The 56,811-nt window shown below is 73.4% G+C and carries 52 protein-coding genes (1 of these 52 only partly in view); 32 read left to right on the top strand and 20 right to left on the bottom strand.

Annotation, left to right across the window (positions count from 1 at the left end; genetic code table 11):
* On the bottom strand, positions 1-153 hold the 5' portion of the coding sequence (locus JHAT_RS17245; protein ID WP_107481949.1) for a PH domain-containing protein. 399 nt of this gene lie to the left of the window's left edge; 153 of the gene's 552 nt are visible here — the first part of the coding sequence; the start codon lies at positions 151-153; its stop codon lies beyond the left edge, outside the window.
* 31 nt (positions 154-184) lie between these two features.
* On the opposite strand from JHAT_RS17245, the gene JHAT_RS17240 reads away from it, so the two are divergent.
* Positions 185-1,336 (top strand): NADH-quinone oxidoreductase subunit D, encoded by a 1,152-nt coding sequence (locus JHAT_RS17240; RefSeq protein WP_077799074.1) that lies wholly within the window; start codon positions 185-187, stop codon positions 1,334-1,336.
* 68 nt (positions 1,337-1,404) lie between these two features.
* Here JHAT_RS17240 and JHAT_RS17235 read toward each other — a convergent pair whose 3' ends face one another.
* Positions 1,405-2,388, bottom strand: a complete 984-nt coding sequence (locus JHAT_RS17235; RefSeq protein ID WP_253195527.1) for an SAM-dependent methyltransferase — start codon at positions 2,386-2,388, stop codon at positions 1,405-1,407.
* A 229-nt stretch (positions 2,389-2,617) separates the two neighbouring features.
* On the opposite strand from JHAT_RS17235, the gene JHAT_RS17230 reads away from it, so the two are divergent.
* Positions 2,618-3,820, top strand: a complete 1,203-nt coding sequence (locus tag JHAT_RS17230; RefSeq protein ID WP_077799072.1) for a sensor histidine kinase — start codon at positions 2,618-2,620, stop codon at positions 3,818-3,820.
* 83 nt (positions 3,821-3,903) lie between these two features.
* The gene (locus tag JHAT_RS17225) at positions 3,904-4,575 is read left to right on the top strand and encodes a response regulator transcription factor (protein ID WP_077799071.1); all 672 of its coding nucleotides are present in this window, start codon (positions 3,904-3,906) and stop codon (positions 4,573-4,575) included.
* A gap of 31 nt (positions 4,576-4,606) precedes the next feature.
* On the opposite strand, the gene JHAT_RS17220 is transcribed toward JHAT_RS17225, so the two are convergent.
* A complete protein-coding gene (locus JHAT_RS17220) occupies positions 4,607-5,713 on the bottom strand; it encodes a DUF5937 family protein (RefSeq protein ID WP_077799070.1) in 1,107 nt (368 codons plus the stop codon).
* 164 nt (positions 5,714-5,877) lie between these two features.
* Between JHAT_RS17220 and JHAT_RS17210 the strand changes: the two genes are divergently transcribed.
* A complete protein-coding gene (locus JHAT_RS17210) occupies positions 5,878-6,096 on the top strand; it encodes a hypothetical protein (protein WP_077799069.1) in 219 nt (72 codons plus the stop codon).
* Between the two features lie 33 nt (positions 6,097-6,129).
* On the opposite strand, the gene JHAT_RS17205 is transcribed toward JHAT_RS17210, so the two are convergent.
* On the bottom strand, positions 6,130-7,323 hold the full coding sequence (locus JHAT_RS17205) for a low specificity L-threonine aldolase (protein ID WP_077799068.1): 1,194 nt from the start codon (positions 7,321-7,323) through the stop codon (positions 6,130-6,132).
* 208 nt (positions 7,324-7,531) lie between these two features.
* Between JHAT_RS17205 and JHAT_RS17200 the strand changes: the two genes are divergently transcribed.
* The 10 genes from JHAT_RS17200 (at position 7,532) to JHAT_RS17155 (ending at position 15,912) form a co-directional block, all read left to right on the top strand.
* The gene (locus JHAT_RS17200) at positions 7,532-8,488 is read left to right on the top strand and encodes a Rossmann-like and DUF2520 domain-containing protein (protein WP_077799067.1); all 957 of its coding nucleotides are present in this window, start codon (positions 7,532-7,534) and stop codon (positions 8,486-8,488) included.
* A complete protein-coding gene (panC, locus tag JHAT_RS17195; RefSeq protein WP_077799066.1) occupies positions 8,485-9,477 on the top strand; it encodes a pantoate--beta-alanine ligase in 993 nt (330 codons plus the stop codon). The genes JHAT_RS17200 and panC overlap by 4 nt, the downstream gene beginning before the upstream one ends.
* Positions 9,474-11,207: an L-aspartate oxidase gene (locus tag JHAT_RS17190; RefSeq protein WP_077799065.1), complete on the top strand. Its 1,734-nt coding sequence runs from the start codon at positions 9,474-9,476 to the stop codon at positions 11,205-11,207. The genes panC and JHAT_RS17190 overlap by 4 nt, the downstream gene beginning before the upstream one ends.
* Positions 11,208-11,212: 5 nt before the next feature.
* Positions 11,213-12,193, top strand: coding sequence for a carboxylating nicotinate-nucleotide diphosphorylase (nadC, locus tag JHAT_RS17185; protein ID WP_077799064.1), 981 nt, complete (start codon positions 11,213-11,215; stop codon positions 12,191-12,193).
* Between the two features lie 4 nt (positions 12,194-12,197).
* Positions 12,198-12,995, top strand: coding sequence for a type III pantothenate kinase (locus tag JHAT_RS17180; protein WP_077799063.1), 798 nt, complete (start codon positions 12,198-12,200; stop codon positions 12,993-12,995).
* A 375-nt stretch (positions 12,996-13,370) separates the two neighbouring features.
* Positions 13,371-13,946, top strand: coding sequence for a hypothetical protein (locus tag JHAT_RS17175; protein ID WP_171990940.1), 576 nt, complete (start codon positions 13,371-13,373; stop codon positions 13,944-13,946).
* Between the two features lie 23 nt (positions 13,947-13,969).
* The gene (locus tag JHAT_RS17170; protein ID WP_077799061.1) at positions 13,970-14,149 is read left to right on the top strand and encodes a hypothetical protein; all 180 of its coding nucleotides are present in this window, start codon (positions 13,970-13,972) and stop codon (positions 14,147-14,149) included.
* Positions 14,150-14,326: 177 nt separating this feature from the next.
* Positions 14,327-14,737 carry a BlaI/MecI/CopY family transcriptional regulator gene (locus JHAT_RS17165; RefSeq protein ID WP_375603569.1) on the top strand — a complete coding sequence of 137 codons (411 nt, stop codon included), beginning with the start codon at positions 14,327-14,329 and terminating at the stop codon, positions 14,735-14,737.
* 9 nt (positions 14,738-14,746) lie between these two features.
* Positions 14,747-15,256: an amino-acid N-acetyltransferase gene (locus tag JHAT_RS17160; protein ID WP_077799059.1), complete on the top strand. Its 510-nt coding sequence runs from the start codon at positions 14,747-14,749 to the stop codon at positions 15,254-15,256.
* A gap of 320 nt (positions 15,257-15,576) precedes the next feature.
* Complete coding sequence (locus tag JHAT_RS17155) at positions 15,577-15,912, top strand: Lsr2 family protein (RefSeq protein WP_077799058.1); 336 nt, start codon at positions 15,577-15,579, stop codon at positions 15,910-15,912.
* A 66-nt stretch (positions 15,913-15,978) separates the two neighbouring features.
* Here JHAT_RS17155 and JHAT_RS17150 read toward each other — a convergent pair whose 3' ends face one another.
* Positions 15,979-16,599, bottom strand: a complete 621-nt coding sequence (locus JHAT_RS17150; protein WP_077799057.1) for an SCO3374 family protein — start codon at positions 16,597-16,599, stop codon at positions 15,979-15,981.
* 430 nt (positions 16,600-17,029) lie between these two features.
* On the opposite strand from JHAT_RS17150, the gene JHAT_RS17140 reads away from it, so the two are divergent.
* Positions 17,030-19,555: an ATP-dependent Clp protease ATP-binding subunit gene (locus JHAT_RS17140; protein WP_077799055.1), complete on the top strand. Its 2,526-nt coding sequence runs from the start codon at positions 17,030-17,032 to the stop codon at positions 19,553-19,555.
* Between the two features lie 72 nt (positions 19,556-19,627).
* On the opposite strand, the gene JHAT_RS17135 is transcribed toward JHAT_RS17140, so the two are convergent.
* Together JHAT_RS17135 and JHAT_RS17130 are read right to left on the bottom strand one after the other, a co-directional pair.
* Positions 19,628-22,690, bottom strand: a complete 3,063-nt coding sequence (locus JHAT_RS17135) for an NACHT domain-containing NTPase (protein ID WP_077799054.1) — start codon at positions 22,688-22,690, stop codon at positions 19,628-19,630.
* A gap of 43 nt (positions 22,691-22,733) precedes the next feature.
* The gene (locus JHAT_RS17130; protein ID WP_077799053.1) at positions 22,734-23,435 is read right to left on the bottom strand and encodes an HAD family acid phosphatase; all 702 of its coding nucleotides are present in this window, start codon (positions 23,433-23,435) and stop codon (positions 22,734-22,736) included.
* 548 nt (positions 23,436-23,983) lie between these two features.
* On the opposite strand from JHAT_RS17130, the gene JHAT_RS17125 reads away from it, so the two are divergent.
* Positions 23,984-24,655: a M23 family metallopeptidase gene (locus JHAT_RS17125; protein ID WP_077799052.1), complete on the top strand. Its 672-nt coding sequence runs from the start codon at positions 23,984-23,986 to the stop codon at positions 24,653-24,655.
* Positions 24,656-24,712: 57 nt separating this feature from the next.
* Here the strand turns inward: JHAT_RS17125 and JHAT_RS17120 are convergent, their stop codons facing one another.
* On the bottom strand, positions 24,713-25,312 hold the full coding sequence (locus JHAT_RS17120) for a TetR/AcrR family transcriptional regulator (RefSeq protein ID WP_171990935.1): 600 nt from the start codon (positions 25,310-25,312) through the stop codon (positions 24,713-24,715).
* 145 nt (positions 25,313-25,457) lie between these two features.
* Between JHAT_RS17120 and JHAT_RS17115 the strand changes: the two genes are divergently transcribed.
* Positions 25,458-27,056, top strand: a complete 1,599-nt coding sequence (locus JHAT_RS17115) for an MDR family MFS transporter (RefSeq protein WP_107481948.1) — start codon at positions 25,458-25,460, stop codon at positions 27,054-27,056.
* Positions 27,057-27,260: 204 nt separating this feature from the next.
* Here the strand turns inward: JHAT_RS17115 and cseC are convergent, their stop codons facing one another.
* The 5 genes from cseC to JHAT_RS17090 form a co-directional block, all read right to left on the bottom strand.
* Positions 27,261-28,628, bottom strand: a complete 1,368-nt coding sequence (gene cseC, locus JHAT_RS17110; protein WP_077799050.1) for a two-component system sensor histidine kinase CseC — start codon at positions 28,626-28,628, stop codon at positions 27,261-27,263.
* A gap of 8 nt (positions 28,629-28,636) precedes the next feature.
* The gene (cseB, locus tag JHAT_RS17105) at positions 28,637-29,341 is read right to left on the bottom strand and encodes a two-component system response regulator CseB (RefSeq protein WP_077799049.1); all 705 of its coding nucleotides are present in this window, start codon (positions 29,339-29,341) and stop codon (positions 28,637-28,639) included.
* 175 nt (positions 29,342-29,516) lie between these two features.
* Positions 29,517-30,182 carry a hypothetical protein gene (locus JHAT_RS17100; protein ID WP_171990934.1) on the bottom strand — a complete coding sequence of 222 codons (666 nt, stop codon included), beginning with the start codon at positions 30,180-30,182 and terminating at the stop codon, positions 29,517-29,519.
* The gene (locus JHAT_RS17095; protein WP_077799048.1) at positions 30,170-30,709 is read right to left on the bottom strand and encodes a SigE family RNA polymerase sigma factor; all 540 of its coding nucleotides are present in this window, start codon (positions 30,707-30,709) and stop codon (positions 30,170-30,172) included. The genes JHAT_RS17100 and JHAT_RS17095 overlap by 13 nt, the downstream gene beginning before the upstream one ends.
* A gap of 304 nt (positions 30,710-31,013) precedes the next feature.
* The gene (locus JHAT_RS17090) at positions 31,014-31,982 is read right to left on the bottom strand and encodes an A/G-specific adenine glycosylase (protein ID WP_077799047.1); all 969 of its coding nucleotides are present in this window, start codon (positions 31,980-31,982) and stop codon (positions 31,014-31,016) included.
* A 400-nt stretch (positions 31,983-32,382) separates the two neighbouring features.
* On the opposite strand from JHAT_RS17090, the gene JHAT_RS17085 reads away from it, so the two are divergent.
* The gene (locus JHAT_RS17085; RefSeq protein WP_253195518.1) at positions 32,383-34,011 is read left to right on the top strand and encodes a sensor histidine kinase; all 1,629 of its coding nucleotides are present in this window, start codon (positions 32,383-32,385) and stop codon (positions 34,009-34,011) included.
* The gene (locus JHAT_RS17080) at positions 34,008-34,679 is read left to right on the top strand and encodes a response regulator transcription factor (RefSeq protein WP_077799045.1); all 672 of its coding nucleotides are present in this window, start codon (positions 34,008-34,010) and stop codon (positions 34,677-34,679) included. The genes JHAT_RS17085 and JHAT_RS17080 overlap by 4 nt, the downstream gene beginning before the upstream one ends.
* A gap of 4 nt (positions 34,680-34,683) precedes the next feature.
* Here the strand turns inward: JHAT_RS17080 and JHAT_RS17075 are convergent, their stop codons facing one another.
* Positions 34,684-35,331 (bottom strand): phosphatase PAP2 family protein, encoded by a 648-nt coding sequence (locus tag JHAT_RS17075; protein WP_077799044.1) that lies wholly within the window; start codon positions 35,329-35,331, stop codon positions 34,684-34,686.
* Between the two features lie 174 nt (positions 35,332-35,505).
* Here JHAT_RS17075 and JHAT_RS33920 point away from each other — a divergent pair, with 174 nt between their 5' ends.
* A complete protein-coding gene (locus tag JHAT_RS33920; RefSeq protein WP_107481947.1) occupies positions 35,506-36,354 on the top strand; it encodes a hypothetical protein in 849 nt (282 codons plus the stop codon).
* A 15-nt stretch (positions 36,355-36,369) separates the two neighbouring features.
* Here the strand turns inward: JHAT_RS33920 and disA are convergent, their stop codons facing one another.
* Both disA and radA read right to left on the bottom strand, forming a co-directional pair.
* The gene (gene disA, locus JHAT_RS17060; protein ID WP_077799043.1) at positions 36,370-37,494 is read right to left on the bottom strand and encodes a DNA integrity scanning diadenylate cyclase DisA; all 1,125 of its coding nucleotides are present in this window, start codon (positions 37,492-37,494) and stop codon (positions 36,370-36,372) included.
* Positions 37,495-37,575: 81 nt separating this feature from the next.
* Positions 37,576-38,985 (bottom strand): DNA repair protein RadA, encoded by a 1,410-nt coding sequence (gene radA / locus JHAT_RS17055; RefSeq protein WP_077799042.1) that lies wholly within the window; start codon positions 38,983-38,985, stop codon positions 37,576-37,578.
* A 194-nt stretch (positions 38,986-39,179) separates the two neighbouring features.
* Between radA and JHAT_RS17050 the strand changes: the two genes are divergently transcribed.
* Entirely contained in the window at positions 39,180-40,997 is a 1,818-nt protein-coding gene (locus JHAT_RS17050; protein WP_077799041.1) for a hypothetical protein, read from the top strand.
* Between the two features lie 49 nt (positions 40,998-41,046).
* On the opposite strand, the gene JHAT_RS17045 is transcribed toward JHAT_RS17050, so the two are convergent.
* Entirely contained in the window at positions 41,047-41,943 is an 897-nt protein-coding gene (locus JHAT_RS17045; RefSeq protein ID WP_107481946.1) for a hypothetical protein, read from the bottom strand.
* 71 nt (positions 41,944-42,014) lie between these two features.
* On the opposite strand from JHAT_RS17045, the gene JHAT_RS17040 reads away from it, so the two are divergent.
* From JHAT_RS17040 to ilvD, 4 genes are all read left to right on the top strand, one after another.
* A complete protein-coding gene (locus JHAT_RS17040; protein ID WP_077799040.1) occupies positions 42,015-42,947 on the top strand; it encodes a Ppx/GppA phosphatase family protein in 933 nt (310 codons plus the stop codon).
* A 130-nt stretch (positions 42,948-43,077) separates the two neighbouring features.
* On the top strand, positions 43,078-43,917 hold the full coding sequence (locus JHAT_RS17035) for a sugar phosphate isomerase/epimerase (protein ID WP_077799039.1): 840 nt from the start codon (positions 43,078-43,080) through the stop codon (positions 43,915-43,917).
* Complete coding sequence (locus tag JHAT_RS17030; protein ID WP_077799038.1) at positions 43,914-44,549, top strand: TetR family transcriptional regulator; 636 nt, start codon at positions 43,914-43,916, stop codon at positions 44,547-44,549. The genes JHAT_RS17035 and JHAT_RS17030 overlap by 4 nt, the downstream gene beginning before the upstream one ends.
* Positions 44,550-44,751: 202 nt before the next feature.
* Complete coding sequence (ilvD, locus tag JHAT_RS17025; RefSeq protein ID WP_077799037.1) at positions 44,752-46,605, top strand: dihydroxy-acid dehydratase; 1,854 nt, start codon at positions 44,752-44,754, stop codon at positions 46,603-46,605.
* Positions 46,606-46,625: 20 nt separating this feature from the next.
* On the opposite strand, the gene JHAT_RS17020 is transcribed toward ilvD, so the two are convergent.
* Positions 46,626-48,833 carry a serine/threonine-protein kinase gene (locus tag JHAT_RS17020; protein WP_077799036.1) on the bottom strand — a complete coding sequence of 736 codons (2,208 nt, stop codon included), beginning with the start codon at positions 48,831-48,833 and terminating at the stop codon, positions 46,626-46,628.
* Positions 48,834-49,029: 196 nt separating this feature from the next.
* On the opposite strand from JHAT_RS17020, the gene JHAT_RS17015 reads away from it, so the two are divergent.
* The 6 genes from JHAT_RS17015 (at position 49,030) to proC (ending at position 53,697) form a co-directional block, all read left to right on the top strand.
* Positions 49,030-49,350, top strand: coding sequence for an SH3 domain-containing protein (locus JHAT_RS17015; RefSeq protein WP_077799108.1), 321 nt, complete (start codon positions 49,030-49,032; stop codon positions 49,348-49,350).
* 43 nt (positions 49,351-49,393) lie between these two features.
* Entirely contained in the window at positions 49,394-49,915 is a 522-nt protein-coding gene (locus JHAT_RS17010) for a hypothetical protein (protein ID WP_077799035.1), read from the top strand.
* 286 nt (positions 49,916-50,201) lie between these two features.
* Positions 50,202-50,993: a class I SAM-dependent methyltransferase gene (locus JHAT_RS17005; RefSeq protein ID WP_077799034.1), complete on the top strand. Its 792-nt coding sequence runs from the start codon at positions 50,202-50,204 to the stop codon at positions 50,991-50,993.
* 32 nt (positions 50,994-51,025) lie between these two features.
* Complete coding sequence (locus JHAT_RS17000) at positions 51,026-51,877, top strand: ABC transporter ATP-binding protein (RefSeq protein WP_077799033.1); 852 nt, start codon at positions 51,026-51,028, stop codon at positions 51,875-51,877.
* Positions 51,874-52,668: an ABC transporter permease gene (locus JHAT_RS16995; RefSeq protein ID WP_077799032.1), complete on the top strand. Its 795-nt coding sequence runs from the start codon at positions 51,874-51,876 to the stop codon at positions 52,666-52,668. Before JHAT_RS17000 ends, JHAT_RS16995 begins: the two co-directional genes overlap by 4 nt.
* A 216-nt stretch (positions 52,669-52,884) precedes the next feature.
* On the top strand, positions 52,885-53,697 hold the full coding sequence (gene proC, locus JHAT_RS16990; RefSeq protein ID WP_077799031.1) for a pyrroline-5-carboxylate reductase: 813 nt from the start codon (positions 52,885-52,887) through the stop codon (positions 53,695-53,697).
* A gap of 34 nt (positions 53,698-53,731) precedes the next feature.
* Here proC and JHAT_RS16985 read toward each other — a convergent pair whose 3' ends face one another.
* A complete protein-coding gene (locus JHAT_RS16985; RefSeq protein ID WP_077799030.1) occupies positions 53,732-54,316 on the bottom strand; it encodes a cysteine hydrolase family protein in 585 nt (194 codons plus the stop codon).
* A gap of 75 nt (positions 54,317-54,391) precedes the next feature.
* Between JHAT_RS16985 and JHAT_RS16980 the strand changes: the two genes are divergently transcribed.
* The gene (locus tag JHAT_RS16980) at positions 54,392-55,405 is read left to right on the top strand and encodes a GlxA family transcriptional regulator (RefSeq protein ID WP_077799029.1); all 1,014 of its coding nucleotides are present in this window, start codon (positions 54,392-54,394) and stop codon (positions 55,403-55,405) included.
* Here the strand turns inward: JHAT_RS16980 and trpS are convergent.
* Positions 55,345-56,370 carry a tryptophan--tRNA ligase gene (gene trpS / locus JHAT_RS16975; protein WP_077799028.1) on the bottom strand — a complete coding sequence of 342 codons (1,026 nt, stop codon included), beginning with the start codon at positions 56,368-56,370 and terminating at the stop codon, positions 55,345-55,347. The genes JHAT_RS16980 and trpS overlap by 61 nt on opposite strands.
* Between the last annotated feature and the right edge of the window lie 441 nt (positions 56,371-56,811).

Below are 56,811 nucleotides of genomic sequence, written 5' to 3'. Positions count from 1 at the left end.
CACCACCAGCAACAGGCGCCGCATCCGCAGCAGTCCCGGCGGCAGCCCGGTCCACACCGGTCCGCCCGCCGTCGTGTCCGTCCCGGCCGCCGCCCCGGGACCGGCCTCCGCCGCCCCCGCCGTGCCCGTGTGGTCAGGGCTCCCCGTCTCCATGGGGCCAGCGTACGTAGGGGAGACTGTGTGCATGACTCCTACGACGGAGACCACGGTCGGTATCGGCGGTGCCGCGGAGAGCACCGACATGGTGCTCAACATCGGCCCCCAGCACCCGTCGACGCACGGCGTGCTGCGGCTGCGGCTCGTCCTGGACGGCGAGCGCATCACGAGCGCGGAACCCGTGATCGGCTACATGCACCGCGGCGCGGAGAAGCTGTTCGAGGCGCGTGACTACCGGCAGATCATCGTGCTGGCCAACCGGCACGACTGGCTGTCCGCGTTCTCCAACGAACTGGGCGTCGTCCTCGCCGTGGAGCGCATGCTCGGCATGGAGGTCCCCCCGCGCGCGGTGTGGACGCGGACGCTGCTCGCGGAGCTGAACCGGGTGCTGAACCACCTGATGTTCCTCGGGTCGTACCCGCTGGAGCTGGGCGGCATCACCCCGGTCTTCTACGCCTTCCGGGAGCGCGAGGTCCTCCAGAACGTCATGGAGGAGGTCTCGGGCGGGCGCATGCACTACATGTTCAACCGCGTCGGCGGCCTCAAGGAGGACCTGCCGTCCGGCTGGGCCGCACGCGCGCGCGGTGCCGTCGCCGCCGTGCGCTCGCGCATGGACGTCTTCGACGACCTGGTACTCGGCAACGAGATCTTCCGGGGGCGCACCCGGGGCGTGGGCGTCCTGAGCGCCGAGGCCGTGCACGCGTACGGCGTCAGCGGCCCGATCGCGCGCGCCTCCGGCGTCGACTTCGACCTGCGCCGCGACGAGCCGTACCTCGCCTACGGCGAACTGCAGGACACCCTGAAGGTCGTCACCCGCACCGAGGGCGACTGCCTCGCCCGCTTCGAGTGCCTCCTGGAGCAGACGCACAACGCCCTCGACCTCGCCGACGCCTGCCTGGACCGCCTCGCCGAGCTGGAGCCCGGCCCGGTCAACCAGCGGCTCCCGAAGGTGCTGAAGGCGCCCGAGGGCCACACGTACGCGTGGACCGAGAACCCGCTCGGCATCAACGGCTACTACCTGGTCAGCAAGGGCGAGAAGACCCCGTACCGGCTGAAGCTGCGGTCCGCCTCGTACAACAACATCCAGGCGCTGACGGAGCTGCTGCCCGGGACGCTGGTCGCGGACATGGTGGCGATCCTGGGGTCACTGTTCTTCGTGGTCGGGGACATCGACAAGTAGCCGCGCGGCGTCGACGGCCCCGACCGGCTGGAGCAGCCACAGGAAGTCGCCGAGCCCGCCGGACGCGGTCAGCTCGGCGGCCTCGGAGGCGCTCGCGAGGGCGCGCACGTACGCCGCCGGGTCGGTGGAGGCGAGCGCGAGCGGAGGGCGTGCGCCCACGACGCCGAGGGCGCGCAGGGCGGCGCGCTGGGGGAGCAGCCGCGCGCCGGGGGCGTGCACGCCGGCACGCGCTCCGTACGGCCCGACCCCCGCACCGCCCCGGCCGCCGCCCGCCCGGTGCCGTCCGTGCCGGACCTCGTACCGCCGAGCCCGGCACCGTCCGCGCCGCCGGCCGTCGCGCACGCGTCCAGGGCGACGTGGGCCGTGATGTCGCACGTGCCGTCCGGTACCGGTGCCGTCTCCCGCCCCTCCCGGAAGCCGGTGAGCGTTCCGAAGGGCGGGCGGGCGTCCCGCGTGTGGGCGTAGTCGGCGGCGACGGCCAGTCCCCGCCCGAGCGTGGAGACGGCGGACGCCCACGCGGTGTCCCGGGGGAGCCCGATCTCGGCCCGCAGCCCCTCCCGGCCCGGCAGCGGCCACCAGCGCGCCAGCCACTCGGCGTCCGCCCCGCCCACCAGTTCCCCGAGCCGTTCCGTCCCGTCGCCCCGCACGAGCACCCGCCGCGCCACGCCGTCGGCGTCCACCTCCGCCACGTCCACCGGCACGTTGTCCAGCCACTCGTTGGCGAACAGCAGCCCCGTCACCCCGCGCGGCGGCTCGGCCGACCACGCGATCCGCCGGTCGAGCCCGTCGGGGCGGCCGGCGACCTCGACGGCGTACGCGCGCGTGCGGGCGGCCACGTCCGCGGGCAGCGCGGCCAGCACACCGGTGACCAGTTCGCCCCGCCCCGCGGCCATGTCCACGAAGGCGAGCGACGCCGGCCGGCCCAGCGCCTCGTCGACCCGGCACAGCAGCCGCGCCACGGCCCCCGCGAACAGCGGCGAGGCGTGCACCGACGTACGGAAGTGCCCGGCGGGCCCCTCGGGGCGGCGGTAGAACCCCGCCGGTCCGTACAGGGCGTCCGCCGTGGCCTCCCGCCAGCCACGCCAGTCGTCGTCCGTCCCGTCGGCCTCTGCCGCCCCCGCTGACCCCGACGTCCCCGCCGTTCCCGCTGCCTTCGCCGTCACAGGCCCAGGCTAGGCGCACAGGAGAGCAGAGCCTCCACCTTGCGGAGTACGCGCGCCAGGCGTGGATCGGCCCTCCGGTTGACCCCTGCACCTATTTCGCTTCCCTACTCTGGGTTAGGTGCAGCGCCTCTACGACTTCCTCCGCAGACACCCGACCGGGGTCGACTGTTTCTGGGCCCTCTTCCTGCTCGGGATCTCCGTGATGTCGGTGACCCCGCAGCAGGAGGCCCAGGGGAAGGACGTCACGGCGCTGGTCGTTCCGCTCATGGTGCTGCTGTCCGTGGTGATCGCGCTGCGCCGGCGCATGCCGGAGAAGATGCTGCTGCTGGCCGCCGCGCTGGGGGTGGGCCAGCTGGTGCTGGACATCCCCACGATGTCCGCCGACTTCGCCCTGCTGGTGATCGTCTACACCGTGGCCGTGACCGGCGCCCGCTGGGCCTCCCGGGTCGCGCTCACCACGGGCCTGTGCGCCGCGCCCCTCGCGCAGCTGCGCTGGCCCAGCCAGGACACCGGCATCGCGGGCAACCTCGCCATCACGGTCTTCCAGGCGGTGCCGTTCGCCCTCGCCTGGGTGCTCGGCGACTCCGTCCGCACCCGCCGCGCCTACTTCGCGCAGCTGGAGGAACGCAACGCCCGGCTGGAGAAGGAACGCGAGGCGCAGGCCAAGGTCGCGGTCGCCGCCGAACGGGCCCGGATCGCCCGGGAGCTGCACGACGTCGTCGCGCACAACGTCTCGGTCATGGTGGTGCAGGCCGACGGCGCCGCCTACGTCCTGGACGCGGCGCCCGACCAGGCGAAGAAGGCCCTGGAGACCATCTCCTCCACCGGCCGGCAGGCCCTCGCCGAGATGCGCCGCCTGCTCGGCGTGCTCCGCACCGGCGAGCACCAGGAGGCCGGGGAGTACGTCCCGCAGCCCGACGTCCAGCAGATCGAGGAGCTGGTCGAGCAGTGCCGCACCTCGGGGCTGCCCGTCGACTTCAAGGTGGAGGGCACTCCGCGCCGGCTGCCCAGCGGCGTCGAGCTGACCGCGTACCGCATCGTGCAGGAGGCGCTCACCAACACCCGCAAGCACGGCGGACCCAACGCGGGCGCGAGCGTGCGCCTCGTCTACTTCGACGACGGACTGGGCCTGCTCATAGAGGACGACGGCAAGGGCGCCCCCCACGAGCTGTACGAGGAGGGCGGCTTCGACGGCCAGGGCCACGGACTGATCGGCATGCGGGAACGGATCGGCATGGTCGGCGGCACCCTGGACGCCGGCCCGCGGCCCGGCGGAGGATTCCGCATCAGTGCGCTGCTGCCGCTGAAGCCCGCACACTGACCTCCGTGCCCGTACGCGTGTACGGCGTTGACACCTGTCACAACCCCCGGCCGGGGCTCCGGCCGGAGAACGGAAGAGGCCCGATGACGATCCGCGTGATGCTCGTCGACGACCAGGTGCTGCTGCGCACCGGGTTCCGGATGGTGCTCGCGGCCCAGCCGGACATGGAGGTCGTCGCGGAGGCGGGCGACGGCGTCGAGGCACTCCAGGTGCTGCGTTCGACCGCCGTCGACGTCGTCCTGATGGACGTCCGCATGCCCAAGCTCGACGGGGTGGAGACCACCAGCCGGATCTGCGCGGACCCGGCCGCGCCGAAGGTGCTGATCCTGACCACCTTCGACCTGGACGAGTACGCCTTCTCGGCGCTGAAGGCGGGCGCCTCCGGCTTCATGCTCAAGGACGTGCCGCCCGGCGAGCTGCTCGCCGCGATCCGCTCCGTGCACAGCGGCGACGCGGTGGTGGCCCCCTCGACCACCCGCCGGCTCCTCGACCGGTTCGCCCCGATGCTGCCGACCGCCGGCCAGGAGCCCCGGCACGGGGAGCTCCAGCGGCTCACCGAGCGCGAGCGCGAGGTGATGGTGCTGGTCGCGCAGGGCATGTCCAACCGGGAGATCGCGACCCGGCTCGTGCTGTCCGAGGCGACCGTGAAGACGCACGTCGGCCGCATCCTGACCAAGCTCGGCCTGCGCGACCGGGTGCAGGTGGTGGTCCTGGCCTACGAGACCGGGCTGGTGCGGGCCGGCGGACACGGCTGACCGCCCGCCCCTCCCCCCCCACGGCGCCGGGTCACCGGAGGAGGCCCTCCAGGAAGTCGCTGCCGAGCCGGGCCACCACCGTCACGTCCAGCTGGTGCAGGACGTACCGCCCGCGGCGGCGCGTGGTGATCAGGCCCGCCTTCTTCAGCACGCCCAGGTGCCGGGACACCTCCGGGGCCGTCAGGCCGTGCGCCTGCGCCAGTTCGCCCGTGGTGTACGCGCTGCGGGCCAGGTGGCGGCAGATCCGCATCCGCACCGGGTGGGACAGTGCGGACATCCGCAGCGTGAGCTGCTCGACGGACGGCGGGGAGACCGGCTCGGCGGCGCCGACCGGGTAGTGCAGGACGGGCTGCCAGCCGTACCGGTGCAGGACCGACAGGTGCGGCCATCCGAAGCTGGTGGGCAGGAGCAGCAGACCGCCGTCCCCGGTGGCCGTGCGGCCGTCGCCCAGCTTGTCGACCGTGATCACACCGGCCGCCTCGTCCAGCGCCACCGCCGGGGACACCGCGGCCAGCGCCTCGGCCAGGCCCCGGCGCCGCAGCAGCTCCGTCTTGTGGCGGGCGTCGGCCGCGAGCTGGTGGCGCAGCCGGGACCAGGCGTCCGCGAAGAACGCCTCGTCGCAGTCGTGCAGGAACTGGCGCAGCCAGGCCCGGATCCGGGGCGGGTCGGCCAGCAGCCGTTCACTGAACCGCAGTTGCCGCGGCCCCCGCGCGGTGGCCAGGTCCAGGGCGCGCCGGCGCAACACGGCGTCCGAGAGCGCGGAGGCGCCCTGGGTGCCGTGGGGCATGGCGCAGGTGAACTCCAGTGCCGCGTCCACGAACTGCTCGTCCGACAGCTTGTCCAGCAGGTCCAGGTCCTCGGCGAGGGTGGCGCCGGGCAGCGTGCTGCGGCCGGGGATGCCGGCGAAGGGCAGGAACAGGTCCGAGAACGTCGTCCGCCACAGGAAGTCGGCCTCGCACATCCGGTCGGCCAGGTGCGGGTCGAGCCGGGCGGTGACACCGGTCACCCAGCCCTGCAGCCCCGGGTGGTGGCCCGGCTCGGACAGCGCGTGCAGCGCCATGCACAACTCGGCCAGGGGGGAGGGCACGACGGCGACCCTCTCCGGCCGCAGCCCCGTGATGTCGATGCGCACGCTCATGCCCCCATGGTGCACGCCGCCACCGACAACGACGGCGTCGATTGACCGGTGCCGTCAATCGGCACGACACCGCCGGTGCCGCGGGAGCGGTCTGGGGCCACCGGGGCAGCCGCGGAGCCCGCTCACCGAACCGTCAGCCGTCGTACTCCGAGAGACGATCCGCCATGAGCATCACGCAGCAGTACCTCCTCGACACCTACCGCGCCCGGCAGCTCGGCGACCCCGCGCCGCCCGCACCCGGCACCCACGACCGGCAGGTCCTGCGTGCGTGGGGCGACCGCCGCAGCTTTTGCAGGGTCCTGGCCGGCCGCCCGGCGCACGGCCGCGTACGGCGGGCCCTGCGCCGGTGGCGGACCGGCCCGCGGCCGCGTGCCGTCGGCTGACCCGCGGACGAGGCGGGCCGGCCGGTCACCCGCTCACCGGGGCAGCCGCGCGGCGAAGTCCGCGACCGCCGCCCTCACGTCGTCGGCCGTCCACTCCAGGCCCTCCGCCTCCACCCCGACCTCGGTGACGGCGATGCCCGGCCCGGCCTCGTCCCAGGGCCGGCCGAAGAGCAGGGTCCCCGTCTCCTCGCCCTGCCGGATCGCGCTCTCCCCGGCCACCTCGGCGTCGCAGGGCAGCCAGACCTGGAACTCGTGGGTGTGGGGCACCTCGGGGTGCACCCGCGCCCACGGCAGCCCGGCCGCCGCGAAGCCCTCGCGCAGCGCGGCGGCCACCACGCGCGCGTGCCTCGCGTACTGCGGCAGCCGGGGCAGCTCGCGCTCCAGGCCGGCCAGCGCCGACAAGGCCGTGGGGAACTGCTGGAACACGGTGCCGCCGTACCGGTGCCGCCAGGCCCTGGCCTCCTCCACCAGCGTCCGGGGGCCGGCCAGGGCGGCGCCGCCGTAGCCCTTGAGGGACTTGTAGAACGAGACGTACACGCTGTCCGCGAGGCTCGCTATCTCGTCCAGCGGGCGGCCGAAGTGCACGGTGGACTCCCACAGGCGGGCCCCGTCGAAGTGCACCACCGCGTCGCGCTCCCGGGCCGCCCCGACCACCTCGGTCAGCTCGTCCCAGGTGGGCAGCAGACAGCCGGCGTCCCTGAGCGGCAGCTCCAGCATCAGCGCGCCGAACGGCTCCTCGAAGTCGCGCACCTCGTCGGCGGTCGGCTGCCGGGGCTCGCTCGTCAGCCGTACCGGGTGCAGGCCGCCGACCCGGCTGAAGGCGTTCCGCTCGTGCACCTCGGGGTGGCCGAGGCCGTGCAGGGCGACGACCGGGTTGCCGGTGCGGCCCGCCCAGCAGCGCAGCGCCACCTGCTGGGCCATGGTGCCGGTCGGGAAGAAGACGGCCGCCTCGTGACCGAGCAGGGCGGCCGTCCGCTCCTCCAGCGCCGTCACGATGCCGTTGCCGTACACGTCCGACGGCTCGTCGAGGTCGTAGAGTTCCCCGGCTCCGTCGAGCAGGCCGATCCGCTCCCGGAGGGTGGTGGTGTAGCCCGGGCGGGCGAGCCGGCGCTTCGCGCTGCGATGGACGGCCACGCGCCGCTCGCGCATGCGTGCGTGCCGCTCCTTCCGCCGCTCCGGCGACTCCGTCGTCCCCGCCTGTTCCGCGTTCTCCCCTGTACCAGTCATGCCGGGATCATGCCGTGCGGGAGCCGGCGGGGACACCAGGGTTTCCGTCCGCGCCGCACCCGGCACCCGGAGCGGGCGGGCGCCGGGCGCCGGGCGGGTGCGGACCCCCGGCCCGTGGACGACCGGACGCCCGCGGAACCGATCGCGTTAACATGACGAGAAATCGTCCGGTACCCCGAGCGGACTGGAACGGGAAGGCCGCCGTCGCGTGAACACAACCCCACAGCCAGATCCCAAGGACCGCCCCGCACGGCTCACCGTAGGCGTCGTCGGCGCCGGACGCGTGGGTCCCGTGCTGGCCGCGGCCCTCCAGCTCGCCGGGCACCGCCCGGTGGCCGTCTCCGGGGTCTCCGACGCCTCCAGACGGCGCGCCGCGGACCTGCTCCCCGACGTGCCGCTCATGACGCCCGCCGAGGTCCTCCAGCGCGCCGAACTGGTGCTGCTGACCGTCCCCGACGACGCGCTGCCCGGCCTGGTGACCGGGCTCGCCGAGACCGGCGCGGTGCGCCCGGGCCAGCTGATCGCGCACACCTCCGGGCGCTACGGCGCCAAGGTCCTGGACCCGGCCCTGCGCGCCGGCGCCCTGCCGCTCGCCCTGCACCCGGCGATGACGTTCACCGGCACCGCCGTGGACGTCCAGCGCCTGGCCGGCTGCTCCTTCGGCGTCACCGCGCCCGAGGAACTGCGGCTGGCCGCCGAGGCCCTGGTCATCGAGATGGGCGGCGAGCCGGAGTGGATCGCCGAGGACAGGCGCCCGCTGTACCACGCGGCGCTCGCCCTCGGCGCCAACCACCTGGTCACCCTGGTCGCCCAGTCCCTGGAGCTGCTGCGCACCGCCGGCGTCGGGGCCCCCGACCGGATGCTCGGCCCGCTGCTGGGCGCCGCCCTCGACAACGCCCTGCGCTCCGGCGACGCGGCGCTGACCGGCCCCGTCGCGCGCGGGGACGCGGGCACGGTCGCCGCGCACATCGTGGAACTGCGCGCACACGCCCCGCAGGCCGTCGCCGGTTACGTGGCGATGGCCCGCGCGACGGCCGACCGCGCCCTGGACCACGGACTGCTCAGACCCGAACTCGCCGAGGACCTGCTCGGAGTACTCGCCGACGGAAACGGCGGGACAGAGCGAACCGACGGCACCGACGGCACCGAGGGAGACGCCCGATGACCACCACCCTGCTGCGCACCGCGGACGAGCTGCACGCGCGCGTACGTCACGGTCGCCGGGCCGTCGTGATGACCATGGGCGCCCTGCACGAGGGCCACGCCACCCTGATCCGCACGGCACGGCGGGCCGTCGGCCCGGACGGCGAGGTGGTCGTCACCGTCTTCGTCAACCCGCTCCAGTTCGGCGCCGGGGAGGACCTGGACCGCTACCCGCGCACCCTGGAGGCCGACCTGAAGCTCGCCGAGCAGGCGGGCGCGGACGCCGTCTTCGCCCCGTCCGTCGAGGAGGTCTACCCGGGCGGCGAGCCCCAGGTCCGCGTCACGGCGGGCCCCATGGGCGAGCGCCTGGAGGGTGCCTCGCGCCCCGGCCACTTCGACGGGATGCTCACCGTCGTCGCCAAGCTGCTCCACCTCACCCGCCCCGACCTGGCCCTGTACGGCCAGAAGGACGCCCAGCAGCTCGCCCTGATCCGCCGCATGGTCCGCGACCTGAACTTCGGCGTGGAGATCGTCGGCGTGCCCACCGTGCGCGAGGACGACGGCCTGGCCCTCTCCAGCCGCAACCGCTACCTCTCGCCCCGGGAGCGCCGCACCGCCCTGGCGCTCTCCCGGGCGCTGTTCGCCGGCCTCGACCGGCACGCCGCCCAGGAGGCGCTGCGCGCGCGGGCCCGCGAAGTGCCCGCCACGCACGCGCGTGCCGAGGCGCTCGACGCCCTCGGCGAGTCCCGCGCGGCGGCCGACGCGCACGCCGTCGCCACGTCCGCGCCGGGCGGCGCCACGGCCGTCCGCGCCGCCGCCCGCCTGGTCCTGGACGAGGCCGCCCGCCTCGACCCGCCGCTGGAGCTGGACTACCTCGCCCTGGTCGACCCGTCCGACTTCACCGAGATCGGTGACGACCACACCGGCGAGGCCGTCCTCGCCGTCGCCGCCCGGGTCGGCGCGACCCGGCTGATCGACAACGTCCCCCTCACCTTCGGAGCCGCCTCGTGAACAGCACAGGCATACGACTGCACGCACCCGCGCCCGGCTGGGCCCTCACGGCGGACGTGGTGGTCGTCGGCTCCGGCGTCGCCGGCCTGACCGCCGCGATGCGCTGCGAGGCCGCCGGCCTGCGCACGATCGTCGTCACCAAGGCCCGCCTCGACGACGGCTCCACCCGCTGGGCGCAGGGCGGCATCGCCGCCGCCCTCGGCGAGGGCGACACCCCCGAGCAGCACCTCGACGACACCCTGGTGGCCGGCGTGGGCCTGTGCGACCCGGAGGCCGTCCGCGTCCTGGTCACCGAGGGCCCCGACGCCGTACGCCGGCTCATCGAGGCCGGCGCGCACTTCGACCGGTCGTCCGAGGGCGGGCTCGCCCTCACCCGCGAGGGCGGCCACCACCGCAGCCGCATCACCCACGCGGGCGGCGACGCCACCGGCGCGGAGGTCTCCCGCGCCCTGGTCGAGGCGGTCCGCGCCCGGGGGATCCGGACGGTCGAGAACGCCCTCGTCCTCGACCTCCTCACGGACGCCGACGGCCGCACCGCCGGCGTCACCCTGCACGTCATGGGCGAGGGCCAGCACGACGGCGTCGGCGCGGTCCACGCGCCCGCCGTGGTCCTGGCGACCGGCGGCATGGGCCAGGTCTTCGCGGCGACGACGAACCCGTCCGTCTCCACGGGCGACGGCGTCGCGCTCGCCCTGCGCGCCGGCGCCGAGGTGAGCGACCTCGAATTCGTCCAGTTCCACCCCACGGTCCTCTTCCTCGGCCCGGACGCGGAGGGCCAGCAGCCCCTGGTCTCGGAGGCGGTACGCGGCGAGGGCGCCCACCTGGTGGACGCCGACGGCGTGCGCTTCATGCAGGGGCAGCACGAACTGGCCGAACTGGCGCCCCGGGACATCGTCGCCAAGGGCATCGTGCGCCGCATGCAGGAGCGGGACGTCGACCACATGTACCTCGACGGACGCCACTTCGGCGCACAGATGTGGGAGCACCGCTTCCCGACGATCCTCGCCGCCTGCCGCGCCCACGGCATCGACCCGGTCACCGAGCCGATCCCGATCGCCCCGGCCGCCCACTACGCCTCCGGCGGCGTCCGCACCGACACCTCGGGCCGCACCACGGTCCCCGGCCTGTACGCGTGCGGCGAGGTCGCCTGCACGGGCGTGCACGGCGCCAACCGCCTGGCGTCGAACTCGCTCCTCGAGGGCCTGGTCTACGCCGAGCGCATCGCCGCCGACATCGCGGCGGGCCACGCGGACGGCACGCTCCACGCGCGCGTGCCGGCGCCGCTGCCGCACCGGGAACTCCCGGAGCACCCCCTCCTCCCGCCCGAGGCCCGCCTCACCATCCAGCGGATCATGACCGAGGGCGCCGGCGTCCTGCGCTCGGCGGACTCCCTCACCCGGGCCGCCGACCGGCTGCACCACCTCCACACCGAGGCCCGCGAGGCCCTGGAGGGGAACGGCAAGACGGCCGAGCCGGGCGTCGACACGTGGGAGGCGACGAACCTCCTGTGCGTGGCCCGCGTCCTGGTGGCCGCGGCGGCACGGCGCGAGGAGACGCGGGGCTGCCACTGGCGCGAGGACCACGCGGACCGCGACGACACGACGTGGCGCCGCCACATCGTCGTACGCCTGAACCCCGACCGCACCCTCGCCGTGCACACCACGGACACGCCAGAATTCCCCCCGACCACCCCCGGCCCCCGGCCGGCGCAGCGTCCCCAGGAGCAGTGACGACAGTGAACACCCCCGACCTTCCCCTCGCCTCCGACGGAGGCTGCGGCGACGGCTGCGCCTGCGGCGCGGACACCGACGAAGAGGCGTACCTGGAGTGCGGCCTGGATCCCGCGCTCGCCGCCCTCCTGCTCGACTCCGGCCTCGACCCCGTGGAGGTCGAGGACATCGCGAACGTGGCCCTCCAGGAGGACCTGGCCCACGGCGTGGACGTGACGACGGTCGCGACCATCCCCGAGGACGCGGTGGCCACCGCCGACTTCACCGCGCGCGAGGCGGGCGTCGTGGCCGGCCTCAGGGTCGCCGAGGCGGTCCTGTCGATCGTCGCGACGGACGAGTTCGAGGTGGAACGCCACGTGGCGGACGGCGACCGCGTGGAGCCCGGCCAGAAGCTCCTCACGGTCACCACCCGCACCCGCGACCTCCTCACCGCCGAACGCAGCGCGCTCAACCTCCTGTGCCGCCTGTCGGGCATCGCGACCGCCACGCGCGCGTGGGAGGACGCCCTCGAAGGCACCGGGACCCGCGTCCGGGACACCCGCAAGACGACCCCGGGCCTGCGCGCGCTGGAGAAGTTCGCGGTCCGCTGCGGCGGCGGCGTGAACCACCGCATGTCCCTCTCGGACGCCGCGCTGGTGAAGGACAACCACGTGGTCGCGGCGGGCGGCGTGGCGGCGGCCTTCCAGGCGGTCCGCGAACGCTTCCCGGACGTCCCCATCGAGGTCGAGGTCGACACGCTGCACCAGTTGCGCGAGGTCCTGGACGCCGGCGCCGACCTGATCCTGCTGGACAACTTCACGCCGGGCGAGTGCGAGGAGGCGGTCGCCCTCGTGAACGGCCGCGCCGCCCTGGAGGCGTCGGGCCGCCTGACCCTGGACAACGCCAAGGCGTACGCGGACACCGGCGTCGACTACCTGGCCGTGGGCGCCCTCACCCACAGCTCGCCCATCCTGGACATCGGCCTCGACCTGCGGGAAGCGGAGTAGAGGCATGCTGCTGACGATCGACGTGGGCAACACGCACACCGTCCTGGGCCTCTTCGACGGAGAGGACATCGTCGAGCACTGGCGCATCTCCACGGACCCGCGCCGCACGGCGGACGAGCTGGCGGTCCTCCTCCAGGGTCTGATGGGCATGCACCCGCTCCTCGGCGACGAGCTGGGTGACGGCATCGACGGCATCGCCATCTGCGCGACCGTCCCCTCGGTCCTGCACGAACTCCGCGAGGTCACCCGCCGCTACTACGGCGACGTGCCCGCGGTCCTGGTCGAGCCGGGTGTCAAGACCGGCGTCCCGATCCTCACCGACCACCCCAAGGAGGTCGGCGCCGACCGCATCATCAACGCGGTCGCCGCGGTCGAGCTCTACGGCGGTCCGGCGATCGTCGTGGACTTCGGCACGGCGACGACGTTCGACGCGGTGAGCGCGCGCGGGGAGTACGTCGGCGGGGTCATCGCCCCCGGCATCGAGATCTCGGTGGAGGCACTCGGCGTCAAGGGCGCCCAGCTCCGCAAGATCGAGGTGGCGCGCCCCCGCAGCGTGATCGGCAAGAACACGGTCGAGGCGATGCAGTCCGGGATCGTCTACGGCTTCGCGGGCCAGGTCGACGGGGTCGTCAACCGCATGGCCCGCGAGCTGGCCACGGACCCCGACGACGTGACGGTCATCGCGACGGGCGGTCTGGCGCCGATGGTCCTGGGCGAGGCCTCGGTCATCGACGAGCACGAGCCGTGGCTGACGCTGATGGGACTGCGGCTGGTCTACGAACGCAACGTGTCCCGGATGTAGGCATACGGGGTGCCTCCCCCAGCACCCCTGGGGGAGGCACGACGGCCCGCGGTCGCGTACGGCGGGAAGGGGACGTGTCGGGGGGCGTCCGCCCGCAGCGGTTGGCGCGTCCACGCCCCGCCTGCTCTCGATGAACCGATTCCGCGCCGTTCCGAGGACGGACACCCCCCGGCGCGGCCCCGACCCCCCACCGAACCCCAGGCGCTACGCGCACCTCCACCGGACCCGCACAGGCCGCCGCAGGCACCCCGCGCAACCGCCGGAGGCCAACGCATACGGGTGGCCCCTCCACGCCACACCCACCCGCTATGCAAAATTTGTCCGATTAGCGCGTATCGTCGCCCCATGCCCACGCCATACGGATCCCGAGGCGGCATGGCGTTCGGCGCTCAGGAGCTGCGTGTGCTCCAGCGCGCCCTCGCCCTCGCCCTGCACCCCAGCCCCGCCTCGGCCGAGGACGTCCAGGACTGTCTCCGCCTCGCGCGCTCGCTCGACGAGGCGATGGGGGAGAGCGCCCGGCTGCGCGACTTCCTGATGGCCGATCTCGCCCGGTACCGCGCCGCCCTCCCCGGCAGCATCACCGGCTACCTCACCCTCCTCGACGAGGCCCTGAGCGCCGGCCACCGCCCCGGCGCGGACGACCTCGCCGCCCTCCGGGCCCTGCGCGGCAACCCCGCGGCCGCCGCTCTCCTCTCCCGCTGCGCGCCTCCGGCGGCCACCGCCACCGTCACCGTCCCCGCCGCGCGCACCCGCCTCCTCGCCCTCCCCGGCGGCCGCTGCGCGGATCAGGACCCGGCGGCCCGCCCCGGCGCCAAGCCTCCGCAGAAGCCGGCCCCCGACCCCGCCCCGGAGACCCCGAAGCGCCCCGTTCCCACCCCCGGCGAGCTCTTCCCCCGCCGCAAACCGACCCCGCCCCCCGCCGGCTCGCGGCACCACCTCGCCGCCGGCTGAACCGGCCTGGCTACCCTGGAACCATGGACTACGTCTCCGCGCTCCTCCCCCCGGTCGTCATGGCGGCCTTCTTCATCGGCGTCGTCAGGGTGATCGTGAAGACCCAGGGCGGAGCCCGCAAGGCCAAAGAGGACGCGGCCGTCGACGCCGCCCTCGCACGGGCGGAGAGCACCCGCCAGGCGACCGCGCAGCCGGAAGCCTGAGTACGCACCACTCCCCGCACCACCACCGGCCGACGGCTCCGCGCAGCCCCGCGTACGGCTCCTCCGCGCCCCTGCGCGGACGAGCCGTACGCCCTTTTTGCCCCAGTCGCCCACGAAAGTGAGCGAAAGCGCACGTCCAGTACGCGATCGCCCTGATTCCCCACTATTGTCGGGAGGGTGCCTCGCCCCTTGGGAGAACTCGAAGACGCGGTCATGACGCGGGTGTGGAAGTGGAACCGCCCGGTGACCGTTCGAGAAGTCCTGGAAGATCTCCAACAGGAACGGTCGATCGCGTACACCACCGTCATGACCGTTCTGGACAATCTCCATCAGAAGGGCTGGGTGCGCCGCGAGGCGGAAGGCCGGGCCTATCGATATGAGGCGGTCTCCACCCGCGCCGCCTACGCCGCCGCGCTGATGAACGACGCGTGGTCGCAGAGCGACAACCCCGCCGCCGCCCTCATCGCCTTCTTCGGCATGATGAGCGAGGAACAGCGACAGGCACTCAGGGACGCCATCCGCATCGTGCAGGGCCCGGAAACCCCTGCGCCGGGCCCCGGATCGGTGACGGACGCCGGCGAGCGATAGCGTCCCCACATGTCAATTGCCATCACCGTCCGGCGGGCCCGCACCAGCGATGTCCCGGCCGTACGCGGGCTCCTCGACGAGTACGTCCGTGACCGCATCCTGCTCGACAAAGCGATGGTGACGCTTTACGAGAGCATCCAGGAGTTCTGGGTCGCGGAACGGGACGACAACGCCGAGGTGGTCGGCTGCGGCGCCCTGCACGTGATGTGGGAAGACCTCGCGGAAGTCCGGACCCTCGCGGTGAAGCCGGGCCTGAAGGGCGCGGGCGTCGGACACCGACTGCTGGAGAAGTTGCTGGAGACCGCGCGCCGGCTGGGTGTTCGCCGCGTTTTCTGTCTCACCTTCGAAGTGGACTTCTTCAGCAAGCACGGCTTCGTGGAGATCGGGGAGACGCCCGTGGACACGGATGTCTACGCCGAGCTTCTGCGTTCCTATGACGAGGGCGTGGCGGAGTTCCTGGGTCTCGAACGGGTGAAACCGAACACCTTGGGCAACAGCCGGATGCTTCTGCATCTGTGATCGTCCGCAGAGAGCCGCAGTGCCGCAGAGGGGCGTCGGGAGTCGCCGAGAGGCGATCCACGAGAACCCCTCGCATCCGCCCGCATCCGCAACCCCTCGCCAGGTTTATTCCACCGGCGGACCGCGCCCGGGTTCCCTATGTCCGAATCGCGCACCTTTCCGGGGCGGAGCGGGCCGCGGGTTCACGCCGGGGGTTTGTGTTTTTCCGGCAAAAGCGGTTTGCTTTCCGGCGTACTGCAGTACTGCATATAACAAGGGACGGCGATACGGCGGATGCCGACGGACCTCCGGCCCTCACGTTATCGATGAAAGGAAATCCGGTGGCACAGAAGGTTCAGGTCCTTCTTGTCGATGACCTCGACGGCGGCGAGGCGGACGAGACGGTGACGTTCGCGCTGGACGGCAAGACGTACGAGATCGATCTCACCACCGCCAATGCGGAGAAGCTCCGCGGTCTTCTCGAGCCTTACGTGAAGGGCGGCCGCCGGACCGGTGGCCGCGCCTCGGGCGGTCGCGGCAAGACGCGCGCTTCCTCGGGCGGCAGCCAGGACACCGCGGCGATCCGCGCCTGGGCGAAGGCGAACGGCCACGAGGTCAACGACCGCGGCCGTGTCCCCGCGGCGATCCGGCAGGCCTACGAAGAGGCCAACGGCTGATCGTCCGGTCACGTCACCGAGCCGGTCCGCACACACCCGGTCCGCCCGCTGCCGACCCGCACGTCCTCAGCGCGGCGCCCGGGAGAGCCGGATCCGGTGGCACTGCGTCGCCAGCGTGTGCACCAGACGCGCCAGGTCGGGAGCGGTCACCGCGCCGCCCGGGGCCGACAGCGTCGGCAGCGAGGTCTCGACCTCGCTCCCCGTCTCGGGGGGCCGCAGCCACACGGCGGCCCCCTGTGAAACGTCACGGCCCGTCGGCGCCGGCGCCCCCGAGGGCGACGACGACGGGCCGGCCGGAGCGGACTCCGGGGGCAGGGGCGCGTCCAGGAGACCGCCCGCGCCGACCGCCCGCAGGTCGAGCGCCAGGGAGCCCCACTCCAGCCAGTCCAGCAGCCCGGGCAGCTCGTCCGCACCCCCCGCGGCCACGAGCAGCAGCATCCGCTCGCCCCGGAGCGCCACCGGGAAGCCGTGCGTCCGGCGCCGCAGCGCCGCGTGACCGGCCTCGGCCGGAACGTCGAGGACGTCGAAGCGAACCCCCACGCGAAGCCGTACGGGGGTTCCGGGCGCCGTCGGCCAGCCGAGCCCGCTCTCGTACCAGGACCGCACCCGTTCCCACGCCCCGCCGCCCCCTTCGGGCGGCCGACGGGGGAACGGCACCGGGGAGGTCGTGGGCAGGACGCCGGCCATGCCACCTGCAACCGTCGAAAAGGCGCTCGGGTTACGCTGGGTGGTCAAGCGGTTCCTCCGGGTTCCGGAAAAAGGAGCGCGCGGGGGTGTGGGGTGGTGCAAGGTTGTTCGCCCGTAGCGGAGGGAACCGGTGCGCGCGGCATGGAGTGTCCGTCCCAGCGGGTAAGACATCCCTAGTGGGAGGGGGCGACACGCGGAACGGGCCGTCTCACGTTCGCCATCGGCGTACTGGCGAGCGGGGTAAGTGCCTGGCCTGCGGGAACATCGTCTCGCACCATCGGGTTGTGGCAGATGTCGGCGTCAGGGGTCAGGAGGCCATCGACGGTGTCGGCAGTTGGAATGAGCGGTCCCCGCTTGCGGGACTAAGCTGCGGAAGGACAGGGAGGGGAAGTTCCCCCCACTGCCTGACCGCTCTGAGGAGCGATTAACGATGTTCGAGAGGTTCACCGACCGCGCGCGGCGGGTTGTCGTCCTGGCTCAGGAAGAAGCCCGGATGCTCAACCACAACTACATCGGCACCGAGCACATCCTCCTGGGCCTGATCCACGAGGGTGAGGGTGTCGCCGCCAAGGCCCTTGAGAGCCTCGGGATTTCGCTCGAGGCGGTCCGCCAGCAGGTGGAGGAGATCATCGGGCAGGGCCAGCAGGCCCCGTCGGGTCACATCCCCTTCACCCCCCGTGCCAAGAAGGTCCTGGAGCTGTCGCTCCGCGAGGCCCTCCAGCTGGGCCACAACTACATCGGCACGGAGCACATCCTGCTCGGCCTGATCCGCGAGGGCGAGGGCGTCGCCGCCCAGGTCCTGGTCAAGCTGGGCGCAGATCTGAACCGGGTGCGGCAGCAGGTCATCCAGCTGCTCTCCGGTTACCAGGGCAAGGAGACCGCCGCCGCCGGCGGGCCTGCCGAGGGCACCCCCTCGACGTCCCTGGTCCTCGACCAGTTCGGCCGGAACCTCACCCAGGCCGCTCGTGAGTCCAAGCTCGACCCGGTCATCGGGCGCGAGAAGGAGATCGAGCGGGTCATGCAGGTGCTGTCCCGCCGCACCAAGAACAACCCGGTCCTGATCGGTGAGCCCGGCGTCGGCAAGACCGCCGTCGTCGAGGGCCTCGCCCAGGCCATCGTCAAGGGCGAGGTGCCCGAGACCCTCAAGGACAAGCACCTCTACACCCTGGACCTCGGTGCGCTGGTCGCCGGCTCCCGCTACCGCGGTGACTTCGAGGAGCGCCTGAAGAAGGTGCTCAAGGAGATCCGCACCCGCGGCGACATCATCCTGTTCATCGACGAGCTGCACACGCTGGTCGGTGCGGGTGCCGCCGAGGGCGCCATCGACGCCGCTTCGATCCTGAAGCCGATGCTGGCCCGCGGTGAGCTGCAGACCATCGGTGCGACCACGCTGGACGAGTACCGCAAGCACCTGGAGAAGGACGCGGCCCTCGAGCGCCGCTTCCAGCCGATCCAGGTCGCGGAGCCGTCGCTGCCGCACACGATCGAGATCCTCAAGGGGCTGCGCGACCGCTACGAGGCGCACCACCGCGTCTCCATCACGGACGAGGCCCTGGTCCAGGCGGCGACGCTCGCCGACCGCTACATCTCGGACCGCTTCCTGCCGGACAAGGCGATCGACCTGATCGACGAGGCCGGCTCGAGGATGCGCATCCGCCGGATGACCGCGCCGCCGGACCTGCGCGAGTTCGACGAGAAGATCGCCGGCGTGCGCCGCGACAAGGAGTCCGCGATCGACTCGCAGGACTTCGAGAAGGCCGCCTCCCTGCGCGACAAGGAGAAGCAGCTCCTGGCCGCCAAGGCCAAGCGGGAGAAGGAGTGGAAGGCCGGCGACATGGACGTCGTCGCCGAGGTCGACGGCGAGCTGATCGCCGAGGTCCTCGCGACCGCCACCGGCATCCCGGTCTTCAAGCTGACCGAGGAGGAGTCCTCGCGCCTGCTGCGCATGGAGGACGAGCTCCACAAGCGGGTCATCGGCCAGAAGGACGCCGTCAAGGCGCTCTCGAAGGCGATCCGCCGTACGCGTGCCGGTCTGAAGGACCCGAAGCGTCCGGGTGGCTCGTTCATCTTCGCCGGCCCGTCCGGTGTCGGTAAGACCGAGCTGTCCAAGGCGCTCGCCGAGTTCCTCTTCGGTGACGAGGACGCGCTGATCTCCCTCGACATGTCGGAGTTCAGCGAGAAGCACACGGTCTCCCGCCTCTTCGGTTCGCCCCCCGGTTACGTGGGCTACGAGGAGGGCGGCCAGCTGACGGAGAAGGTGCGCCGCAAGCCGTTCTCGGTCGTCCTCTTCGACGAGGTCGAGAAGGCCCACCCGGACATCTTCAACTCGCTGCTGCAGATCCTGGAGGACGGTCGCCTGACCGACTCCCAGGGCCGGGTCGTGGACTTCAAGAACACGGTCATCATCATGACGACCAACCTCGGCACCCGGGACATCTCCAAGGGCTTCAACCTGGGCTTCGCCGCCGCGGGCGACACGAAGACCAACTACGAGCGCATGAAGAACAAGGTGTCGGACGAGCTCAAGCAGCACTTCCGCCCCGAGTTCCTCAACCGCGTCGACGACGTGGTCGTCTTCCCGCAGCTGACGCAGGAGGACATCCTCGCGATCGTCGACCTGATGATCGGCAAGGTGGACGAGCGCCTGAAGGACCGGGACATGGGCATCGAGCTCTCCCAGTCCGCCAAGGAGCTGCTGTCCAAGAAGGGCTACGACCCCGTGCTGGGTGCCCGGCCGCTGCGCCGGACCATCCAGCGCGAGATCGAGGACTCGCTGTCGGAGAAGATCCTCTTCGGCGAGCTGCGTCCCGGTCACATCGTGGTCGTGGACACCGAGGGCGAGGGCGAGGCCAAGACCTTCACCTTCCGGGGTGAGGAGAAGTCGGCCCTCCCCGACGTCCCGCCGATCGAGCAGGCGGCCGGCGGCGCCGGTCCGAACCTGAGCAAGGACGCGTAACCCTTCGGGGTGAGCCCGTGAAGGGGCCGCCCCGGGACTCCGGTCCCGGGGCGGCCCCTTCCGCATGCCCGGTCAGCGTTCGTTCAGGACCACGTCGGCGCCGGGGAAGACCGGACGGAAGCCGGACACGGGGAAGGAGTGGCCGGGGCGGTTCGAGAGGGTCACCCGGTGCAGGCCCGGCAGCCGGGCCGCGAGCGCCGCGAGGTGTTCGGTGCCCTCCATGTCGTGGACCGTCAGCACCTCGATGCCCGGCAGCTCGGGCATACGGCCGATGGAGGCCGGCACCTCCCGGAGGATCGCCGCGTTCAGGTACAGGCGGGTGAGCGCGGGCAGGGAGGCGACCTCCCGCCAGTCGTCCTCCGTCAGCTCCGTGGTCAGCGCGCCGAGGCTGAGGGTCTGCAGCGTCCTCCAGCGACCGAGCCCCCGCAGCCCGCCCGGCTCCGTGCACGTGTCGCCCAGGTAGAGGAAGCTCAGCGGGGCGTCGGCGGGCAGCGCCTCGGTGAGATCGGCGCCCGGCAGCCCCGGAGTCAGCGAGAGCAGGGTCAAGGACGTGAGGGACCGGATCCCCGAGGGGTCGGTGTCGGCGCCGAGGACGAGTTCGGTCAGGCCGAGCCCCGCCAACCGGTCCAGGCCGCGTGCGTTCGGGCACTTGTGGTACGTCAGCCGCGTCAGCGAGGTGAAGCGGCCCAGGGCGTCCAGGTCCGTCAGCAGCGGGTTGTCGGTGAGGGTCAGCTCGGTCACCGCCGAGGGCTCGGGCACCCGGGCCGCGAGGTCCTCGGCCGAGTACCTCCCCGAGATGCTCAGTCTGTTCCACGGACGCATTCCGGCGAGCGCCGAGAGCTGCTCGGGCGTGTCGCAGGCGAGGACGAGCTCCGCCCGGTCCAGGTGGTCCAGGACCTCGGCCGCGTACTCCTCGGCGTCGAAGCGGTGCCACGTGCCCACGAGCTGCCGCCGCACGTGGAGGTCGGCGTGGTCCCGGAAGCGGCGCAGGACGGTGAGGGCGCCGTCGGGTTCCTCGCCGCCCAGGACCGAGGCGGTGACCGTGACGCCCAGCGCCTCCTCGGGCGACAGGCCCTCTGGCCCCGGCAGCAGTTCCAGCACCAGCGGCCCCGCACCCGCCAGCTCCCGGGCGGCCTCGGCCGTACGCGGCGGGATCAGCTCGGCGGCCCGCTCCTCCACCTCCGCCCGTACCGCCGGATCGAGGGCCGCGGCGTGCTCCAGGCAGGCCAGGGCCAGCAGGGTGAGCCGGGGGTCGTCCCCGTTCAGCAGCTCCCTGAGCACGGAGACGCGTTCGCGGGGCCGGGCGTGGGCCACGGCCATGCGGATGACGTCCTCCCACTCGGTGTCCTCGGCGTGGCCGGTGAGCACGCCGAGATGGCCCTCCTCGACCGCGTAGCGGGCCGCCAGGTAGTCCTGGAAGGTGCGGTGGACGAAGTCCAGGACGCCCTCGGCCGGGCGGCGCAGCACGCCGCTGCGCAACAGCAGGGACCGCAGCACCGCGGCGGCGTCCCGCTGCCCGGAGACGGGGCCGAGGGCGGGCAGGGCCCGGTCCACGATGCCCTCCGCCGTCTCCAGCGTCATCTCCTGCCGACCGCTGAGGACCAGGGCGTAGGCGATGCGCTGCAGCAGTTCGAGCCGGGCCTCCTCGCCCGGCTCCGGGCCGTCCACGGGGCCCATGCCCCGTTCGCGGTCCCGGCGGGCGAGCAGCATGGTGAGTGCGGCGTCGTACAGCTCCTTGCGGCCGGTGGGCAGGTAGCCGCGGCGTTCGCGGTGCAGGGCGCAGATCAGGCCGCACATCAGCGGGTTGGTGGCGAGGCGGGACAGGTCGCGCTTGGTGCCCAGGGCGTCCAGCAGCCGCCACTCGTACTCGGGGGCGCGGGCGGCCTCGTGCCAGCGGTGGACGAAGGTGGCGACCTCCGCCCGGCCCATCGGCGCGAGGGAGAGTTCCTCGAAGCGTTCCCGGGCGAGCCAGTCGGGGCGTACGGCGGTGGGCCGGGTGGTCAGCAGCCAGTGGTTGCCGGAGTAGGCGTGGAGGAGGCCGCTCAGCCAGTCCCGGGTGGCGTGACGGTCGGCCTGCGGGATCTCGTCCAGGCCGTCGACCATGACCAGTGCGCGGCCCGCCGTCAGGACGCGGTCCGCCCAGCCGTCCGGCGGTGACAGCGGGCAGCCGACCGCGCCGAGGAAGGCGGACGGGGCCGGCAGGGGGCCGGTGCGGACCAGGGTGCGCAGGGGGAGGACGAACGGGACGCGCGTGCCCTCCCGGGCCGCGGTCACCGCCAGCCACTGCACCAGGGTCGTCTTGCCGGAGCCCGCGTCGCCGCGCAGCAGCACCCGGGGTTCCTGGTCGAGCGCCGTGTCGGCGGGCATCCGCCCGGTGCGGGCCGGTGCGTCCTCGCCGGGCACGCCGTCCCGGCCGGTCTCCCCGCCGACGGTCGCCTCCAGGCTCAGGTAGGCGACCTCGAGGGGCCAGCGGTCGGGGGAGTCGCGCAGGTCGAGGCCGTAGATGGTGAGGTGGTTGTGCCGTTCGGCCACGTACGGCAGGTACCGGCGCTCGAACGCGGTGTCCCGGGCGTCCGGGCGCGGGGTGCGGGCGAGCAGCTCGTCGACCTTGGCGATCAGTTCCGTCTGGGAGCGGGTCTGTTCCACCAGGGTCCGTGCCACGAACGTCGAGCGCCGGGTGAAGAACTCCAGGACGTGCAGGCAGGCCCACTCCGTGGCGGAGTCGAGGAAGCAGCGCGCGTCGGCGGACAGGCCGTCCCCGGCCCCGGGAGCGTGCCGGCGCAGGTGTGCGGCCAGCTCCCGGTGGCCCAGCCGGACCGCCTGGACGTCGTCCATGTCCAGCCCGCCCAGGGCGAGGAGACGGACCGTCAGGGCGTCGGTGACGGCCTGCGTCTCGTCGGCCGGGAAGGGCGCCTCGCCGGGGGAGTCCACGGCCGCCTCGACCAACCGCCCGGCGAGCTTGCGTACGTCCCGGTCGCCGAGGGTGCGCTTCTCGCCGCGGAAGGAGACGAGGTCCGTCAGCCGGACCGGCTTGTCGACCAGCCCGGCTCCGGGACCGCCGCTCACGAACAGCTTCTTCACCAGCGGGGCGACCAGGCCGGACGCCAACTTCCCGCCGAGTACCGCCGGTTCCATGCGCCACCCCCGTGGTCGGTCGACGGGGGGAGCCTATCGGGGGTCAGGACAACTGGCCGTCGTAGTCCGGCAGCTTGAACGTCTTCTCGGCGTGGCCGCCCGACAGGTCGGTGGGGGTGTTGCCGATGTTGGCGATGATCGTGTAGCCCTTCGACTCGATGCGGGCGCGCTGCGCGGTCTTGTACTCGGCCACGTCGCGGAACAGGTCGAGGAAGCCGCGGACGTAGAGGCCGGAGGACGCGTAGCCGGCGTGGTCGAGGTTCCACTCGGTGGGCGCCGCGATGATGCCCGGCCGGGCGGTGACGAAGAAGAGGGCGACGCCGTGCTCCTGGGCGTAGCGGGCGGCCTCCAGGACCGGGCGGTTGGCGGGCTGCGGGTAGCTGAAGCCGAAGTCGGTCTCCAGGGAGGTGTTGTCGACGTCGAGGACGATCGCCTGCTTCTCGCCGGGTGCGGCGTCGGCGATCCGCTCCTTCAGGTACGGCAGGGCCTGGTCCATCACGGCCCGGACGTCCCGCTGCCAGGTGGCGTAGTCGACGTCGGCGGCGGCGACCGCGGTGGCCGTCCCGGCTGCCGTACCGGTGACCGCGGCGGGGGCGGCGTCGGCCGGGGTGACGGTCGCGGTGAGCGCGGCCGCGGTGACGGCGGCGGTGCCGAGGGCGCGCTTCCAGGTGCGCCCGGTCCGTCCCGCCGGTCCCTCCTGGGCGGTCCGACCGGCCTGTCTGGTCTGTCCGTTCTGTTCGGTCATGGGGGGTGGGGTCCTCTCATGCCTGCGCGGATGCCTGACGGCACCAAAATTGACGCGTTCATGTTCGCCAGGACAAGTGGCGGGTCGGCAACGATTGGGTTACCGGGGAGTAGTGCCACGTGACGGGCCCGTTCGGTGTGGCCTCGGCCACGATTCGGGGCGCCTGAACGGCCTTGTGCGGGTGGTGTGTCGACCGGGAGGCGAGTAGCCCGGGTCACATCCACCGGCCTCTCGATCATGGCCCCCGGTGATGTGCCGCACAGGCGATTTGCCCGGTACTAAGAGGAATAGTCGGCTTCGCAAGTGCCAGGAAAGCGGACAGATCGTCCCTGGGTGCCGGCCCGTATGCAGGGCTCTGAGCTGGTTTTGTCCGGAATGGCCGGTCTATAATGAGTCAGGAAGTTTCGCGCTGAAGTACTAGTTGGGGTCGTAGGTCACACCTTTGTGCCGGTATGGCCCGGCGGGTTACCAATGTGGAGCCCGCCCGGCGAGTGCCTGTGCATCCGGCCGGAGGGGCGTTCCTGTGTTCCCGTCCCCATGAGGTTCGAATGTTCTCGCGTGTCACGTCCCGCTCTTCCCGTACGACCACCGTCCGCACCCGCGCCGCCGTGATGGCCGCCGGCCTCGGCGCCTCGGTCGCACTGGGAGCAGGGGTCGCGGCCGCCAACGGCACCACGTCGGCCACCGGTACCTCCACCGTCGCGAACGCCGTGGAGGCCCAGGCAGCGGCGCAGGCCAAGGCCGCGAAGGCCGAGAAGGCCGCCGTGAGCACCAAGAAGGCCGCCGCCCAGAAGAGCGCGGCCTCCTGGGTGGACCCGGTCAAGAAGTACGCGCTCAGCGCGAAGTTCGCCCAGAACGGCGGTATGTGGGCGCACAAGCACAGCGGCCAGGACTTCGCCGTGCCGCTCGGTACCGACGTCGTGGCCGCCCACGGCGGCACCGTCGTCAAGGCCGGCGGCAACGGCGCCGGTGACGGCCCCGCCTACGGCAACGCCATCGTCATCAAGCACGGCAACGGCACGTACTCCCAGTACGCCCACCTGTCGCGGATCGACGTGCGGATCGGCCAGGTCGTGAAGACCGGCCAGCACATCGCCAAGTCCGGCAACACCGGCAACTCCAGCGGCCCGCACCTGCACTTCGAGATCCGCACGACCCCGAACTACGGCTCCGCCGTCGACCCGGTCGCCTTCCTGCGCGCCCACGGTGTGACCGTCTGAACGTGACGCGGCCCACCGTTCGGGACGCGCGCCCCTCGGCCGGCTGAACGCGGCCGGTCAGGAGCCCCCGGCTCCCCGGTGCGCCTGGGTCACCAGGTCGGTGGCGACCTCGAGCACGGCCTCGCGCCTCTTCTCGGGGTCGCCCTCCATGTCCTGGAGGGCGAACATCCCGGCGTGCAGCGTGAACAGCGCACTCACACAGCGGACCTGGTCGACCAGGTCCGCTTCCGGGTCGATGAGGATGTCCCGCAGCCCCAGGAGGCGGGTCTTGAACATCTCCCCGATGCGCAGTTCCCGGATCGCGGCCTGGTTCTCCTGCATGAAGCGGAAGAGCGGCGCCGCAGCCGCCAGTGCCTCGCTGTAGCGGCGGACGATCTCCTGCTTGGTCTCCAGGGTGTGCGGCTGGAGCCGGCCCCACTCGATCAGGTCCTCGATCGGCCGCGTGAGGTCCTCGAAGATGCCGACGAGGATCTCTTCCTTCGTCTTGAAGTGGTAGTACAGCGCCGCCTTGGTGACGTCCAGGCGCTCGGCTATCTCGCGGAGCGAGGTCTTCTCGTACCCCTGCTCGGCGAAGAGTTCGAGCGCCACGTCCTGGATGCGCTGGCGGGTGTCCCCGCGGCGTCGCTGCTGCTTGGTGCCGTCCATCGTGCCGCCCATCCTCCTACGCACCTCCTGCTCCGCGCACGTCCCGGAAAACTTACTTGACGCCCGGCTAGTTGCGCGTCTATCTTCCCGAGTGTAGTCAACTTGCCGGGCGGCAAGTAAGTAGCGAGGTGCAGCGGTAGCTGGGGGAGTGGCAGCGATGACGGACACACCGACGGGCGAAGCCGTCGACACCGGCGGCGGGAAACAGCCGAGGAGCGTGCGGGTGGTCCTGCTCGCCCTCATGATCGCGATGATGCTCGCGATGCTCGACAACATGATCATCGGCACGGCGATGCCGACCATCGTCGGTGAGCTGGGCGGTCTGGAACACCTGTCGTGGGTGGTGACCGCCTACACCCTCGCCACCGCCGCGTCCACGCCGCTGTGGGGCAAGATCGGCGACATGTACGGGCGCAAGGGCTCGTTCATGTCCTCCATCGTGATCTTCCTGGTCGGTTCGGCGCTCAGCGGCATGGCGCAGGACATGGGCCAGCTCATCGGTTTCCGCGCCGTCCAGGGTCTCGGGGCCGGCGGTCTGATGGTCGGCGTCATGGCGATCATCGGCGACCTGATCCCGCCGCGGGAGCGCGGCAAGTACCAGGGCATGATGGCCGGCGTCATGGCGCTGGCGATGATCGGCGGACCGCTGGTCGGCGGCACCATCACCGACCACTGGGGCTGGCGCTGGGCCTTCTACATCAACCTGCCGCTCGGCGTGGTCGCGCTGCTCGCGATCAGCGCCGTCCTGCACCTGCCGAAGAAGCGCAGCGACGCGCGCATCGACTACCTGGGCGCCGTGCTGCTGACCATCGGCATCACCGCCATCGTGCTGGTGACCACCTGGGGCGGCACGGAGTACGCCTGGACCTCCGCGCGCATCATGGAGCTGATCGGCATCGGGGTCGCCGCGCTGGTCGGGTTCGTGTTCTGGCAGACCAGGGCCGCCGAGCCGGTCGTGCCGCTGCACATCTTCCGCAGCCGCAACTTCACGCTGATGTCCCTCATCGGCTTCATCACCGGCTTCGTGATGTTCGGCGCCACCCTCTTCCTGCCGCTGTACCAGCAGGCGGTGCAGGGCGCCTCCGCCACCAACTCCGGGCTGCTGCTGCTGCCGATGCTGGGCGCGATGCTCGTCACCTCGATGGTCGCGGGGCGGATCACCACGAGCACCGGCCGCTACAAGGTCTTCCCGATCGCCGGCGGCGCGCTGATGACCGTCGGGCTCTTCCTGCTGTCGCTGATGGACACGGACACCAGCCGGTTCACCTCCGGGGTGTACATGGCGGTCGTCGGTCTCGGCATGGGCTGCCTGATGCAGATCACCATGCTGGTGGCGCAGAACAGCGTGGAGATGAAGGACATGGGCGTCGCGTCCTCGTCCACCACCCTCTTCCGCACCCTCGGCTCGTCCTTCGGCGTCGCGATCATGGGCGCCCTGTTCAACCACCGCGTCCAGGACGTCATGGCCGAGAAGGCCGGGGCGCTGGGTGCCAAGGTGACCGAGCAGTCGGCGCAGCTGGACGCGGCGAGCCTGGCCAAGCTGCCGACCGCGGCGCGTGAGGCCTACCAGCACGCGGTGTCCGCCGGCACGCACGGAGCGTTCCTGCTGGGCGCGGTGGTGGCCGTGTTCGCGCTGGTCGCGGCCGTGTTCGTCAAGGAGGTCCCGCTCAAGGGCACGGGACCGAAGGCGGCGGACGGCCCGACCGGCGACGACGACGCCGCGACGGCGAGGACGCCGGTGGCCGAGTCGGTCTGATCCCCTTCCCTAGGGCCCCCGGAGCGTCGCCGCCCGGGGGCCCTCGGCATGTCCGCGCCCGGGCGGGGAGACGGCCGGTGCCAGCGCCGCGTGCCACCGCCGCTCGACCCGGCGTCCCGACCACCGGCGACCTCCGCGGCGACCACCAGAAGCCCGAGGACCGCGGCGTCGAGTTCCTCCGGGAGCCGCAGGAGCGCCCGTCCGTCAGGACACGCCCTGCGACGACCGGTCCGGCAGCATCGGGTAGCTCCCGGTGTTCGTCGGCGCGTGTTCCGGCAGCCACAGCACCGCCACCGCGCCCTCGGCCGGTACGTGCTCGGGCGCTCCGGCGGGCCGGACGTTGCGGAAGGTGAGCCGGGCGCCGAGCACCCGGGCCTGGCCGGCCGCGATGGTCAGCCCCAGCCCGTGCCCGCGGCCGGCCCGGTCCGCGCTGCCGGTGCGGAAGCGGCTCGGTCCGTCGGCGAGCAGGGCCTCGGGGAAGCCGGGCCCGTGGTCGCGGACCCGGATCACCCGGCCCTCGACGCTGACCTCGATGGGCGGCCTGCCGTGCCGGGCCGCGTTGGCGAGCAGGTTGAACAACACGCGCTCCAGGCGGCGCGGGTCGGTGGTGACCTCCGACTCGTGCACCACCAGCACCCGCACGTCCGGGTCCTTGGCCGCCACCCGCCGGGACACGAAGTCGCCCAGCATGATGTCCTGCAGCTCGGCCCGCTCCGAGGCCCCGTCCAGCCGGGCCACCTCCAGGACGTCCTCCACCAGCGTGCGCATGGCCTTCGCCCGGTCCAGCACCAGCTCCGTGGGCCGGCCCGGCGGCAGCAGCTCGGCGGCGGTCAGCAGTCCGGTCACCGGGGTGCGCAGCTCGTGCGCGATGTCCGCGGTGACCCGGCGTTCGGCCTCCAGCCGCTGCTGGAGGGCGTCCGCCATCGCGTCCACGGCGCGCGCGAGGTCGTCGGTCTCGTCCCGGACGACGCCGCCGATGGCGTCCCGGACACGGACGTCCGGCTCGCCCTTGGCGACCTGGTTCGCGGCGGTCGCGGCCTTGCGCAGCCGGCGCGACAGCTGCCCTCCTATGAGCACGCCGAGCGCGCTGCCGCCGAGGACGACCGCGATGGAGCCGATGACCAGGGCCTGGTCGAGATCCTCGAGGATGTCCGCGCTGCGGTCGGTGAACCCGGAGTGCAGGGACATCACGTGCCCGTCCTTGAGCGGCACGGCGGCCCATATGTCCGTCACCCCGTTCGCCCGCTCGGAGACGTAGGTCGCCCTGCGCCCGTCCTCGACCTTCTTCCGCAGCCCGGCCGGCAGCTCGGGGTCGTCGATCTGGGCGTTCGGGAAGTTCAGGCGCCCGGAGAGCTCGTAGTTGCGTTGGGCGATCAGGACGCGGTCGTCCGCGAGGTCGCGCGCGTTGTCCAGCATCGACACCCGGGCCGCGTTGTGCACGACCAGGCTCAGAGCGACCGCCACCAGCGCGCCGACCAGCGCGATGGCCGCGCTGAGCTTCCACCGCAGCCCCGTACGGATGCCCGCGTACCGCCTGAGCGAGGCGGCCGGGCGTCGGATGAACCCCCGCATGTCCCCGCTCAGGCCTTCAGCTTGTAACCGAAGCCGCGGACCGTCTCGATCCGGTCCTGGCCGATCTTCGTCCGCAGCCGCTGCACATGGACGTCGACGACACGGGTGTCACCGCCCCAGCCGTAGTCCCAGACGCGCTCCAGGAGCCTGTCGCGCGAGAGCACCGTGCCCGGCGCGGAGGAGAACTCCAGCAGCAGCCGCATCTCGGTCGGGGTGAGCGCCACCGGGTGCCCGGACCGGCGCACCTCCATGCCGTCGGTGTCGACCACCAGCTCGCCGAAGGTGAGCACGCCCCCGGTGTCCGCGGCGGCGCCCGCGTCGGCCCGGTCGCCGCCGGTGGCGTGGCCGAAGCGGCGCAGCACCGCACGGATGCGGGCCACCAGAACGGCCCCGTCGAACGGCTTGGTGACGTAGTCGTCGGCACCCGCCTCCAGACCCAGCACCACGTCGATGGAGTCCGCCCGCGCCGACAGCATGATCACGGGCACGGTGGACGCGTCCCGGATCCGGCGGCACAGGCTCACGCCGTCGAGACCGGGGAGCATGACGTCCAGCAGCGCGATGTCCGGGCGGTCGGCGCGGAACGCCTCCAGGCCCGACAACCCGTCGGGCATCGCGGTGACCGCGAAGCCGTCCCGCTCCAGGGCGAGCTGCGTGGCCTCACGGATGACGTCGTCGTCCTCGACGAACAGGACGTGGGTCTGGTCTGCCATCCCGGTGCTCTCAGTCCTCGTGGTCATGGTCGGTCGCGGTCGCGGTCGCGGTCACGGTCGCCGGGCGCACGTGCCCTCACCCGGCAGACGCGGGGATCGCGCACCGCGTTCATTTCTCCATCGGGCCGAGCGGCCCGATCGGTTCACCCGCCCTGCGCGGCAACCGTTCGGCGCGTCAGCTGTCCGGGGCGGGAGCCGGCGCGCCCCCGACGGCGTTGCTGTAGTCGTTGTGCGTGCGGTAGGCCTCGGCGAAGTGTCCCCCGGACCAGCGGTACGTGATCACGTTCACGCCGGACGGCCTCGACACCGGATCGCCCTTCTCGTACACCTGCTTGCTCACCACCAGATCGCCGCGGTCGATCTCCGCGTAGACCGGAGGCTCCTCGGCCCGGAACACATTCTGGTACCCGCCGTCCTGCTCGCGGTACACGTAACTCCCCACGCCCACCCCGTCACCGCAGGTCAGCACGTTGACGACGACGTCCTCGGCGGAGCCCGCGGTCAGCTCCCCGTACGACACGTCGACGGGGTACTCGTCGGCGACGCACGGCTTCAGCTCGCGCTTGACCTCCGCGGAGACCTGGGGATCGGCCTTGACGAGCCGGACCGCGTCCACCCGGTCGGGGACCTTGGAGGGGGAGGCCACGGGCGCCGGGGAGGGGGAGGAGGCGCCGCCGGCCACGTCCGCGTGGGCCGGGCCCTCGTCGCGCGCGCCGGTGCCGCCGGCGCCGCAGCCGGAGAGGGAGACGCCGACGGCGACGAGCACGGCCACCGCCGTGCTCGTCGCCTGCACGCTCTTCCGGATCTCCCCGGGTGTCCGACCGCCGGTCAGGCCGCGCAACGCTCCCGCTCCTCACGCTCCAGCGCCCGCGCGTCCAGATCGCGGGCGACCAGCTCCTCCCGGAGCCGGGCGAGCGCCCGGTGCAGCGTGCTCTTGACCGTTCCGGCCGACATGCCGAGGGCGGCGGCCGTCTCCTCCGTTGACATCTGCTCCCAGTGTCGCAGCACCACGACGCTGCGCTGCTTCGGGGCGAGCACCTTCATGACGTCCATCAGCAGGGCGCGGTTCGCGTGCTGCTCGGTGGAGTCGTCCACGCAGGACTCCGGGAGCTGCTCGGTCGGCACCTCCTCCAGCTTCCGCGCCCGCCACCACTCGGTCCGGGTGTTGATCATCACCCGGCGCAGGTAGGCGTCCGCCAGCCGCTTGTCCTCGATGGTCTCCCAGCGGCCGTACGTCCGCGCCAGCGCGGTCTGGAGCAGGTCCTGGGCGTCGACCGGGTCCGGGACCAGCCGCCGGGCGCTGCGCAGCAGCGCGTCCTGCCGGCTGCGGACGTACTCCTCGAATCCGAGCACCTCGCCCTGCGCCATGGTCAACCGCCTTCCGATCCCCGTGTACCAGCGGTCGGTCCCCCGCCGGTCTCCTGCCTGTGGTCCGTCGTCCCCCGTGCCCGTGGGCACGGAAACGAAGGTAGGGAAGCGTTGTCACGGGGCTGTGCGGAGCAGCCTGCGGCTAACCCTCGGCTGTCCGTCGGTTGTGTAACGAACACCGGAACGGGGCCCGGTGGTAGGCGACTTGAGTACCTTAAAGGGTGATTTGTCCGGCGGGGTCTTCGTGACGGACGTCCGTACGACGGCGACCGTCGCGATCCGTCCGCTGTGACCCCGCCGTGCGTCAGCCCAGCGGCAGCCGGTACATCCCGTCCGCCAGCGGCTCCACCAGTCCGTCGGCGACCAGGCCGTCCAGGGCGCGGGCCCGCTGGACCGGTTCGTGCCACACCCGGTCCAGCGCCGCCTGCGGCACCGGCCCGTGCGCCTCGCGCAGCACGGCGAGCAGCCGGCCGCGCACCTGCCGGTCGGTGCCCGCGTACGTCTGGCCGCGGCGCGGCGGCCCGTCGTGCTCGGGCTTGCCGGCGAGCCGCCAGGCGCACTGCGCGGCGATCGGGCAGCGGTGGCACGCCTCGTTGCGGGCCGTGCACACCAGCGCGCCCAGCTCCATGGACGCGGCGGCCCAGCGGGCGGCCCTCGCCTCGTCGTCCGGCAGCAGCGCGCGCGCCAGCTTGCGCTCGGCGGCCGTGGTGGCGTTCGGCGGGTACTGCACGCCGGTGACCGCCCGGGCGAAGACCCGGCGGACGTTGGTGTCCAGCACGGCGTGCCGCCGGCCGTACGCGAAGGAGGCGACCGCCGCGGCCGTGTACTCGCCGATGCCGGGCAGGGCCAGCAGCTGGGCGTGGTCCGCCGGTACGTCCCCGCCGTGCCGTTCCGTTATGGCGACCGCGGCACCGTGCAGGCGCAGGGCGCGGCGCGGGTAGCCGAGCCGGCCCCAGGCGCGGACGGCCTCGCCGGGGGCCTCCGCGGCGAGGTCCGCGGGGCGCGGCCAGCGGGCCATCCACTGCTCGTACACGGGCAGGGCCCGGTTCACCGGCGTCTGCTGGAGCATGAACTCGCTGACCATCACGCCCCACGCACCGGCTTCGGGGCGCCGCCACGGCAGGTCGCGGGCGTGCTCGTCGAACCAGTCGATGACGGGGGAGTGCAGCGACTCGCCGGACGCGGCCGGGGCGGCGGACGCGGGAACGGACGGGACGGCGGGGGCCGTGGGGTCGGTCGGGCCGTTGTGCGGGGGCTTCGTGGGCGCAGTCATGACCCTCCGATCCTGCCACGGGAGGAGGGCCGCACGGGCGCACCGCCACCGGCGGAGGCCACGGCACCTGACGATCGACAGGGGCGCCGCCCCGCCGGCCGCTTGTAGCGTCGGACGCATGGAACGTCTCCCCCGGCCTCCGCACACCCGGCTCGACGACCGCACCGGGCCGGACGGCGGCACCGGGCCGGACGACCGTGTCGGACTGGATGGTCGCACCAGGCACCACGACCGCACCGGGCTCGACGGCAAGGCCGGGAACGGCGGGCACGGGGAAGCAGGCGGCCCCGCCGAGCCGGCCGGGCGTGCGGGGCCACCCACCCCGCCCGGCGGTCGGACGGAGCATAGGGAACGGACGGGACACGGGAGCCGGGCCGCGTCCGGCGACCGGACCGGTTCCGTGAGCCGTACGGGGGCCGCCGCCCGTGTCGGCCCCGGCGCCCTCCGGCGGCTCGTGCGGGGCCGCTCGATCGGCCGAGGCGTCCTGCTCTGGGCGGTCCTCGCCGTTCCGGCGGTCACCGCGGACCGGCTCGGGCTGAACGAGCCGCGGTCCCTGGGGCAGCAGGTGGCCGGCCTGGTCGTGCTCGCCGTGGCCGCCGCGCTCGCCCGGCGCCGCCCCCTCACCGCGTTCGCCCTGGCCGCGGGCCTGGGCCTGGCCGCCGCGCCCGCCCTGTTCAGCGTCTCCTACGGCCCCGCGCTCGGTGTCTTCGCCCTGCTCCTGGGCCTGCGCGCGGCCCGGCCCCGCCCCGCGGCGGCCGTCTTCGCCGCGGTGGGCGCCGCCGGCACGGCGCGGATCGCGCTGACCGGGGTGGACCCGGCGCCGGAGTGGCTGGTCATGACCGGCACACTGCTCTTCGGCTGCGTCTTCCCCTGGCTCGGCGGACGCTACTGGCGGCAGAGCCGCGCGCTCGCCGAGGCCGGATGGCTCAGGGCGGCCCGGCTGGAGGACGAGCAGCGGCACGCCGAGGAGCGGGCCCGGCTGCGGGAGCGGGCCAGGATCGCCCAGGACATGCACGACTCCCTCGGGCACGAACTGAGCCTGATCGCCCTGCGCGCCGGCGCTCTCCAGGTCGCTCCCGGGCTCGCCGCCGAGCACCGTGCCGCCGCGGCCGACCTGCGGGCGGCCGCCGCCGACGCGACGGACCGGCTGCACCGCATCATCGGCGTCCTGCGCGAGGCCGACGAGCCGGTCCCGCTGACCCCGGCGGGCGAGAGCGTCGAGGAACTCGTCGCCCGGGCCGCCGAGTCGGGGCTCCCGGTGCGCTGGGAGCGGCCGGACACCGCACCCGTCCCCGACCCCGCCGGGATCACCGGGCGGCTGCTGCACCGCGTGGTGCGCGAGGCGCTGACCAACGCGGCCCGGCACGCCCCCGGCGCCCCCGTCGTCGTCGCGGTCACCGGCCAGGCGCGCGGCACGACGGTCACCGTCACCAACGGCCCGGCCACCGGGGCGGCTTCGCCCTCGTCGGGCGGTTCCGGCCTGCTCGGGCTGCGGGCCGCCGTCGCCTCGGCCGGCGGCGTCCTCGACGCGGGCCCGCACGGTGAGGGTTTCCGGGTCCGGGCGTACGTCCCCGCGCAGGACGCCGTCGTCACGCCCGCCCCGGCCGTCCCCGCGACTCCGGCCACGCCCTTCGCCCGGGCCCGCCGCCGCGTCGCCCTCGGTCTGGGCGCCGCCGCCGGCGCCGGGGCCGTCCTGGTCGGCGCGGCCTTCGCCTGGTACGCGTACACGGAGACGCACTCGGTGCTCAGCCCCGGCGCGTACGCCGGGTTGTCCCTGGGGACACCGCTCGCGCAGGTCGCGGAGGTGCTGCCGGACCGCGTGGTGCACGACCCGCCCTCCGACCGGGCGCCCGCGCCGCCGGAGGGCGCCGAGTGCCGCTACTACCGGGCGAGTGGCGAACTCCTGGTGTCCGTGGACCACTTCCGGCTCTGCTTCGACGACGAGGGCTTCCTGGTCGCCAAGGACGTCGTCCCCCGCGTCGGGCTGCGCGGCGAAGGACGCGAGGAATACGAGGAGTTCGTACGGTGATCCGGGTCCTGCTGGCCGACGACGAGGCGATGGTGCGGGCCGGGGTGCGCGCGATCCTGGCGAGCGGCGGCGAGAGCGAGGTCGTCGCGGAGGCCGGTGACGGACGCGAGGCGGTCGAACGCGCCCGCGCCCACCGCCCCGACGTCGCCCTGCTGGACATCCGCATGCCCCGCCTGGACGGCCTCGCGGCGGCCGAGGAGATCGTACGCACCGTCCCCGGCACCGCCGTCGCCATGCTGACCACCTTCTCCGAACAGACTTACGTGGCCCGCGCGCTGGCCGCCGGCGCCACCGGCTTCCTGCTCAAGTCCGGTGACCCGTACGAGCTGATGGCGGGCGTGCGGGCGGTGGCGGACGGCGCCGCGTTCCTGTCGCCGAAGGTGGCCCGGTACGTCATCGAGGACCTCGGCAGGGGCGGGGGCGGCGGCCGGCTCGCCCGCGAGGAACACGCACGCGCGCGCGTGGCGCGGCTGAGTCCGCGCGAACGCGAGGTGCTCGGCCTCGTGGGCGCCGGCCTGTCCAACCCGGAGATCGCCGCCCGCCTGCACCTCGTCGAGGGCACGGTGAAGGCGTACGTGAGCGCGGTCCTGGACCGGCTGGGGGTGCGCAACCGGGTGCAGGCGGCGATCGTGGCGTACGAGGCGGGACTCGTCGGACCGGAGGCGTGAGACCTCACCGCCGCCGGTGCGCGGCGTACGGCGCCGCGGGCGCGACGGCCGGACCCGGCCCGGCGAGCCACCGGGCGGCGGGCGCCGACGAGGCGCGCAGGGCGTCGGCCAGCCGGGTCGCCGGGCGGGTGCCCAGCCGTACGGCGGCGACGGCGACGACGGCGCCCAACAGCAGCCCGGCGGCGACGTCGTGCGGATAGTGGACGCCGACGAAGACGCGGGAGAAGGCCATCAGCAGGGCGAGGGGTGCCGTCAGCAGGACGAGCGCGCGCCGGACGAGGACCAGGGCGACGGCCGCGGCGCCCGCGATGGTGGCGTGGTTGCTGGGGAAGGACCAGTCGCCGCTCGCCGGGCACGCGGCCAGCGACGCGACCGCACCGGTGACCGCCCGGCACGGACGCTCCTCGGTGACGCCGGACTTGAGCAGTTCACTGCCCACGTACGCCACAGCCGTGGCCACGGGTGCAAGGACCGCGATCGCGAAGTCCCGGGAACCGTCGCGCCGCGACCGCCACCATCCGACGACGAACAGCGCGGCGAACAGCAGCAGTCCGGCCTCCGTCCACACCTCCGCCGCGTGCTGCACCCATGTCGGGGTGTCGTGGGCGAAGTCGGTGATGTCGCGGTAGAGAGCGTCGTCCTCAAAGGTCATGGTCACTGACCGTAGGCGATCGGGCGATCCGGTCACCCCCTGCGATCGACATGTGCCGCACCTGACGATCGGCAGGGGTGACGGGACCTCTCCGGAATGATGATCCGGAAAAGTTCTGAATCCGAGCGGCGGGTGGGACAAGGGAACGCGTCGATCTCTCGTACAGTTTGCGCCGTGGGATCTCTGCGCAATCCGGTCGGGCCGCTTCCCTCCTCCATCTACTGGCGAAGGAGGGCCGTACTGCTGTCCGTGGTCGCCCTGTTGGCGCTGCTGGTCACGTGGATCGTGGTCGTCGGCGGCGGGGACGGCGGGAAGGGCCGCGAGAACGGCGCCGACGGCAAGCACCCCGCGCCGTCGATCACCCCCGGGCCCTCGGGTTCCGGGCCGGCGATCAGTCAGGCGCCGGGCGGCCGGGACGAGTCGGGCGGTGGCTCCGGCGGTTCGGGGTCGGGTTCCGGCGAGGGCGGCGGTTCCGGTGACGGATCCGGGACCGGCTCCGGATCCGGTTCCGGTTCCGGTGAGGCCGGCGGGGACGGCTCCGGCGGATCGAGCGGCTCCGGTGGCGGCGGTCCGGTGACCGGGGTCGGCGCGGGCGACACGCTGCCGGCCGGGTCGAGCCTGCCCGACTGCACCGCGAACGCGGTCGAGTTGAGCGTGCGCAGCGTCCGCAACTCCTACTCGCCCGGTCAGACGCCCACTTTCGAACTGACCGTCCGGAACACCTCCGGCGGTGACTGCAAGGTCGATCTCGGTCCGAAGCACGCGGTGTTGACGATCACGCCGGCGAGCGGCGACGACGCGTACTGGTCCTCCGACGACTGCCCCAAGGGCTCGGGGAGCCTCGCGTACCGGGTGGCCGCCGGCAGCGGCATCACGTCCACCGTGAAGTGGGACCGCAAGCCGAGCGCCCCCGAGTGCGGGACGCCCCCGGCGGGTTCGGCCGGGGCGGGAACGTACCTGGTGGAGGTGAAGGCCGCGGGGTTCGAGAAGGTGCGGACGTCGTTCGTGCTCAAGGCCGACTGACGCCGGCGCGGGCGGTCAGACGTAGCGCTCCAGGATCGACGACTCCGCCAGCCGCGACAGCCCCTCCCGCACGCTGCGCGCCCGCGCCTCGCCGACGCCGTCCACCGTCTGCAGGTCGTCCACGCTCGCGGCGAGCAGCTTCTGCAGCCCGCCGAAGTGCTCCACCAACCGGTCGATGATCGCGCCGGGCAGCCGCGGCACCTTCGCGAGCAGCCGGAAGCCGCGCGGAGACACCGCCGAGTCCAGCGTCTCGGGCGAGCCGGTGTACCCCAATGCCCGGGCCACCGTGGACAGTTCGAGCAGCTCGGCGTGGCTGAGCTTGTCCAGCTCGGCCAGCGCCTCGTCGACCGTGCGGGACCGCTTCGCGGTCGGCTCGGGCACGTAGTCCCGCACGACCAGCTCCCGCTCCGGCTCCACGCCGGCGATCAGCTCGTCCAGCTGGAGCGCCAGCAGCCGCCCGTCGGTGCCCAGCTCCACCACGTACTCGGCGATCTCGGTGGCGATCCGGCGCACCATCTCCAGCCGCTGGGAGACCGCCGAGACGTCCCGGACCGTCACCAGGTCCTCGATCTCCAGCGCCGACAGCGTGCCCGCGACCTCGTCGAGGCGCAGCTTGTACCGCTCCAGGGTGGCCAGCGCCTGGTTGGCCCGGGACAGGATCGCGGCGGAATCCTCCAGGACCCGCCGCTGCCCGTCCACGTACAGGGCGATCAGCCGCATCGACTGCGACACGGAGACGACGGGGAACCCGACCTGCTTGCTGACCCGGTCCGCCGTACGGTGCCGGGTGCCGGTCTCCTCGGTGGGGATCGTCGGGTCCGGCAGGAGCTGCACGCCCGCCCGGAGGATCTTCGACAGGTCCGAGGACAGCACGATGCCGCCGTCGAGCTTGCACAGCTCGCGCAGCCGGGTCGCGGTGAACTCCACGTCCAGCACGAAGCCGCCGGTGCACATCGACTCGACGGTCTTGTCGGAGCCGAGCACGATCAGACCGCCGGTGTTGCCGCGCAGGACCCGCTCCAGGCCGTCACGCAGGAGCGTGCCGGGCGCCACGGCGCTCAGCGAGGCGCGCATCAGGCCATCGGCACCGGCACTCCCACCGGATTTTCCGGGAGCTGCTGCCCGGTCGTTGGCTGCCACTGCACTCCTCCGGTCGCAGGTTCTTCTGGCGCTGCCGTGTCGCACACTCGGTCGTACGGACGGGCGAGACCAGGGCAAAGTCTACCGGCGGTCCTCCTCCTCCCGTGGGGCCTCTCGCCGACGGGAGCGCGGAAGGACCCGCAGGGCGTCCCCCATGTCCGCGACTTCCAGGACCTTCATGCCGTCAGGAACCCTGCCCGGGTCGGTCGGCACCAGGGCGTGCGTGAATCCCAACCGGTGCGCCTCGGCGAGCCTGCGCTGCACGCCCGTGACCCGTCTCACCTCGCCGGCGAGGCCCACTTCGCCGATCGCGACGAGGTTCTTGGGGAGCGGGGTGTCGCTGGCGGCCGACGCGAGGGCGAGCGCGATCGCGAGGTCGGCGGCCGGCTCGGACAGCTTCACCCCACCCACCGTCGCGCTGTAGATGTCCCTTTTGCCCAGTGCGCTGATCCGGCCCCGCTGCTCCAGCACGGCCAGCATCATCGACACCCGGGACGTCTCCAGGCCGGACGTGGTGCGCCGCGGGGACGGAATCTGCGAGTCGACGGTGAGCGCCTGCACCTCGGCCACCAGCGGGCGGCGCCCCTCCAGGGTGACGGTCAGACAGGTACCCGGCACCGGCTCGGCCCGCCGCGTGAGGAACAGCCCGCTGGGATCGGCGAGCCCCGTGATCCCCTCGTCGTGCAACTCGAAGCAGCCGACCTCGTCCGTCGTCCCGTACCGGTTCTTGACGCCGCGCACCAGCCGCAGCCGCGCGTGCCGGTCGCCCTCGAAGTGCAGCACGACGTCCACGAGGTGCTCCAGCAGCCGGGGCCCGGCGATGGCGCCGTCCTTGGTGACGTGACCCACCAGCAGCGTGGACATGCCGCGCTCCTTGGAGGCGCGGATGAGGGCGCCCGCCACCTCCCGCACCTGCGCCATGCCACCGGGGGCACCGTCGATCTCGGGGGAGGCCACCGTCTGCACGGAGTCGAGGATCAGCAGCGACGGCTTGACCGCGTCCAGGTGTCCCAGCACCGCCGCGAGGTCGGTCTCGGCGGCGAGATACAGGTGGTCGTCGATGGCCTTGATCCGGTCGGCACGCAGCCGCACCTGGCTCGCCGACTCCTCACCGGTGATGTACAGCGTCCGGTGCTCGTCGCTCGCCGACTTGGCCGCCACGTCCAGCAGCAGCGTGGACTTGCCGACCCCGGGCTCCCCGGCGACCAGCACCACGGCACCGGGCACCAGTCCGCCGCCGAGCACCCGGTCGAGCTCGGGCACACCGGTCGGCCGGGCGGTCGCCTGACGGCCGTCGACCTGGCCGATGGGCAGCGCGGAGGTGGTGACGCGCCCCGGCGTCGTCGTACGGACCGCGGGCGCGCCGTACTCCTCGACCGTGCCCCAGGCCTGGCACTCGGGGCAGCGGCCGAGCCACTTGGCCGTCTGCCAGCCGCACTCGGTGCAGCGGTAGGACGGCCGGTCCTTGGTGGTCTTCGTACGGGCAGCCATGAGTGAACGGTAACCGCCACCACTGACAACGCGCGGCGGCCCCGCCCAAGCGCCGCAGGCACCCCGCCTCCACCCGCCCCGGCCACGGAACAACAGGTTCCTGTCCCCTTATGAGGGATCGTTTCACCCGTACGGATTAAAAGAGCCCAACGCGCCAGTCCGCGCCACCCATAGCCGCCTACGGTCGCCGGGTGATGAGGAGCAGTCCGGAGACCACGACCCGCACGACCGGCACCCACCGGGAGCACCGGGCACACCCGGAGCCCCGGGAGCACCGGGAAGCGCGTGACCGCGCGGCGGCGCGCACGCTGGCGCAGCGGTCGCCCACGCCCTACGAGGCGTACCTGGACGGCCTGTTCACCTACTGTCTGTCCGTCCTGTGCGACCACGACACCGCGACCGCCGCCCTCGGCGACGTCCTCGCGCTGGCCGAGCGCCGCGACCAGCGCGGTCCCCGGGGCCACCGCGGACCCGAGCCCGCGGACCGCAGGGCCTGGCTGTACGCGCTGGCCCGCTGGGCGTGCCTGCGCAAGCTGGCCGAGGCCAAGCAGAAACGTCCGGGCACCCACGCCGCGGGCCGCCCCACGGCGGACCGCCCGGGCCCCGGCCGGCGGCGTCCGGCACAGCGGTCCGCGCCCCCGCCGCCCGGCGAGGAACGCGAGGAACGCGAGGAACAGGAGCGTCGCCGTCGCGAGCTCGCCCTGCTGGCCTGGCCGGAGGCCGCCGGCACCACCCCGGAGCAGCGCGAGGCCCTCGAACTCGCCGTGCGCCACCACCTCGCCCCCCACGAGGTGGCCGCCGTGCTCGGCCTGGATCCCGCCGCCGCCCGGGAACTCCTCGCCGCGGCCGCCTGCGAGGTCGAACGCACCCGCGCGGCCCTCGCGGTCGTCGAGACCGGCGCCTGCCAGGGTGTGTCCCGTCTCACCGGGCAGAACCGTTTCGTGCTCAGCGCCGCCCTGCGCCGCGAGCTGGTCCGGCACGTCGACGACTGTCCGCGCTGCCGCCGTGCGGCCGAGCGCGCGATCCCGGGCCGCTGGCCCGGCACCAGCGTCACCCCCGCCGAGCTGCCGGTCCTGGAGGCCCCGCGCGCGGCGCTGCACATCGCCCTGGCGCACGGCCCGCGCGCGCGGGGCGCGGCGCCCCGCTTCGACCGGCGCGGCTTCCCGATGGACCCGAAGGACCGCGCGGCCCGACGGGACCGCCTGCGCTCCCGTGCCGTCACGACCACCGTCGTCGCCACCGTCGTCGCGGCCCCCGTGCTGGCACTGTGGGCGGCCTACCGCGGCACCCCGATCGGCGAGGGCGAGGACGGCCGCTCGGCCAGTGCCAGGGAGGCGCAGGGCCCGGACGGCCTGTACGGCGAGTCGGCGGGCGGCCACGGCCCCGGCTACGAGAACGCCGGCAACGCGAGCAGCACGCCCGACACCCGCTTCGGCAAGGACGGCAAGGCCGACGTCTCCGTCGAGGTCGTCAGCGTCTCCGGCGCGGGCGAGCAGGGCACCGGCCACCTCGCCGTGTCGGCGGGGAACGACGGAGACACCACGCTGGTCACCCTGACCGCGTCCGGCGACGCACCGGTGCGCTGGTCCGCCTCCACCCACACCCCCTGGCTCTACCTGAGCCAGTCGTCGGGAACGCTCCGCCCCGGCGAGACGCTGACGATCAGGGTGTACGTCGACCACCTGCGCGAGCCGTCCGGCCCCTGGAGAGCCACGGTGGCCGTCTCGCCCGCCGGTGCCGTCGTCTCGATCCACGGCTTCGGCACCGCGCCGACCCCGTCCCGTCCGGACCCGCGCCCCAGCACGCCCGACGACTCGTCGTCCCCGTCCGACCCGGGCCCGGCCCCGTCACCGTCGACCACGGCGCCGCCCGACCCCACGCCGACGCCGGACCCGACGCACACGACGCCGGGCCCGGACCCGACGCCCACCGAGCCGACCCCGACCGGCGGCACGGGCGGCTCGTCACCCACGCCCGACGACGGCGGCACCCCGAGCCCCGTCACGCCGTAGCGCCCCGCCCCCGCACCCCACAGCGGCCCGTCGCGGCGCGGCCGTCGTCTCAGCGGGGGCCGGGGTCCGCGGGGTGGGGCGCCAGCAGCGGCAGCTGCGACGCCAGCCGCGCCTCGCAGAGCTCCACCAGCCGGTCGTAGCCCGCCTTGCCCATCAGCTCGATCAGCTCCGGCCGGTAGCTGACGTACACCGGGTCGCCCGCGCCGTGCGCCGAGGTCGCCGACGTGCACCACCAGTGCAGGTCGTGCCCGCCCGGACCCCAGCCGCGCCGGTCGTACTCGCCGATCGACACCTGCAGGACGCGGGTGTCGTCGGGCCGGTCGATCCACTCGTACGTCCGCCGCACCGGCAGCTGCCAGCACACGTCCGGCTTGGTCTCCAGCGGCTCCCTGCCCTCCCGCAGCGCGAGGATGTGCAGCGAGCAGCCCGCGCCGCCGGCGAAGCCGGGCCGGTTCTGGAAGATGCACGAGCCCTGGAAGGGGCGGGTCTGCCGGGAGCCCTCGTCGTCCTCGGAGACCCAGCCGTTCCGGGTGCCCTCGGCGTGGTGCTGCCAGATGTCCGGCGTGAGCCTCGCCACGTGCCCGGCGACCCGCTGCTCGTCGTCCTCGTCGGAGAAGTGGGCGCCCAGCGAGCAGCACCCGTCGTCCGCGCGGCCCGCCTGGATGCCCTGGCAGCCGCTGCCGAAGATGCAGTTCCAGCGGGAGGTCAGCCAGGTCAGATCGCAGCGGAAGACCTGCTCGTCGTCCGCCGGATCCGGGAACTCCACCCACGCGCGCGCGAAGTCGAGGCCCTTCTCGTCGTCGGACGCGGGACCCGACGCGGGGCCCGGCACGGGATCCGCCGGGGAGACGCCGATGACCCCGGCCGCCTCGCTCAGTACGCCCCCCTTGTCCCTCTTGTCCTTCTTGGGGGACTTTCCGTCCTTCGCCTTTTTCGTCTTTGGCACGGCTCCAGGGTAAGTCGCCCGGACCCGAGGACGGCACCGCTGTCCGCCCCGTCGGCAGTAGCGTTCCTCTCATGAGACTCGGTGTCCTCGACGTGGGTTCGAACACGGTGCATCTGCTGGTGGTGGACGCCCATCCCGGCGCCCGCCCGCTGCCCGCGCACTCGCACAAGGCGGAGCTGCGCCTCGCCCAACTCCTGGACGCCGACGGCGCCATCGGCCCCGAGGGCGTGGACCGGCTGGTCGGCGTCGTCCACGAGGCGCTCCAGGCCGCCGAGGACAAGGGCGTCGAGGACCTCCTGCCCTTCGCCACCTCCGCCGTGCGCGAGGCGCGCAACGCCGACGACGTCCTCGCGCGCGTCCGCGAGGAGACCGGGGTCGAGCTCACCGTGCTCAGCGGCGCCGAGGAGGCCCGGCTCACCTTCCTCGCCGTCCGGCGCTGGTTCGGCTGGTCGGCGGGCAAGCTGCTGGTCCTCGACATCGGCGGCGGTTCCCTGGAGATCGCCTACGGCATCGACGAGGAGCCGGACGCCGCCGTGTCGCTGCCGCTCGGCGCGGGCCGGCTGACCGCCGCCTGGCTGCCCGGCGACCCGCCCGACCCGGACGACGTCCGGGCGCTGCGCCGCCACGTCCGCACGGAGATCGCGCGCACGGTCGGTGAGTTCAGCCGCTTCGGCGCCCCCGACCACGTGGTGGCCACCTCCAAGACCTTCAAGCAGCTGGCCCGCCTCACCGGTGCCGCCCGTTCCGCCGAGGGCCTCTACGTCCAGCGCGAGCTGAAGCGGGCGTCCCTGGAGTCCTGGGTGCCCCGGCTGGGCGCCATGTCGACCACCGAGCGCGCCGAGCTCCCGGGCGTCTCCGTGGGCCGCGCGGCCCAGCTCCTGGCCGGCGCCCTGGTCGCCGAGGCGGCGATGGACCTCTTCCACGTGGAGAACCTGGAGATCTGCCCCTGGGCCCTGCGGGAGGGCGTGATCCTGCGCCGCCTGGACCACATGGGCCAGGACTGACGCGCCCCGGAAGCGGCGCGGGGCCGCACCGCATCCCGCGCCCGCCCTGCGGCGCCCGCCCTATGGCGCTCGCCACAACGGCGAACGGTCACCCCGCACCCACCCGACCGCACCCCGTAACCTGGCCCCCGTGGCAGAACCAAGGGACGTAGTCCGCATCCCGGACGCGAAGGTCGCCCTGTCGACGGCTTCCGTCTACCCGGAGTCGACGGCGACGGCCTTCGAGATCGCCGCGCGCCTCGGCTACGACGGCGTCGAGGTCATGGTGTGGACCGATCCGGTCAGCCAGGACATCGAGGCCCTGCGACGGCTCAGCGACTACCACCGGATGCCGATCCTGGCCGTGCACGCGCCCTGCCTGCTCATCACCCAGCGGGTGTGGTCCACCGACCCCTGGACCAAGCTCCAGCGCGCCCGGGCCGCCGCCGAGAAGCTGGGCGCGAGCACCGTCGTCGTGCACCCGCCCTTCCGCTGGCAGCGCCAGTACGCCCGCGACTTCGTCAGCGGCGTCTGGCGGATGGCGAACGAGACGGACGTGCGGTTCGCGGTCGAGAACATGTACCCCTGGCGCTACCGGGACCGCGAGATGCTCGCCTACGCACCCGACTGGGACGTGACGAAGGAGGACTACCGTCACTTCACGATCGACCTCAGCCACGCCGCCACGGCCCGCACCGACACCCTCGGCATGATCGAGCGCATGGGCGACCGCCTCGGCCACGTCCACCTCGCCGACGGCAAGGGCTCCGCCAAGGACGAGCACCTGGTCCCCGGCCGCGGCGACCAGCCCTGCGCCGAGGTGCTGGAGAGCCTCGCGCGCACCGGCTTCGACGGCCACGTCGTCATCGAGGTCAACACCCGTCGCGCCATGTCCGGCGCCGAACGTGAGGCCGACCTCGCCGAGGCGCTGGCCTTCGCGCGCCTGCACCTGGCGTCGGCCTCCTCGGCGGCGGGGCCGTCCCGGCCGTGAGCGACGCCACCGAGGGGACCCCGGGCGCCCCCGCCGCCCCCGCCCGCCGCCGCGGCCGCCCCCCGCGCACCGAGTCCGCCGGGACCCGCGACCGCATCCTCGCCGCGGCCCGCGAGGAGTTCTCCGAACGGGGCTACGAGAAGACCTCCGTACGGGGCATCGCCAAGGCGGCGGGCGTGGACTCCGCGCTCGTGCACCACTACTTCGGCACCAAGGAACAGGTCTTCGAGGCGGCGATCGAGGTCGCCTTCGCACCCGCCCTCAAGGCCCCCGAGGCGATCGGCGACGGTCCCCTGGAAGGGGTGGGCGAGCGCCTGACCCGCTTCGTCCTGGGCCTCTGGGAGAACCCCGGCACCCGTGCGCCGCTGCTGGCCATCGTCCGCTCGGCCGTGAACAACGAGACCGCCGCCGCCGTCTTCCGCCGGCTGATCGCCGCCCAGCTGCTGCACCGCATCGCCGCCCAGCTGGACCTGCCGGACGCCGGGCTGCGCGCCGAGCTGGCGGCGGCGCAGCTGGTGGGGTGCGCGATGCTCCGGTACGTGATCAAGGTGGAGCCGCTGGCGTCGGCGGACCCCGAGCGGATCATCGCGCGACTGGCCCCGGTCGTGCAGGGCCACCTCACCGGCCCCTGAGCCTCCCGGAGACGGCCCCTGGGGCTCCCCGGCGACGGCCCTGAGGCCCTCCGGCGACGGTGCTCGGGGCTCCCCGGCGACGAGACGGACATCCCGCATGACGGACACCTCGTCCCGATCCCTGGATGACCGGCGTACGCTCGTCGACAGTCAGAAAACTGCCGGCGCTTCCTGGCAGAACTCTCCGAAGGAGCGAGCGACGATGCCCGAGCTGAGGTCCCGCACAGTCACCCACGGCCGCAACATGGCGGGCGCCCGCGCCCTTATGCGTGCCTCCGGTGTACCCGGCGCGGACATCGGGCGGAAGCCGATCGTCGCGATCGCCAACAGCTTCACGGAGTTCGTGCCGGGCCACACCCACCTCGCCCCGGTCGGCCGGATCGTCAGCGAGGCGGTCGTCGCGGCCGGCGGCATCCCGCGCGAGTTCAACACGATCGCCGTCGACGACGGCATCGCCATGGGCCACGGCGGCATGCTGTACTCCCTGCCCTCCCGCGACCTGATCGCGGACAGCGTGGAGTACATGGTCGAGGCCCACTGCGCCGACGCCCTGATCTGCATCTCCAACTGCGACAAGATCACCCCGGGCATGCTCAACGCCGCCCTGCGGCTGAACGTCCCGACGGTCTTCGTCTCCGGCGGCCCGATGGAGTCCGGCCGCGCCACCCTGGTCGACGGCACGGTCCGCACGCTCGACCTGGTCGACGCGATGTCCGACGCGGTGAACGACAAGATCTCCGACGAGGACATGCTCCGCATCGAGGAGAGCGCCTGTCCGACCTGCGGCTCCTGTTCCGGCATGTTCACCGCCAACTCGATGAATTGCCTGACCGAGGCCATCGGCCTGTCCCTGCCCGGCAACGGCTCGGTCCTCGCCACCCACACCGCGCGCAAGCAGCTGTACGTCGACGCCGCGCGCACCGTGATGGACCTGATCCACCGCTACTACGAGCAGGACGACGACTCGGTCCTGCCGCGCGGCATCGCGACCTTCCAGGCGTTCGAGAACGCCATGGCCCTCGACATCGCGATGGGCGGCTCCACCAACACGATCCTGCACCTGCTGGCCGCCGCGCAGGAGGCCGGTGTGCCCTTCGGCCTGGAGCAGATCGACGCCGTCTCCCGCCGGGTGCCGTGCCTGGCGAAGGTCGCGCCGAACGTCGCCAAGGACCGCACGTACTACATGGAGGACGTGCACCGCGCCGGCGGCATCCCCGCCCTCCTCGGCGAACTGCACCGCGCCGGCCTGCTCAACGAGGACGTGCACTCGGTGCACAGCCCGTCCCTGGCCGACTGGCTCAAGACGTGGGACGTGCGCGGCGGCTCCCCGTCCCCCGAGGCCGTCGAGCTGTGGCACGCGGCGCCCGGCTGCGTGCGCTCCGCCGAGGCGTTCTCCCAGTCCGAGCGCTGGGAGGCGCTGGACGCCGACGCCGAGGGCGGCTGCATCCGCTCCGCCGAGCACGCCTACTCCAAGGACGGCGGCCTCGCGGTCCTCAAGGGCAATCTCGCCGTCGACGGCTGCGTCGTGAAGACCGCCGGCGTCGACGAGTCGATCTGGACCTTCGAGGGCCCCGCGGTGGTCTGCGAGTCGCAGGAGGAGGCCGTTCAGAAGATCCTCACCCAGCAGGTGAAGGAAGGCGACGTCGTCGTCATCCGCTACGAGGGCCCCAAGGGCGGCCCCGGCATGCAGGAGATGCTCTACCCGACCTCGTACCTGAAGGGCCGGGGCCTGGGCAAGGTGTGCGCGCTGGTCACCGACGGCCGGTTCTCCGGCGGTACGTCGGGCCTGTCCATCGGCCACGCCTCGCCCGAGGCGGCCTCCGGCGGCACCATCGCCCTCGTCGAGGACGGCGACCGCATCCGCATCGACATCCCGAACCGCTCCATCGCCCTGCTGGTCGACGACGCCGAGCTGGCCCGCCGCGAGCAGGCCCTGAACGGCGTGTACGCCCCGAAGAACCGCGACCGCAAGGTCTCCGCGGCGCTGAAGGCGTACGCCGCGATGGCGACGAGCGCCGACAAGGGCGCCGTGCGGGACGTGAGCAAGCTGGGCTGACCGGCCCCGCGGGGACCCGGCTACCAGGCGGCCGGGTCCCGCCCGTCGACGCCGAACACGGTCCCGTCCGGCGCACCGGCGTAGACGTGCCCGTCCGCGAGCACCGGCACGTGCAGCGTGGCGGGCACCCGGTCGGCTTCGGCGCCGAACCGCGGCGGCGTCTGCCCGAGGAGCTTTCCCGTGCGGGCGTCGACACCGAGGAGCCGGCCGTCGGGGACGGTGACGTACACGTGCCGTCCGTCGGAGGAGGGCGCCGAGCCCCGGCTCACCCCGGTCTCCAGCCGCCACCGCTGCTCGCCGGACGCCGTGTCGACGGCCACCAGCGAGCCGCCCGCGCCCATGAGGTACACGGTGTCCCCGTGCACCCCCGCCTGCGCCTCGGCGACCGGGATGTCCAGCTCCACCCGGCGGACCGACCGGGTCCTCGGCGTGTAGCGCAGGACGGCGGCCGCGTCGCCGTGGACCGCGCCGTCGGCCAGGAAGTACACGGAGCCGTCCGCCGTGCCCGCCGGCGTCAGCGCCCCCTCCAGGTCGGCGTCCCACCGCACGTCACCCGTCTCCGGGTCCACCGCGGTCACCCGGGTGCGGGACCCGTCGCCCGACACGCTCGTCGCGTACGCCGTCGGCTCCCCGGCGAACGAGGTGAAGTACGGCACGGCCTGCCCGGGGATGCGGCGGGACCACGCGATCTCGCCCGAGGCGCCGTCCACGCCGGTGACCTGCCCGTCGGAGGCGGTGAGCAGGAGCATGCCGCCCGCGCACCGCTGTCCGTCGTGATCGGGCATCCCCCGGTGCCACCTCACCTCGCCGGTGGCGGGGTCGAGTGCCTCCAGGTCGCCGAGCAGGCCGACGGCGGGCTGCACGAGGCCGCCCGCCACGACCGGCGGCTCGCTCCGCGTCGCCTCCGTGACGTCGTGGCGCCACAGGGTGCGGCCGTCGGCCGGATCGAGGGCGAAGACCTCCCCGGGCCGCCCGCACATCAGCCTGCCCGCGCCGTACGAGCACTGCGGCACACCGGTCCGCGGGACCGGCTCCGTCTCCCACCCGGCGAAGCCCGACGCGTCCTGCGCGACGGCGGCCTGCCGCGCCGGTCCGGATCCGTCGGACCACCGGAGCGAGGCGAACCCGCCGAGCACGGCGAGGCACAGCACCCCGGCGACCAGCACCGTCCGCCGCCCGAGCCGCCGCACGGGACGCGCGGCGGGCCCGTCCGACGGGGGCTCCTCGGCGCGGGCCCCCTCGGCGCGGACCCTCTCGGCCGGAGCCTTCTCCGCTGCCGGGGCCTCCGTTGCCCGGGCTCCCGCCCCGGCCTCCGCCGCCCCGGCCGTCTCCGTCAGGGGCCACGGCGGTCCGTCCGCCCCGGTCCACGCCGCCGGCACGAACGTCTGCGTGTCGTACAGCGCCGCCACCGACCGCAGCTCCCGCATCAGCTCGTCCGGCGTGGGCCGGTCGTCCGGCTCCTTGGCCAGGCACCGCAGCACCAGCGGCGCGAGCGTCTCCGGCACGCCCGTCAGGTCGGGCTCGTCGTGCACGACCTGGTAGGCGACGACGTACGGGCTGTCGGAGTCGAAGGGCCCGCGTCCGGTCGCCGCGTGCACCATCAGCGACCCGAGGGCGAAGACGTCGGCCGCCGGGCCGACCTCCCGGGGCCGCCGGAACTGCTCGGGCGCCATGAACGGCGGCGTCCCGATCAGCTTCCCGGTCTCGGTCCGCAGTTCGCTGTCCTTCGGCCGGGAGATGCCGAAGTCGATGACCTTCGGACCGTCCTCGGCGAGCAGCACGTTGCTCGGTTTCAGGTCCCGGTGCACGACCCCGACCCGGTGGATGTCCCGCAGCGCCTCCGCGAGTCCGGCCATCAGCCGGCGCAACTGGGCCGGATCCATGGGCCCGTTCCGTTTCACCTGCTCCGAGAGGGTCGGCCCGGGGATGAACAGGGTGGCCATCCAGGGCCGTACGGCCTCCGGGTCGGCGTCGACGACCGGCGCGGTGAAGGCGCCGCTCACCCGCCGCGCCGCGGCCACCTCCTGCCGGAACCTCCCCCGGAACTCCGGGTCCTCGGCGTAGCGGGCATGGACGACCTTCACCGCCAGCTTCATTCCGGAGGTGCTGCGGGCCACGTGCACGACGCCCATGCCGCCCGAGCCGAGGCAGGACTCCAGCCGGTAGTGACCGGCATATTCCGGAAGTTCCGCTTCCGCGCCCGCTCCGTCGTTCTCCCGTGGCGCCATGGGACCACCCCCGTGCTGTTCCGCTGCGCGCGCGACGTTTCGGAGCCTAGTCGATGAGGCCTACGGGACCACGGCGGCTTGCTAACCTCCGCGTGCGCGTCGCGTACAGGTGTGCGATGGCTTGTTCCTGACGGAACGTCTCGAAGCGATCGACGGCACCCCACCGCACGCGTGGGGTGCGACGGGGGAGGACATCATGGCTGTCGACCAGGTCGACCGTCCGGAAGAGACCGGCGGCGGTACGGAAGCGGTGACGACGGCCGCGGCGGCCGTCACGTACTACCCGGTCGCCCCGGGCGTGCGCCTCAACGTCCGCAGCGGTCCCGGCACCGGCTACGGCATCGTGCGGGTCCTCGCGGAAGGAGCCCGCGTCCCGGTGCGCTGCCAGACGCCGGGGACGACGGTGACGGGCCCGTACGGCACGAGCGCCCTCTGGGACGACATCGGCAACGGATACGTCTCCGACGCGTACGTGCGCACCGGCAGCGACGGCTACGTCGCGCCCCGCTGCTCCTGAGCCCGCCCGGGGCCCGCGGCACGCCCGGCGCCATAATCGTCCCGTGAGCGCAGAGAACGGCACGAACGGCATCCCGGACACCTCCGCGGGCTCCACGCACCCCGCCGGTCCACGCCCCGAACCCCTCCGGTTCTTCGGCACCACCTGGGTGGACCACGACAACGGCTACGCCGCCCGCCGGGCGGGCCTGGCCGTCGGCTCCCTCGCCGCTGCGGCCGCCGCCTGCTTCGTCCTCCGCATCGCCTACGAGGGCCTCCAGATCGCCGACACCGGCGGGTTCGTCTCGCTGCTGATGGTCGTGATGTTCGCGGTCTGCAGCGCCCTCGCCTTCCGGCACACCTGGTCCGGCTTCACCGACCGCCCCGACCCCGACCGCCAGTCCTCCCTGCGCGGCCTGCTCGCCATCGGCTTCGTCGGCACGCTCCTCGCCTACTTCTTCCGCACCTTCACCGAGGCCCCGGGCGAGACGCTCCACCGCGCCGAGTACGACAGGGCCCGCGAGGAGTACGAGAAGCGCACCACCCGCCGCTCGGGCAACCCGTCGAGGAAGCGCCGCCGCTCCTAGGCCCCGTCGTCCGGGTCGTGCCGGGGTCGCGGGCCGGCACGCGCGTCCGCGGCGTCGTCGTCGGCCGCAGGGCACCGCCGCCCGGAGCCGGTCCGATCCGGACGGCACCCCCTGGCCCTCCCGGCGAGCCGCGCGAACGGACCGGCTCCCGTCCCGCCCACCCGGCCCGTCCGCGCCGGTCCCGGGCACGGCCCGGCGGAGCGCCCCGCGCGGAAGGGTCCTCCTGCGGGAAAGACCCCCGGGGAAAGGCCCCTGCGCCCCGCGGTCACCCGGCCATCATGGCCGTATGACGACACCGAGGGTCGACTCGCCGACCAGCCACGCCGCCCGCGCCCGCTCCTTCGACGCCGCCGCGGCCCAGTACGCCGCCCACCGCCCCTCCTACCCGTCCGCCCTCTTCGAGGCGATCGAGGAGCTGTCCGGCCGCCCCCTGGCCGGCTCCCGCGTCGCGGACGTCGGCGCCGGCACGGGCATCGCCACCGCCCGCCTGCGCGAGCGCGGCGCCGACGTGATCGCCGTCGAACCCGGCGAGGGCATGGCGGCCGAGTTCCGCCGCGGCCTCCCCGACGTGCCGGTGGTCCGCGGCGACGGCAACGCCCTCCCCCTCGCCGACCACCACGTCGACCTCCTCACCTACGCCCAGGCCTGGCACTGGACCGACCCCGCCCGAGCGGTCCCGGAGGCGCTGCGCGTGCTGCGCCCGGGCGGAGCGCTCGCGCTGTGGTGGAACACCGACGCCCTCGACGTGCCGTGGATCGCCGAGGCGGCCGGACGCACGGCGCGGCATTTCGGTCTGGACGTCTCCGCCGAGAAGCGGAACGCCGGCGCCCGCGTCGCCGACCCCTCCGGCCGCCTGGCCTTCACCCGTCGCGAGCTCCGCTGGAGCCGCCGCGTCCCGCTGGACGCACACCTGGCCAACATCGCCAGCCACTCGGTCTTCCTGACCCACGGCGAGGAACACGGCGCGGTCTTCCTGGCCGAGGAGCGGAAGCACCTCCTGGCCGTCTTCCCGGACGGGATCGTCGAGGAGACGTACGACGTCGTCCTGCTGCTCGCCAGGACCCCGGCGACTGCTTGACGCAACGGGAGGGCGGGAGCATTATTCATCATATGATGAATTACTCGCCCCGCCCTCCCGACGACCGGACACCTCCACCCGACGCCGCACCCGCTCGAGGCGCCGTCCCCGGCCAGGAGCCCACCCCCGCGGTCCACGCCGAAGGCCTCACCGTCGTCCGCGGCACCCGCACCGTCCTGCGCGGCCTCGGCTTCGCCGTCCCCCGCGGCCGGATCACCGGCCTCCTCGGCCCCTCCGGCTGCGGCAAGACCACCCTCATGCGCGCGATCGCCGGCACCCAGGCCAAGGTCACCGGCACCCTGGACGTCCTCGGCCACCCCGCCGGCCACCCCGCCCTGCGCACCCGCATCGGCTACGTCACCCAGGCCCCTTCCGTCTTCGACGACCTCACCGTCCGCCAGAACCTCGACTACTTCGCCGCGATACTCGACCCCGGCCGCGCATCCTCCGCCCGCCGCCGCGAGAACGTCACCCGGGCCATCGCCGACGTCGACCTCGTCACCCACGCCGACGCCCTGGCCGGCAACCTCTCCGGCGGCCAGCGCAGCCGCGTCTCCCTCGCCGTCGCCCTCCTCGGCGCCCCCGACGTCCTCGTCCTCGACGAACCGACGGTCGGCCTCGACCCCGTACTCCGCCGCGACCTGTGGACCCTCTTCCACTCCCTCGCCGCCGACCGCGGCACCACCCTCCTCGTCTCCTCCCACGTCATGGACGAGGCCGAGCGCTGCCACCACCTCCTCCTGATGCGCGAGGGCACCCTCCTCGCCGCCGACACACCCGACGCCCTGCGCACCCGCACCGACACCGGGACGGTCGAGGAGGCCTTCCTGCACCTGGTGGACGAGGCGACGGCGGCGGCCCGCACGAAGGAGACCACGCGATGACCACCACCGCCCCCACCGCCGCGACCACCCCGCCCCCAGCCCCCACGCGCCCCCTGAACCTCTCCCGCACCACCGCCACCGCCACCCGCGTCCTGCGCCAACTCGCCCACGACCCCCGCACGATCGCGCTGCTGCTCCTGATCCCCTGCCTGATGCTGTTCCTGCTGCGCTACGTCTTCGACGGCAGCCCGCGCACCTTCGACACCATCGGCGCCTCCCTGCTCGGGATCTTCCCGCTGATCACGATGTTCCTGGTCACGTCCATCGCGACCCTGCGCGAGCGCACCTCCGGCACCCTCGAACGCCTCCTCGCCATGCCCCTGGGCAAGGGCGACCTCATCGCCGGCTACGCCCTCGCCTTCGGCGCCCTCGCGATCGTCCAGTCGGCCCTGGCGACGGGTCTGGCGGTCTGGTTCCTCGACCTCGACGTGACCGGCAGCCCCTGGCTCCTCCTCCTGGTCGCCCTGCTCGACGCCCTCCTGGGCACCGCACTCGGCCTCTTCGTCTCGGCCTTCGCGGCCTCGGAATTCCAGGCGGTCCAGTTCATGCCGGCGGTGATCTTCCCCCAGCTCCTCCTCTGCGGCCTGTTCACCCCGCGCGACCGCATGCACCCGGCCCTGGAGGCCGTCTCCGACGTCCTGCCCATGTCCTACGCCGTTGACGGCATGAACGAGGTCCTGCGCCACACCGACGTGACGGCCACCTTCGTCCGCGACGTCCTGATCGTCGCGGGCTGCGCCCTCCTGGTCCTCGCCCTGGGCGCGGCCACCCTCAAGCGCCGCACGGCATAGTCAGCCCGCCCGGCGTTTGTGAGGACGAAGGTCCGTTCAGGGCCGAAGCGGGGACCAGGGAGCGGCAGCGCCCCGGGGACGGGAACGGGACGCGGCGGGGACGAGAACCACTCGACGGCACCCCCGTCCCGCCACCTGGACGCGCCCGCCACCCGCCCCTCCCGAGTGCGAGGATGACGGCGGACGACGCGCGCACCCCGGAGGGCACCGAAACCCATGACTCAGAAAGTCGCAGTCCTCGGCACCGGCAAGATCGGCGAAGCCCTGCTCAGCGGAATGATCGGCGCCGGCTGGTCCCCCGCCGCCCTCCTGGTCACCGCCCGCCGCCCGGAACGGGCCGACGAACTCCGCACCCGCTACGGAGTCACCCCGGTCACCAACGCCGAGGCCGCCAAGACCGCCGACACCCTGATCCTCACGGTCAAGCCGCAGGACATGGGCACGCTCCTCGACGAACTCGCCCCGCACGTCCCCGCCGACCGCCTGGTCATCAGCGGCGCCGCGGGCATCCCGACCTCCTTCTTCGAGGACCGCCTCGCCGCCAGCACCCCGGTGGTCCGCGTCATGACGAACACCCCCGCCCTCGTGGACGAGGCCATGTCCGTCATCTCCGCCGGCACCCACGCCACCGCCGCCCACCTCGCCCACGCCGAGGAGATCTTCGGCGCCGTCGGCAAGACCCTCCGCGTCCCGGAGAACCAGCAGGACGCCTGCACCGCCCTCTCCGGCTCGGGCCCGGCCTACTTCTTCTACCTGGTCGAAGCCATGACCGACGCCGGCATCCTGCTCGGCCTGCCCCGCGACAAGGCCCACGACCTGATCGTCCAGTCCGCGATCGGCGCCGCGAAGATGCTCCGCGACAGCGGCGAACACCCGGTCAAGCTCCGCGAGAACGTCACGTCCCCCGCCGGCACCACCATCAACGCCATCCGCGAACTCGAGAACCACGGTGTCCGAGCGGCCCTCATCGCCGCCCTGGAAGCCGCCCGGGACCGCAGCCGCGAACTCGCCTCCGGCACCAAGGACTGAGCTCCCCGCCGGCCGGTGGGCCCCGCACGGGGGCTCACTCCGCCGCGGCCACCACGTCCCCCGTCGTCACCACCCGGGCGAACCCGCCCCCGTGCAGCGACACCGCCGACGCCCGCGCCAGCTCGTCCGCGCCCTGCCGCCAGCCGAAGGGCCCCTCCAGGTCGAAGGTGTACGTCGCGTCGAACGCGACCAGCACGTCGTACCCGAGGTTCCCGCCCATCCGGGCCGTCGTCTCCACGCACATGTTCGTCTGGATCCCGGCCAGCACCACCTGCGCGATCCCCTGCTCCCGGAGCCACGCCCCCAGGTCCGGCGTCCCGAGGAACGCCGAGTTCACGCTCTTCGTGATCAGCAGCTCGGCCCCGCTCCCCTTCCCGCGCCGCTGCTCCACGTACTCCTTGAAGTCGTTGCCGTCGTACCCCGTCCGCAACGGCGACCCCGGCTTGACCGAGTCGTGCCGCACGAAGACCACCGGCCGGCCGGTCGACTGCCACACGTCGATGAGGGCGGCGATGTTGTCGTCCGCCGCCGGGTTGTTGCGCGTCCCCCAGAAGCCGAGCTCCTCGAAGCCCTTCTGCACGTCCACGACCACCAGCGCTGCGTTCTCTGCGATGTCCATGCCCACGATCGTGCCGCCGGACGGCCCCCCTCCCCAGAGGTACAGAAGCCAGCGATCGATGGTTTACTGCCACGCATGGCAGAGCACGCAACCAGGGCCCCCTACCGCGTCGCCCTCGTCGCCTTCCCCGGCATCCGGGCCTTCGACGTCTCCGTCATCACCGAGGTCTGGGGCACCGACCGCACCGACCGCGGCGCCCCCGCCTTCGACCTGCGCCGCGTCGCCGCCGACGGCACCACCGCCGTCCCCATGCGCGGCGGCCTCGCCCTCCACCCCGACCGCCCCCTCGCCTGGCTGGACCACGCCGACCTCGTCGTGGTCCCCGGCCTCGACGACCACCTCACCCCGGCCCCCGCCCCGGTCCTCGACGCCCTCCGCCGCGCCCATGCCCGCGGCACCACCGTCGCCGCCCTCTGCGGAGGCGCCTTCACCCTCGCGCAGGCGGGCCTGCTCGACGGCCGCCGCGCCATCACCCACTGGCGGCTGACCGACCTCCTGCGCGCCCGGCACCCCCGCGTCACCGTCGTCCCCGACGCCCTGTTCATCGAGGACGACAACCTCTGGACCGCGGCCGGCACCGCGGCCGGCATCGACCTCTGCCTCCACCTGGTCCGCCTCGCCCACGGCGCCGAGGCCGCCGCCACCATCGCCCGCTCGATGGTCACCGCGCCCTTCCGCACCGGCACGCAGGCCCAGTTCATCGAGCACCCCACCCCCCGCACCGACCGCGACGCCGACGCCCTCGCCGCCGTCCGCGAGCACGCCCTGCGCCATCTCCACGAGCCCCTGACCGTCGCCGACCTGGCCACCCGCGCCGGCATGTCCCCCCGCACCTTCGCCCGCCACTTCACGGCGGCCACCGGCACCACCCCGCTGCGCTGGCTCCTCGACCAGCGCATCGCCGCCGCCCAGAAACTCCTGGAGCGCACCGACCTCCCCATGCCCGAGGTCGCTCGCCGGTCGGGCTTCGGCAGCGAGGTCACGATGCGCCAGCACTTCGCCTCGCGCCTCGCCACCAGCCCCCGCGCCTACCGGGCCGCGTTCACCACGGTGTCCGGCACCGGCGGCAGCAGCCCGATCGCGCGGTAAGCGGCATCCACGGTCGGCCGGGCCATCGCCCGCGCCTTCTCCGCACCGTCCCGCAGCACGCCCTCCACGTACCCGGGGTCCGCACACAGCTCCCGGTGCCGCTTGCGCACCGGCCGCAACACCTCCACCACGGCCTCCGCGACGTCCTTCTTCAGCGCGCCGTACGAGTCGTACGCCCCCGCCAGCCCGGCCGGCTCCCCACCCGTGCACGCGGCGAGGATCTCCAGCAGGTTCGCGAGCCCCGGCCGCCCCTCCCGGTCGTACACGACCTCGCGCCCGCTGTCGGTCACGGCCCGCATGACCTTCTTCCGCACCACGTCCGGCTCGTCCAGCAGGTAGACGATCCCCGGCCCGACGTCGTCGCTCTTCCCCATCTTCGACGCCGGTTCCTGCAGGTTCATCACCCGAGCCGCCACCGGCGGATTCGTGGCCCTGGGCACCACGAACGTGTGCCCGTACCGCTGGTTGAACCGCACCGCGAGATCCCGGGCCAGCTCCACGTGCTGCGTCTGGTCGTGCCCGACCGGCACCTCGTCCGTCCCGTACGCCAGGATGTCGGCCGCCATCAGCACGGGATACGTCAGCAGCGACAACCGCACGCTGCCGCCCCGCTCCCGCTCCCGCGCGGCCTTCTCCTTGTACTGGATCATCCGGCGCATCTCACCGTCCGTGGCCACGCACTCCAGGACGTACGACAGCCGCGCGTGTTCGTCCACATGGCTCTGGACGAACACGGTGCACACTTCCGGATCGAGCCCCGTCGCCAGCAGCAGCGACGCCGCCTGCCTGCTCAGCCGGCGCACCCGCGCCGGATCGTGGTCCACGGTCAGCGCGTGCAGATCGACGACGCAGAACAGCGCGTCGGACCGGTGCTGGTCCTCCGCGGCCCACTGCCGCATGGCTCCCAGGTAGTTCCCCAGCGTCAGATGCCCGGTCGGCTTGACCCCACTGAAGACCCGCGTCATTTCTCCACCTCCTGGTCGGGACCGCCGCCACCGCCGGCCGCCCCTCCCGGAGGGAGATACGAGAACGGCCGCCGAAGCGGCGGCCGTCGAGTGCATACGTGAGTACGGCCGCCGTCAGGCGGCCCACCAGAACCGGGTACACGTACGCGTCATCACGCCCTCAAGCTACGCCCCCGATAGGCGGCTCGCCACAGAGTTGACACGGCCTGCCCCCATCCGTAAGGTACTCCGAGTTGTCCGACGTGAGCGCCGACCCCGGTCGGTCCCCGGACAGCGATTCCGCGAGTACCAACCACTTCTCGACGAACAGTCGCGCTGTCGACGTCGTCGTGACATTGGCGCGCGTATTCACGGAATGAGGAATCCACGTTCGAAAGGACGCGGCCCCCGATTAGCTCGGGAGTCGGGAATCCGCTAGAGTCTCACTCGTCGGAGCGGCCC

Origin of the sequence: Streptomyces sp. JHA26, assembly GCF_002005565.1 — a bacterium.
Lineage (GTDB): Bacteria > Actinomycetota > Actinomycetes > Streptomycetales > Streptomycetaceae > Streptomyces.
This window is presented reverse-complemented; position numbering and strand designations above follow the sequence as displayed.

Bases quoted from the DNA above. Each gene is read 5' to 3' on its own strand.
- JHAT_RS17240 (WP_077799074.1), top strand. From the start codon at position 185: ATGACTCCTACGACGGAGACCACGGTCGGTATCGGCGGTGCCGCGGAG.
- JHAT_RS17225 (WP_077799071.1), top strand. From the start codon at position 3,904: ATGACGATCCGCGTGATGCTCGTCGACGACCAGGTGCTGCTGCGCACC.
- JHAT_RS17220 (WP_077799070.1), bottom strand. From the start codon at position 5,713: ATGAGCGTGCGCATCGACATCACGGGGCTGCGGCCGGAGAGGGTCGCC.
- JHAT_RS17210 (WP_077799069.1), top strand. From the start codon at position 5,878: ATGAGCATCACGCAGCAGTACCTCCTCGACACCTACCGCGCCCGGCAG.
- JHAT_RS17205 (WP_077799068.1), bottom strand. From the start codon at position 7,323: ATGACTGGTACAGGGGAGAACGCGGAACAGGCGGGGACGACGGAGTCG.
- panC (WP_077799066.1), top strand. From the start codon at position 8,485: ATGACCACCACCCTGCTGCGCACCGCGGACGAGCTGCACGCGCGCGTA.
- JHAT_RS17180 (WP_077799063.1), top strand. From the start codon at position 12,198: ATGCTGCTGACGATCGACGTGGGCAACACGCACACCGTCCTGGGCCTC.
- JHAT_RS17175 (WP_171990940.1), top strand. From the start codon at position 13,371: ATGGCGTTCGGCGCTCAGGAGCTGCGTGTGCTCCAGCGCGCCCTCGCC.
- JHAT_RS17170 (WP_077799061.1), top strand. From the start codon at position 13,970: ATGGACTACGTCTCCGCGCTCCTCCCCCCGGTCGTCATGGCGGCCTTC.
- JHAT_RS17160 (WP_077799059.1), top strand. From the start codon at position 14,747: ATGTCAATTGCCATCACCGTCCGGCGGGCCCGCACCAGCGATGTCCCG.
- JHAT_RS17150 (WP_077799057.1), bottom strand. From the start codon at position 16,599: ATGGCCGGCGTCCTGCCCACGACCTCCCCGGTGCCGTTCCCCCGTCGG.
- JHAT_RS17140 (WP_077799055.1), top strand. From the start codon at position 17,030: ATGTTCGAGAGGTTCACCGACCGCGCGCGGCGGGTTGTCGTCCTGGCT.
- JHAT_RS17135 (WP_077799054.1), bottom strand. From the start codon at position 22,690: ATGGAACCGGCGGTACTCGGCGGGAAGTTGGCGTCCGGCCTGGTCGCC.
- JHAT_RS17130 (WP_077799053.1), bottom strand. From the start codon at position 23,435: ATGACCGAACAGAACGGACAGACCAGACAGGCCGGTCGGACCGCCCAG.
- JHAT_RS17125 (WP_077799052.1), top strand. From the start codon at position 23,984: ATGTTCTCGCGTGTCACGTCCCGCTCTTCCCGTACGACCACCGTCCGC.
- JHAT_RS17120 (WP_171990935.1), bottom strand. From the start codon at position 25,312: ATGGGCGGCACGATGGACGGCACCAAGCAGCAGCGACGCCGCGGGGAC.
- JHAT_RS17115 (WP_107481948.1), top strand. From the start codon at position 25,458: ATGACGGACACACCGACGGGCGAAGCCGTCGACACCGGCGGCGGGAAA.
- cseC (WP_077799050.1), bottom strand. From the start codon at position 28,628: ATGCGGGGGTTCATCCGACGCCCGGCCGCCTCGCTCAGGCGGTACGCG.
- cseB (WP_077799049.1), bottom strand. From the start codon at position 29,341: ATGGCAGACCAGACCCACGTCCTGTTCGTCGAGGACGACGACGTCATC.
- JHAT_RS17095 (WP_077799048.1), bottom strand. From the start codon at position 30,709: ATGGCGCAGGGCGAGGTGCTCGGATTCGAGGAGTACGTCCGCAGCCGG.
- JHAT_RS17090 (WP_077799047.1), bottom strand. From the start codon at position 31,982: ATGACTGCGCCCACGAAGCCCCCGCACAACGGCCCGACCGACCCCACG.
- JHAT_RS17075 (WP_077799044.1), bottom strand. From the start codon at position 35,331: ATGACCTTTGAGGACGACGCTCTCTACCGCGACATCACCGACTTCGCC.
- radA (WP_077799042.1), bottom strand. From the start codon at position 38,985: ATGGCTGCCCGTACGAAGACCACCAAGGACCGGCCGTCCTACCGCTGC.
- JHAT_RS17050 (WP_077799041.1), top strand. From the start codon at position 39,180: ATGAGGAGCAGTCCGGAGACCACGACCCGCACGACCGGCACCCACCGG.
- JHAT_RS17040 (WP_077799040.1), top strand. From the start codon at position 42,015: ATGAGACTCGGTGTCCTCGACGTGGGTTCGAACACGGTGCATCTGCTG.
- ilvD (WP_077799037.1), top strand. From the start codon at position 44,752: ATGCCCGAGCTGAGGTCCCGCACAGTCACCCACGGCCGCAACATGGCG.
- JHAT_RS17020 (WP_077799036.1), bottom strand. From the start codon at position 48,833: ATGGCGCCACGGGAGAACGACGGAGCGGGCGCGGAAGCGGAACTTCCG.
- JHAT_RS17015 (WP_077799108.1), top strand. From the start codon at position 49,030: ATGGCTGTCGACCAGGTCGACCGTCCGGAAGAGACCGGCGGCGGTACG.
- JHAT_RS17005 (WP_077799034.1), top strand. From the start codon at position 50,202: ATGACGACACCGAGGGTCGACTCGCCGACCAGCCACGCCGCCCGCGCC.
- JHAT_RS17000 (WP_077799033.1), top strand. From the start codon at position 51,026: ATGATGAATTACTCGCCCCGCCCTCCCGACGACCGGACACCTCCACCC.
- JHAT_RS16995 (WP_077799032.1), top strand. From the start codon at position 51,874: ATGACCACCACCGCCCCCACCGCCGCGACCACCCCGCCCCCAGCCCCC.
- proC (WP_077799031.1), top strand. From the start codon at position 52,885: ATGACTCAGAAAGTCGCAGTCCTCGGCACCGGCAAGATCGGCGAAGCC.
- JHAT_RS16985 (WP_077799030.1), bottom strand. From the start codon at position 54,316: ATGGACATCGCAGAGAACGCAGCGCTGGTGGTCGTGGACGTGCAGAAG.
- JHAT_RS16980 (WP_077799029.1), top strand. From the start codon at position 54,392: ATGGCAGAGCACGCAACCAGGGCCCCCTACCGCGTCGCCCTCGTCGCC.
- trpS (WP_077799028.1), bottom strand. From the start codon at position 56,370: ATGACGCGGGTCTTCAGTGGGGTCAAGCCGACCGGGCATCTGACGCTG.